The organism is Mycolicibacterium septicum DSM 44393 (genome assembly GCF_000455325.1).
Taxonomy (GTDB): domain Bacteria; phylum Actinomycetota; class Actinomycetes; order Mycobacteriales; family Mycobacteriaceae; genus Mycobacterium; species Mycobacterium septicum.
On sequence record NZ_HG322953.1, the window covers coordinates 370,110 to 427,780 of the forward strand.

The following is a 57,671-nucleotide window of genomic DNA, read 5'->3' on the forward strand; positions in this document are numbered from 1 at the left end:
ATATGGGAATTGGATCCTGCAGGGGTCGAACCCGCGCGCCGGCTGACCCAAGGGGTCAAAGGGGAGTCCGCTCCGGTGTTCACCGCCGACGGAGACGTGTTGTTCCTCGCCGTGCGTCCCGGGGAGGGCGAGGACAAACCGCCGGCGGCCCTGTGGCGGCTACCCGCCGGCGGCGGTGAGGCATCCGAGGTGCTGACGATGCCCGGCGGTGTCGCGGGTGCGGCGAGCGCCCGCGCCGCCGACGCCACCGTCGTCACCGCCTCCCTGCTGCCGTCGTCGGCCGGAGTCGACGACGACAAGGCGAAGCGCGAGGCCCGTAAGGACACCAAGGTGTCGGCGATCCTGCACACCGGCTACCCGGTCCGGCACTGGGATCACGACCTGGGTCCGGACCAGCCCCACCTCTTCGACGCCGACGGGCGGCGGGACCTGACCCCCGGTCCGGGCGCGGCGTTGCGCGAGACGACCTTTGATCTCAGCGCCGATGGCGGATTCGTGGTGACGTCCTGGCAGGAGCCCGGCCCCGGCACGGCGCTGCGGGTTGCGCTCGTGCGCATCGACCGGGTCACCGGCGAACGCACCACCATCGCCGAGGAACCCGGAGCCGACCTGGAACGCCCCGCGATCGCACCGGATGGCAGCGCGGTGGCCTTCACCCGGGAAACTCATTCCACTCCCACCGCGCCGCCACGGATCACGTTGTGCTGCATGCAGTTCGGAGAAGACCCGGTGGAGCTGACCGGCGACTGGGATCGCTGGCCGTCCTCGGTGGCCTGGACGCCGGATTCCTCGGCGCTGATCGTGACGGCCGACGACGGCGGCTGTGGTCCGATCTTCTCCGTGGACCCCGTATCCGGCGCGGTCACCAAATTGACCGATGATGACTTCACCTACTCCGATGTGCGTCCCGCGCCCGGCGGGGTGATCTATGCGCTGCGCAGCTCCTATGCCGCGCCCCCGCATCCGGTCCGGATCGACCGGGACGGCACCGTCACCGCGCTGCCGTGCCTGGAGGCACCAGAACTGCCCGGCACGGTGACCGAGGTGACCGCGACCGCCGCCGACGGCACCCCTATCCGGTCTTGGCTCACCCTGCCCGAAGGCGACGAGCCGGCCCCGCTGGTGCTGTGGGTTCATGGCGGCCCGCTTGGCAGCTGGAACACCTGGCACTGGCGGTGGAACCCGTGGTTGCTCACCGCCCGGGGGTATGCCGTGTTGATGCCGGATCCGGGCCTGTCCACCGGCTACGGCCAGGACTTCATCGCACGCGGCTGGGGCTCCTGGGGCGGCGATCCCTACACCGACCTGATGGCGGCTACCGATGCCGCGTGCGCACATCCGCGAGTCGATGCCTCGCGCACCGCCGCGATGGGCGGATCGTTCGGCGGTTACATGGCCAACTGGATCGCCGGGCACACCGATCGGTTCGACGCCATCGTCACGCATGCCAGCCTGTGGGCGCTGGACCAGTTCGGCCCCACCACCGACGGGGCGTACTGGTGGGCCCGGGAGATGACACCCGAGATGGCCCAGCGCAATTCACCACACCGGTTCGTCGGTGACATCGCCACCCCGATGCTGGTGATCCACGGCGACAAGGACTATCGCGTACCGATCGGCGAGGCGCTGCGGCTGTGGTACGAGCTGCTCACCCATTCGGGGCTGCCCGCCGACGAGAACGGCGAGAGCCCCCACCGGTTCCTCTATTACCCGACGGAGAACCACTGGGTGCTGGCGCCGCAGCACGCCAAGATCTGGTACCAGGTGGTGACGGCATTCCTGGCCGACCACCTGCGCGGTGAACCGGTGCAGTTGCCCGAATTGCTCGGGTAGCGTCGAGATCGTGACGCAGCGTGAGTTTGATCTGGTGCTGTACGGCGCCACGGGATTCGCCGGAAAACTGACCGCCGAGTACCTGGCCAGGGCCGGGGGATCGGCCCGGATCGCCCTGGCCGGCCGTTCCGAGGAGCGCCTGCGCGCGGTCCGCGACGGCCTGGGGCCCGGCGCGCAGTCGTGGCCGCTGGTGACCGCCGACGCCACCTCTCAGCCCTCTCTCGACGCGATGGCCGCACGCACCCAGGTGGTGGTGACGACGGTGGGGCCGTACGCCCGCTACGGCATGCCGCTGGTCGCGGCGTGCGCCGCGGCCGGTACCGACTACGCCGACCTCACCGGTGAGACGACATTCATCCGCGACAGCATCGACCTCCATCACAAGCAGGCGGTCGACACCGGTGCCCGGATCGTGCATTCGTGCGGATTCGATTCGGTGCCATCTGATCTCACGGTGTATGCGCTGTATCAGCGGGCGCTCGCAGACGGAGCCGGGGAACTCGGTGACACCAACCTGGTGGTGCGCAGTTTCGCCGGCGGCGTGTCGGGCGGCACCGTGGCCTCGATGCTGGAACTGCTGGACACGCTGTCGTCGGACCCGGAGGCCCGGGCGCTGATGAACGACCCGTACACGCTGAGCCCCGACCGTGGGGCCGAACCCGAACTCGGCGCTCAGCCCGACGTGCGGTGGCGCCGCGGTGGTGAGATCGCTCCCGAGCTCGCCGGGTACTGGACCGGCGCGTTTGCCATGGCCGCCCCGAACACCCGAATCGTGCGGCGCAGCAACGCATTACTGGACTATGCCTACGGGCGCCGCTTCGAGTACGCCGAGCAGATGAGCCTGGGCCGCTCGCCTGCGGCGCCGCTGGCGGCCGCAGCGGTGACCGGAGCCAACGCATTCACGCTCGGTGTGGGCGGCCGCTACTTCAACCGGCTGCCCGGCGGTCTGGTCGCGAAGTTGGCTCCCAAGCCGGGTACCGGTCCCAGCGAGCGGGCCCGCGAGCGGGGCCACTACCGCGTCGAGACCTACACCACGACGACATCGGGCGCCCGGTACGTCACAAGCATGGCCCAGCAAGGCGATCCCGGATACAAGTCGACAGCGGTGCTGCTCGGCGAGTGCGGGCTGGCGCTGGCAACCGATCGGGACGCGCTGTCGGACCGCCGTGGCGTGCTGACACCGGTGGCCGCGATGGGGGATGTCCTGCTCACCCGGCTACCGGCCGCCGGGGTGTCGCTGGAAACCACTGCCCTGAGCTGAGCTGGCGCAACACGAACGGATCCGCCTGCGTCGAACACCTGTGGGGCAAGATCAGATTCGACTAGTGTCGTTGTCGAGGACTTCCAGTACGCCAGCAACGAAGGTGGGATGAAAAATGGCCGGTCTCGATGATCTGTTCGCGCAGATCCCCGTGGCGGATATCGCAAGCAAGCTCGGCGCAGATGAAGGCGAGGTGAGCGCCGCCATCAAGACCCTGGTGCCCGCGCTCGTCGGCGGTGTGGCGGAGAACGTACAGGCGGACAACATCGACTCGAGCGATCTGGAGTCGGCCGTGTCCGCGCAGGGCGCCAGCGGCCTGCTCGACGGCGGCGTGAGTGTCGACCAGGTCGACGCCAACGAAGGCAACCAGATCGTCTCGAAGATCTTCGGCGGCAACGACAGCAACCAGGTCGCGTCGGCGTTGGCCGGCACGGGCGCCGGTGGCGGTGATCTGATCAAGAAGCTGCTGCCGATCCTGGCGCCGATCGTGCTCGCCTACATCGGCAAGCAGTTCGCCCAGAAGAACGCCGCTCCGGCCGGAGAGGCGCAGGCTCAGGCTTCCGGCGGAGGCGGCCTGGGCGACATCCTCGGCAGCATCCTGGGCGGCGCGACCGGTGGCGGCGGCGCCGCCAACAACCCGCTGGGCAGCATCCTCGGCAGCGTGCTCGGCGGCGGTGGCAACCAGGGCAATGCCATCGGTGAGATCCTCGGCGGCCTGCTCGGCGGCAAGAAGTAGCCCCGGCACCAAGCCGGCTCGAGAGCCTCCGACGCCCAGCGAACGCACCGGGCATCGGGGGCTTTCGCGTATTCGGGCACGTCCTTCTTAGAATGGCTCGGTGACCCCCACCCCTGACGATCGTGCCGATGCCCTCCCCAAATCCTGGGATCCGGCCGCGGTAGAAGCCGACCTGTATCAGGGCTGGGTGGATGCCGGATATTTCACCGCCGATTCGGCCAGCGAAAAGCCGCCTTATTCGATCGTGCTGCCGCCGCCCAATGTGACCGGCAGCCTGCACATGGGCCACGCGCTCGACCACACCCTGATGGACGCCCTCACCCGCCGCAAGCGCATGCAGGGCTACGAGGTGCTGTGGCTGCCCGGCATGGACCACGCCGGCATCGCCACCCAGACCGTGGTGGAAAAGCAGCTCGCGGTCGACGGCAAGACCAAAGAAGACTTCGGTCGCGAGCTGTTCGTCGAGAAGGTGTGGGACTGGAAGCGTGAGTCCGGCGGCACCATCGGCGGGCAGATGCGCCGCCTCGGTGACGGCGTGGACTGGAGCCGCGACCGCTTCACCATGGACGAGGGCCTCTCGCGCGCGGTGCGCACCATCTTCAAGCGGCTCTTCGATGCCGGCCTGATCTATCAGGCCGAGCGGTTGGTCAACTGGTCACCGGTGCTGGAGACCGCGATCAGCGACCTCGAGGTCAAGTACGAGGACGTCGAGGGCGAGCTGGTCTCGTTCCGCTACGGCTCGATGAACGATGACGAGCCCCACATCATCGTGGCCACCACCCGTGTCGAGACCATGCTCGGTGACACCGCGATCGCGGTGCACCCCGACGACGAGCGGTACCGCCACCTGGTCGGCACAACGCTGGCACACCCGTTCGTGGAACACGGGATGATCATCGTGGCCGACACCCACGTCGACCCCGAATTCGGTACCGGCGCAGTCAAAGTCACCCCCGCGCACGACCCGAACGACTTCGAGATCGGGCTGCGCCATCAGCTGCCGATGCCGACGATCATGGACACCAAGGGCCGGATCGCCGACACCGGAACCCAGTTCGACGGCATGGACCGGTTCGAGGCCCGGGTCAAGGTGCGTGAGGCGCTGGCCGAGCAGGGCCGGATCGTCGCGGAGAAGCGGCCGTACCTGCACAGCGTCGGACACTCCGAGCGCAGCGGTGAGCCCATCGAGCCGCGCCTGTCCCTGCAGTGGTGGGTCAAGGTGGACGGTCTGGCCAAGGCGGCAGGCGATGCGGTGCGCAACGGCGACACCGTGATTCACCCGCCGAGCCTGGAGCCGCGGTGGTTCGCCTGGGTGGACAACATGCACGACTGGTGCATTTCCCGGCAGCTGTGGTGGGGTCACCGGATCCCGATCTGGCACGGTCCCAACGGCGAGACGGTGTGCGTCGGTCCCGACGAGACCCCGCCGGCCGGCTGGGAGCAGGACCCCGACGTGCTCGACACCTGGTTCTCCTCGGCGCTGTGGCCGTTCTCCACCATGGGCTGGCCCGACCACACGCCCGACCTGGCCAAGTTCTATCCGACCTCGGTGCTGGTCACCGGCTACGACATCCTGTTCTTCTGGGTGGCCCGGATGATGATGTTCGGCACGTTCGTCGCCGACGATCCGGCCATCACGTTCAACGGCAAGCGCGGTCCGCAGGTGCCGTTCGAGAACGTCTTCCTGCACGGGCTGATCCGCGACGAGTTCGGCCGCAAGATGAGCAAGTCGCGCGGCAACGGGATCGACCCGCTGGACTGGGTGGAGAAGTTCGGCGCCGACGCGCTGCGGTTCACCTTGGCCCGCGGCGCCAGCCCCGGCGGTGACCTGTCCATCGGTGAGGACCACGCCAGGGCCTCCCGCAACTTCGCCACCAAGCTGTTCAATGCCACGCGGTTCGCCCTGATGAACGGTGCGGCTCCCGCGCCGCTGCCCGCTGCGAGCGACCTGACCGACGCCGACCGCTGGATCCTCGGTCGCCTCGAAGAGGTTCGCGACGAAGTGGATGCGGCACTCGACAGCTATGAGTTCAGCCGGGCCTGCGAATCGCTGTACCACTTCGCCTGGGACGAGTTCTGCGACTGGTACGTGGAACTGGCCAAGGTGCAGCTCGGTGAGGGTGTTGCTCACACGACCGGGGTGCTGGCCTTCGTGCTCGACGCACTGCTCAAGCTGCTGCATCCGGTCATGCCGTTCGTCACCGAGACGCTGTGGAAGGCACTCACCGACGGCGAGTCGATCGTCATCGCGCCGTGGCCGCAGGCATCCGGCATCGCACTTGATCCGGTTGCGGCGCAGCACATTGCCGATATGCAGAAGCTGATCACCGAGGTGCGCCGCTTCCGCAGCGACCAGGGCCTGGCCGACCGGCAGCGGGTCCCGGCCCGGTTGTCGGCGATCACCGAGGCCGGCCTGACCGAGCAGCTGCCCGCGGTCACGGCGCTGGCCTGGCTGACCGACGCCGGTGACGGGTTCACGCCGTCGGCCTCGGTCGAGGTGCGTCTGACGCAGGCCACGGTCCTCGTCGAGGTCGACACCTCGGGCACCGTCGATGTCGCGGCCGAGCGTCGCCGGCTGGAGAAGGACCTGGCCGCGGCACAGAAGGAACTGGCCACCACCACGGCCAAGCTCGGCAACGAGGCCTTCCTCGCCAAGGCGCCCGAGAACGTCGTCGACAAGATCCGCGGCCGCCAGCAGTTGGCCGGCGAAGAGGTCGAGCGCATCAACGCACGCCTGGCCGGGCTCAAATGAGGGCCCGGTGACCGACCCGATTCCTTCCCCGGACGAGATCGCCGCGCTCCTGCAGGTCGAGCACCTGCTCGATCAGCGGTGGCCCGAGACCAAGCTGGACCCCAGCACGGCACGCATCTCCGCCCTGCTGGAGCTGTTGGGCTCGCCACAGCGGGCCTATCCGTCCATCCATGTCGCGGGGACCAACGGCAAGACGTCGGTGGCCCGCATCGTCGATTCGTTGCTGGTCGCCCTGCACCGGCGCACCGGGCGCACCGCGAGTCCGCATCTGCAGTCCGCGGTGGAGCGCATCTCGATCGACGGAATGCCCATCACCCCAGCGCAATACGTGAACACCTATACGGAGATCGAACCGTTCGTGGAACTGGTGGACCGGCAGTCCGAGGCCGCCGGTGGCCCGAAGATGAGCAAGTTCGAGGTCCTCACCGCGATGGCCTTCGCGGCCTTCGCCGATGTGCCCATCGACGTCGCGGTCATCGAGGTCGGAATGGGCGGACGCTGGGACGCCACCAACGTCGTCAACGCCCCGGTCGCGGTGATCACCCCGATCGGCATCGATCACACCGACTATCTCGGTGACACGATCGCCGAGATCGCGGGGGAGAAGGCGGGCATCATCACCCGGCAGCCGGAGGACCTGGTGCAGACCGACACCGTCGCGGTGATCGGCAAGCAGGTTCCCGAGGCCATGGAGGTGCTGCTGGCCGAGGCGGTGCGCGCCGACGCGGCCGTGGCCCGCGAGGATTCCGAGTTCGCAGTGCTCAGCAGGCAGGTCGCCATCGGCGGACAGGTGCTGGAGCTGCAGGGCCTGAGCGGTGTGTACTCCGACATCTTCCTGCCGCTGCACGGTGAGCATCAGGCTCACAACGCCGTTCTCGCATTGGCCGCGGTCGAGGCGTTCTTCGGTGCGGGCGCGGACCGCCAGCTCGATGTCGAGGCCATCCGGGCCGGCTTCGCGTCGGTGCGCAGCCCGGGCCGCATGGAACGCATGCGAAGTGCGCCAACGGTTTTCATCGACGCGGCGCACAATCCCGCCGGAGCGGCGGCGCTGGCGCAGACCCTGCAGCAGGAGTTCGACTTCCGCTACCTGGTGGGGGTCGTGTCGGTGATGGGGGACAAGGACGCCGGCGGCATCCTGAGCGCTCTGGAGCCGGTCTTCGATCAGATCGTGGTCACCCACAACGGTTCACCGCGGGCGATGGACGTCGAGTCGCTGGCGTCGCTGGCCGAGGAGCGGTTCGGGCAGGATCGGGTGATCACCGCCTCGACGCTGCCTGATGCGATCGAGACGGCCACCGCCCTGGTCGAGGAGGCCGGGGCAGACGAAGGACTGTCCGGGTCCGGCATGGTGATCACCGGTTCGGTGGTGACCGCCGGCGTGGCCCGGACCCTGTTCGGACGGGACCCGCAGTGAGCAATCAGACCCCCGGTGACCAGACGCCGAGTGACAAGCCGGCTCCGCCCGACCCCTGGAAGAGTTTCCGCGGGGTGATGGCGGGGACGCTGATTCTCGAAGCCATCGTCGTACTGCTGGCCCTGCCGGTGGTGGGTGTCAGCGGCTCCGGGCTGACCTGGGCGTCGGGCGGATTCGTGGTCGGGCTGGCCATCGTGCTGATCTTGATGTCGGGGATCCAGGGCCGGCCCTGGGCCATCTGGGCGAACCTGGGCATCCAGCTGGTGGTGATCGCCGGTGCGCTCATCCATGGGGCCATCGGCTTCATCGGCGTGATCTTCGCCGTGGTCTGGCTGCTGATCGTGTACCTGCGGGGTGAGGTCAAACGCAGGCAGGATCGTGGCCTGCTGCCGGGTCAGCAACCGCCCAGCGAATAGGGCAGTGATAGCTGGGCCACAGTGCGGGCTCCGTCGGGGCCCCGAGATGGCGCCGCGCTGTTACCGACCGGTACGCTCTCTGCCGTGACTGAGCAGACCCTTGTCCTGATCAAGCCCGACGGCGTGCAGCGCCACCTGGTCGGGGAGATCCTCGGCCGGATCGAGCGCAAGGGCCTGACCCTGGCGGCGCTCGAACTGAAGAACGTCAGCGTCGAGCTGGCCAAGCAGCACTACGCCGAGCACGACGGCAAGCCGTTCTTCGATTCGCTGCTGGAGTTCATCACCTCCGGACCCGTCGTGGCAGCCATCGTGGAGGGGCCGCGCGCCATCGCCGCGTTCCGTCAGATCGCCGGCGGCACCGATCCGGTGGAGAAGGCTGTGCCCGGCACCATCCGCGGTGACCTGGCGCTTGTGACCCAAGACAACCTGGTTCACGGGTCGGATTCGCCGGAGTCGGCGGCCCGCGAGATCGCCCTGTGGTTCCCTGGCGAAGCCTCCGCCGGATAATCCTTCTCGCAGTCTGGTCAGTACCGCGTCAGTGATGTGGGATACTGGTTGCGGGTAGCCAGCCTCAACCGAGGCTGAACACCCGAATGAAGACTTCGACGAGCGCGACCACCGCAATCCGGTGCGGCGCGGGCCGTCCAGCCATCATTCAGCCAGGCACCGGGTGGGTTCGGTAGCGAACCGCCCGGAGCGAGACCACAACAAGTCCGGGGAAAGTGTCCCGGGCCAATAGCGGAAGCCCTCGCGTGGCCGCGTCGATACGACGCGCCCGGGGGCTTGAGGAGAATTCGTGGCCGAAGATGCCCAGAATGAAGACCTATCAACCCAGACTCCGCAACAGGAGGGACTGCCCGAGCGGCTGAGAGTCCACTCCCTGGCGCGGGTACTCGGCACCACCAGTAGGCGTGTGCTCGATGCGCTGGCCGAGTTCGACGGGCGTGCGCGCAGTGCACATTCCACCATCGACAAGGTCGACGCGGAGCGGGTCCGTGACGCACTGGCCCTCGGTTCGACAGAACCGGGTCCGATCGATCAAGCGGCTCCGGCGCAGGTCGAGGCCGTGGCGGTCGCCGTGACCGAGTCTGTCGCGGCTCCGGCCGAGACCCCGGCCGATGCCCCCGAAGCAGCCGCGGCGCCCGCCGCCGGGACGGAACCGGCCCCCGAGGCGGACCCCGTTCTGGTGGGCGATGAGCCCGAATCCCGGTTGATCCTGGAGACCGCGAACATCCCCGCGGCCCGCGAAGCCCACACCGAGCGGGCCGATTACCTTCCGCTGTTCGTCGCACCGCAGCCCGTCAGCTTCGTGCCGGTGCGCGTCGAAGAAGATGTCGACGACGAGGACGAAGACGACGACGACAGCGACACCGGCAGCGATGCCGACTCCGAGACGGACGACGAACAGGCGGATCGCCCCGCCGCGCGTCGGCGCCGCCGGGGCCGCCGCGGCCGTGGCCGTGGCCGCGGTGAACAAAGTGACGAGAATGGCTCTGACTCGGGCCCGGATTCCGATACCGACGATGACCAGAGCGAGTCGGACCAGGATTCCGATGACGACTCCGACGAGTCGGACGAGGGCAACGACGAGGACACCGCCGGCAGCGACGGCAGCAACCGTCGTCGGCGTCGCCGCCGGCGGCGCAAGTCCGGCGCGGGTGACAACGATGATGCGGGCTCCCCGGATGACCCGCCCAACACCGTCGTGCACGAGCGCGCCCCGCGCGCCGAGCGGTCCGGCAAGAGCAGCGATGATTCGGAGATCCAGGGGATCAGCGGATCGACCCGCCTGGAGGCCAAGCGTCAGCGCCGCCGCGACGGCCGCGACGCGGGCCGTCGTCGCCCGCCGATCCTGAGCGAGGCGGAGTTCCTGGCCCGTCGCGAGGCCGTCGAACGCACCATGATCGTCCGCGACAAGGTCCGCACCGAGCCGCCCCACGAGGGCGCCCGCTACACCCAGATCGCCGTTCTGGAAGACGGCGTCGTGGTCGAGCACTTTGTCACTTCAGCGGCGTCGGCGTCTCTGGTCGGCAATATCTATCTGGGCATCGTGCAGAACGTGCTCCCCTCGATGGAAGCCGCCTTCGTCGACATCGGCCGCGGCCGCAACGGTGTGCTCTACGCCGGTGAGGTGAACTGGGAGGCCGCCGGGCTCGGTGGGTCGAACCGCAAGATCGAGCAGGCGCTCAAGCCGGGCGACTATGTACTGGTCCAGGTCAGCAAGGACCCGGTGGGGCACAAGGGTGCCCGACTCACCACGCAGGTCTCGCTGGCCGGCCGCTACCTGGTCTACGTACCGGGCGCGTCGTCGACCGGGATCAGCCGCAAGCTGCCCGACACCGAACGCCAGCGGCTCAAGGAGATCCTCAAAGAGGTCGTGCCTGCCGATGCGGGCGTGATCATCCGCACCGCCTCGGAGGGCGTCAAGGAAGAGGACATCCGCTCCGACGTCGAGCGGCTGCAGCAGCGCTGGACCGAGATCGAGGCCAAGGCCACCGAGGTCACCGGGAAGAAGGCCGGCGCCGCCGTTGCGCTCTACGAAGAGCCCGACGTGCTGGTCAAGGTCATCCGCGACCTGTTCAACGAGGATTTCTCGGGTCTGATCGTCTCCGGTGACGAGGCCTGGGCCACGATCAACTCCTACGTGAACACCGTCGCCCCCGATCTCGTGGGCCGGCTCACCAAGTACGAACCCGCCGGCGGCGCCGACGCTCCCGACGTGTTCGCCGTACACCGCATCGACGAGCAGCTGGCCAAGGCGCTGGACCGCAAGGTGTGGCTGCCCTCGGGCGGAACCCTGGTCATCGACCGCACCGAGGCGATGACCGTCGTCGACGTCAACACCGGCAAGTTCACCGGTGCCGGCGGCAACCTCGAGCAGACCGTCACCCGCAACAACCTGGAAGCCGCCGAGGAGATCGTGCGACAACTGCGGCTGCGCGATATCGGCGGCATCGTGGTCATCGACTTCATCGACATGGTGCTCGAGTCCAACCGGGATCTGGTTCTGCGCCGGCTGACCGAGGCGCTGGGCCGGGACCGCACCCGCCATCAGGTGTCCGAGGTGACCTCACTGGGCCTCGTGCAGCTGACCCGGAAGAGGCTGGGAACCGGTCTGGTCGAGGCGTTCTCGACCACCTGCACGCACTGCGCCGGCCGCGGCATCGTCCTGCACGGCGACCCGGTCGACACGGCCTCGTCATCGAACGCCGGCCGCAAGGCCGAATCCAGTGGCGGCGGTGGTGGCGGTGGTGGCGGCCGCCGCAGCAAGCGGGGCAAGCGGGGTAATGCCCGTCCCGAGCCCGAAGAGGTGCCTGTCGTCAAGGTGCCCGACCATCCGGCCGGCGAACACCCGATGTTCAAGGCGATGGCTGCGGCGAACGGTCGCCACGACGAAGACCACGAAGGTCATGAGGGCCACGAAGAGTTCGACGAGCACGCTGTCGCCGAGACTGTCGACGGCGAAGGCGACGAGCAGGTCACGCCCGAGGACGTGGATGTGACCGACGAGTCTCCCGACGGTGAGTTCGACGCGCAGGACGTCGACGAGTCCGATGAAGACGAGTCCGATGACTCGGACGAGGATTCTGACGAGGACGAGGACGAGATCGACCTCGACGACGAGGACCTCGATGACGACGACGATGATCTGGACGACATCGACGACTCGGATGAAGATGACGCGGACGACGACGAGTCGGACGAGTTCGACGACTCCGAGGATTCAGACGACTCAGACGACGCTGACGAGTCCGAAGAGGACGTCTACCAGGCACCGGAGCCCGTGGTGGCCGAGGTGCAGCCCAGTCGCGGCCGTACTCGTCGACGCGCCGCAGCCAGGCCCGCGGGGCCGCCGACCCACGAGTAGAGGGCGGTTTGACCCTCTACCCGCTGGTCAAGTACCCTTGACCAGTTGTCTCCAGTGCCTGTAGTAGTCGCAGGCCGGTGACGGCGGGGCATCCCGCCACCCAAGACCCGCGCACGCACCGACCGGTAGCGCGCGCCCGCAGAGAGCAGCAGAGCAGAGGACACGATGGCGACATACGCAATCGTCAAGACCGGCGGCAAGCAGTACAAGGTTGCCGTCGGTGACGTGGTGAAGGTTGAGAAGCTCGACTCCGAGCCTGGCGCATCGGTATCACTGCCCGTCGCCCTCGTGGTCGACGGTGCCAAGGTCACCAGCAAGTCCGACGACCTGGCCAAGGTCGCCGTGACCGGCGAGGTGCTGGAGCACACCAAGGGTCCCAAGATCCGCATCCACAAGTTCAAGAACAAGACCGGCTACCACAAGCGCCAGGGGCACCGTCAGCAGCTGACCGTGCTCAAGGTCACCGGCATCAAGTAGCGAGGGAGCGAACTAATGGCACACAAGAAGGGCGCTTCCAGCTCACGCAACGGTCGTGAGTCTGCAGCACAGCGACTCGGCGTCAAGCGGTTCGGTGGTCAGGTCGTCAAGGCCGGCGAGATCCTCGTCCGCCAGCGCGGCACCCACTTCCACCCCGGCGTCAACGTCGGCCGTGGCGGCGACGACACCCTGTTCGCGTTGGCTCCCGGCTCCGTCGAGTTCGGTTCCAAGCGCGGTCGCAAGCACGTGAACATCGTTCCCGTGCCGCGCCCGGAGGCCTGAGACTCCGAGGATTCTCCGCGAATGTGAAGCAGCTGCGAGTTCTCGATAGGACTATCGCAATAGCTTCACATTCGACGGAGAGGATGTCCGATGCCCCGGTTTGTCGACCGCGTCGTCATCCATGCGAGTGCAGGAAACGGCGGCCACGGCTGTGCGTCGGTGCACCGCGAGAAATTCAAACCCCTCGGCGGTCCTGACGGCGGCAATGGTGGTCGCGGCGGCAGCATCGTGATCGTCGTGGATCCTCAGGTTCACACCCTGCTGGACTTCCACTTTCATCCCCATGTCGCTGCACCCTCGGGTAAGCCGGGTGCGGGCAGCAATCGTGACGGTGCCACCGGCGACGATCTGATCGTGCGCGTGCCTGACGGCACGGTGGTGCTCGACGAGGACGGCCGGATGCTGGCCGACCTGGTCGGCGCCGGTACCCGGTTCGAAGCCGCACAGGGTGGTCGCGGCGGTCTCGGCAACGCGGCGCTGGCCTCGCGGGCGCGCAAGGCTCCCGGCTTCGCCCTGCTCGGTGAGAAGGGCCAGACCCGCGATCTCACCCTCGAACTCAAGACCGTTGCCGATGTCGGCCTGATCGGTTTCCCGTCGGCGGGCAAATCCTCTCTGGTGTCGACCATCTCGGCGGCCAAGCCCAAGATCGCCGACTATCCCTTCACGACTTTGGTGCCCAATCTGGGCGTGGTCTCGGCCGGCGAGAACACCTTCACCGTCGCCGACGTTCCCGGCCTGATTCCCGGTGCTTCCGAGGGCCGGGGCCTCGGCCTGGAATTCCTTCGGCACCTTGAGCGCTGCGCGGTGCTCGTGCATGTCGTCGACTGCGCGACCATGGAACCCGGGCGTGACCCGATCTCCGACATCGAGGCGCTGGAGGCCGAACTCGCGGCCTACACCCCGACCCTGCAAGGCGATTCCACGCTGGGCGATTTGGCGTCGCGGCCACGTGCGGTGGTGCTCAACAAGATCGACGTTCCCGATGCCCGGGAGTTGGCCGACTTCGTGCGTGAAGAAGTGCAGTCCAAGTTCGGCTGGCCCGTGTACGAGATCTCGACGGTCAGCCGTGATGGCTTGCGCCCGTTGATCTTTGCGCTGTGGGAGATGGTGAAGGCCTACCGTGAGGCGCAGCCGGCGCTGGTGCCGAGGCGTCCGGTGATCCGGCCGATCGCGGTCGACGAGAGCGGCTTCACCGTCGAGACCGACGGCGACGGCGGGTTCATCGTGCGCGGTACCCGTCCCGAGCGCTGGATCGCTCAGACCGACTTCAGCAATGACGAGGCCGTGGGTTACCTCGGTGACCGGTTGGCCCGGTTGGGTGTCGAGGACGCGTTGTGGAAGAAGGGCGCCAAGCCCGGCTGCGCCGTGACGATCGGCGATATGACCTTCGACTGGGAACCGCAGACCCCCGCGGGCATCGACATGCCGCTGACCGGGCGCGGCACCGACATCCGGCTCGAGCAGACCGACCGGATCGGCGCCGCCGAACGCAAGGCTGCCCGGCGGGAGCGGCGCCAGCCCGGGAGCGAAGACGAGTGACGAGCGCAGACTCGTCGCCCTCGGTACATCGCAACGCGATCCGGGCCGCGCGCAGCGTCGTCGTCAAGATCGGCACCACTGCGCTGACCACTCCGTCCGGAGTCTTCGACGCGGGCCGGCTCGCGGTCCTGGTCGAGGCCATCGAGGGCCGGATGAAAGCCGGTTCCGATGTGGTGATCGTGTCCTCGGGTGCCATCGCCGCCGGCATCGAGCCGCTCGGACTGTCCAAGCGCCCAACGGATCTGGCCACCAAACAGGCGGCCGCCAGCGTCGGGCAGGTGGCCCTGGTCAATGCGTGGAGTTCGGCGTTCGCCGTCTACAGCCGCACGGTCGGCCAGGTTCTGCTGACCGCGCAGGACATTGCGATGCGGGTGCAACACAACAACGCGCAGCGCACCCTGGACCGGTTGCGCGTCCTGCACGCCGTGGCGATCGTCAACGAGAACGACACCGTGGCCACCAACGAGATCAGGTTCGGTGACAACGACCGGCTCTCGGCGCTGGTGGCCCAGCTGGTCGGCGCCGATGCACTGATCCTGCTGTCCGATATCGACGGTCTCTACGATTCCGATCCCCGAAAAGGCAACGCGCGCTTCATTCCCGAGGTCGCCGCCCAGGGCGATCTCGACGGGGTGGTGGCCGGCGGGGGTAGCCACCTGGGCACCGGAGGCATGGCCTCGAAGCTGTCCTCGGCCCTGCTGGCCGCCGATGCCGGGGTGCCGGTGCTGCTGGCCGCCGCGTCGGATGCCGGTGCCGCGCTCAGCGATGCCTCGGTGGGCACCGTGTTCGCGCCGCGGCCCGAGCGGATGTCGGCCCGGCGGTTCTGGGTTCGCCATGCCGCGGAGTCCCACGGTGCGCTCACTCTCGACGACGGTGCGGTGCGCGCGGTCGTCAAACAGCGTCGCTCGCTGCTGCCGGCCGGGATCACCGAGGTCACCGGTCACTTCCATGGCGGTGACGTGGTGGATCTGCGGGGGCTTGACGGGCAGACGGTCGCGCGCGGCGTGGTGGCCTATGAGGCCTCGGAGCTGGCCGCGATCATCGGCCGCTCGACGCCGGATCTGCCGGCCGAGCTGCGCCGGCCCGCGGTGCACGCCGACGACCTGGTCGCCACCTAGCGATTTGTGCACCTCCGGTAACGCTGACCGTTACGCGCGGTGCACAAATCACAGCTTGGGGGACTCCAGATACAGGGCGCCCCAGACGATCTGGGTGATCGTGTTCGCCAGCTCGGCGTCGTAGGACGGCGGCTGCGACGGCAGATTCTGATGACAGGTCCGCTCCACCATCCACGTCAGCGTGCTCGCGGTGGCGGCGGCAGGCAGTTGCGGCCGGATCGACCCGTCGGACTGCCCGTCCTCGATCACCTTGGTGAGCTGATCGGAGATTCCGGCCAGCAGCTCACGGTACGTCTGTGCGACGAGTGGGTCATAGCTCGACATCTCGGTGAGCGCGATCAGCACCGGTTGGTGGGTCCGATAGCTGGCGACGATGCCAGACATGGCGGTGTGGGCGTCTGCGGGGTCGCGGCGTCCGGCGACGCTCCACCATTGTTGGGCGGCCTGGGTCAGATCGCCGAACACCTGGGTGGCCAGTCGGCGTAGCAGGTGGCCCTTGTCCTCGAAGTAGATGTAGAAGCTGGCCCGGGAGATCCCGGCCTCGGTGGCCAGTTTGTCGACGCTGAGCTCGGTGAAGCTGGTGCCGTCGGCCATCAGCCGGTCGGTGGCATCGAGCAGTTGGCGTTCGATCCGCTCGCGCCGTTCCTCTCGGTTGGCCTGCGGTTTTCGCGTTACCGATGGCATGCCCTCAGCGTATCGGCATTCGTCACACCTTGACTAGACAGACTGTCTAGACCTATTGTCACCGGCATGACTGTGTCGCCCATCACATCAGCCCCCTCGTGGCCTTCCGCCGCACGCCCCTACGACCCGATCGACCTGTCGTCGCGGAAGTTCTGGGCCACCACGGCCGCCGATCGTGAGGTCACGTTCGCCGAACTGCGCACCTCACGCCCGGTCAGCTGGCATCCGCCCGTCGAGGACGCCCTCATGAAGGATCCCGACGATCGCGGGTTCTGGGCGGTGACCCGGCACGCCGACATCGTGGCGGTCAGCCGCGACAGCGAGACATTCCTGTCGGGCAAAGGGGTGCTGTTCGAATCCGTTCCGGAAGAGCTGCTCGAGGCGTCACAGTCGTTCCTGGCGATGGACGCGCCGCGGCACACGCTGATCCGCAAACTGGTCCACGCCGCGTTCACGCCCCGGCAGGTGGCCCGCATCGAAGACTCGATCAAGGAGAACGCACGCGACATCGTGGCCGAGCTCAAGGAAGTCGGCAGCGGGGTGGACTTCGTCGACCAGTGCGCCAAGGAACTGCCCATCCGCACGCTGTCGGACATGGTCGGGATCCCCGAGTCCGAACGGCAGCGGGTGGCACATGCCGCCGACGCGCTGGTGTCCTGGGCGGACCCGGTCTACCTGGCCGGGCGCAACCCGCTGGAGGTGCTGCTGCAGAACCAGATGTACCTGCATCAGGTGGCGAATGCGCTTGCCGCAGAACGCAGGGAGAACCCGGGCAATGATCTGATCAGCGCGCTGGTGCACGCCGAGGTCGACGGGGATCGGCTCACCGATGCCGAGGTCGCCGCGTTCTTCGTGCTGCTGGCGGTGGCGGGCAACGACACCACGCGCCAGACCACCAGCCACGCGCTCAAGGCGCTCACCGACCACCCCGACCAGAGGGCATGGCTCATGGCGGATTTCGACGACCGGATCGGCGGCGCCGTCGAGGAGTTCGTCCGGTGGGCGACGCCGGTGATGACCTTCCGCCGCACCGCGGCAGTCGATGTCGAACTCGGCGGACAGCAGATCGCCGCGGGGGAGAAGGTGGTGATGTTCTACGCCTCGGGCAACTGGGACGCCGAGGTGTTCGACCGGCCCGACGTTTTCGACCTGAGCCGAAAGCCCAATCCACACCTCGGATTCGGTGGCGGCGGCCGCCATTTCTGCCTGGGTGCGCATGTCGCCAGGACGCAGTTGCGGGCGATCTTCGGTGAGCTGCTGCACCAGCTGCCCGATATCGCCGCGGGGGAGCCCGCCTACCTGGAGGGCAACTTCGTGCACGCTATCCGGGCGATGCCGTGCACGTTCTCCTGAGCTCGCCGGCCAGCAGCGTCAACATCTCCGAACAGCCCGCTTCGACCTTGACCGTGGCGTGGTCGTCGCCGCGGGTGGGCCCGCGGTTGATGATCCCCACCGGGATGTTGTGCGCGGCCGCGTGCCGGACGAATCGGTAGCCGGAATACACGGTCAGCGAGGAACCCGCCACCAACAGCGCCTCGGCATCCTCCACCATCGAATACGCCTGTTCGACACGGTCTTTGGGGACGGTCTCGCCGAAGTAGACGATGTCGGGTTTGAGCATGCCCCCGCACACCGGGCAGTCCACGATGGTGAACGAATCCGTCTCACTGATCACGGCGTCGGCGTCGGGGGCCACCGCGATGCCGCCGACCGATTCGGCGCGTTCGATGAAGCCGGGATTGGCCGTCTCCAGCAGCGCGGCCAACTCGTCGCGGCCCATGGTCGCGCCGCAATCCAGGCAGATCACCTGCGCGTAGGTGCCGTGCAGGTTGACCACCGACCGGCTGCCGGCCTTGCTGTGCAGCAGGTCCACGTTCTGGGTGATCAGTCCGCTCACCACACCCGTGGATTCCAGCGCGGCCAGGGCACGGTGCCCGGCGTTGGGCTGGGTTTCGTCCATGTGGCGCCAGCCGACGTGATTGCGGGCCCAGTACCGCTGGCGGAACACCGGATCGGAGGTGAACTGCCGGATCGTCATCGGATTGCTCGGCGGGGAATCCGGGCCTCGGTAGTCGGGGATGCCGGAATCGGTCGACATCCCGGCCCCGGTCAGCACCGCAAGACGGCGGCCCTGAAGTAGGGCGACGAGTTCGGGGGCATCCACCCTCGCCAGGATAGGCCGCCGGTCAATCCAGGCATTCGGACGCGGGCACGATCTCGGCGCTCATGTTGCGGCGCATCATCTGCAGCGCTGCCGCGCCCAGGTCGGCATCGATGTGCGCGACTGCGTCCGACGGGATCACCACGTCGAAATGCCGCACGTAGGCATCGAGCGCGCTGTAGAGGATGCACTGCTCGGTGACCTGGCCCGCGAGTATCAGCCGTTGCGTGCCCAACCGGCCCAACAGGTAATCCAGTGCGGTCGCATAGAACACGCTGTGGCGCACCTTGGTCAGCAGCAGGCAGCCGTCCGCGGGCGCGATGGGGCGCACCAGATCCGGGTGCTCACCGGCCAGCGCTGCGGCGACGATGTCACTGAACTGGGCGGTGAAATCGCCATAGTTGTCGTTGACGTAGATCAGGTCGACATTCTCGCGGTCGCGCACACCGCCGATTAGTCCGACCAGCGGATCGACGATCGCCGCCACGTTGGGAGCCAGCAGTTCGGCGTCCTCGTGCCGGTAGGCGTTGAGCATGTCCACAACCACCAGCGCGGTATCACTCATGCGTCATTTGGTACCCAGTGGCCCGATCTTGACACTTTTCGGGTGACAATGGGCGCGATGGACTTCTACAGCGCCTACCACCACGGATTTGCGCGGGTCGCCGCCTGCACCCATCACACGGCGCTGGCGGACCCGCCGGCGAACGCGGAATCGGTGCTCCGGTTGGCGCAGGCCTGTCATGACGACGGCGTGGCCGTCGCGGTGTTTCCCGAGCTGACCTTGTCGGGCTACTCGATCGACGACATCCTGATGCAGGATGCCCTGCTGGAGTCGGTCGAACAGGCGCTCATCGAAATCGTCGCGGCCTCGGTGGTGTTGGCACCGGTGCTGGTGGTCGGCGCGCCGCTGCGGCACCGGCACCGGATCTACAACGCGGCGGTCGTCATCCACCGCGGCGCCGTGCTCGGTGTGGCACCCAAGTCCTACCTGCCGACCTACCGGGAGTTCTACGAGCGCAGGCAGATGGCTACCGGCGCCGATGCCCGCGGCACCATCCGGGTGGCCGGTGCGGAGGTTCCGTTCGGGCCCGACCTGCTGTTCGTGGCCTCCGACCTTCCCGGACTGGTGCTGCACGTCGAGATCTGTGAGGACATGTTCGTGCCGGTGCCGCCCAGTGCGCAGGCGGCGCTCGCCGGTGCGACGGTGCTGGCCAATCTCTCGGGCAGTCCGATCACCGTGGGCCGCGCCGAAGACCGTGCGCTGCTGGCCCGTTCGGCCTCGTCGCGGTGTCTGGCCGCCTACGTGTACGCCGCTGCCGGTGAAGGGGAGTCGACCACCGACCTGGCCTGGGACGGCCAGACCATGATCTGGGAGAACGGGCTGCTGCTCGCCGAGAGCGAGCGCTTCCCCCGCGGTGAACGACGCTCGGTGGCCGACGTGGATCTGGAGTTGCTGCGGTCCGAGCGGCTGCGGATGGGCACGTTCGACGACAACGCCAGACACCACGGCGGTCTCGTGGATTCGTTCCGCCGCATCGAGTTCCAGCTCGACCCGCCGACGGGCGACATCGGGCTGCTGCGCGAGATCGAGCGTTTCCCGTTCGTTCCGGCGGATCCCGCTCGCCTGCAACAGGATTGCTACGAGGCCTACAACATCCAGGTTTCCGGTCTGGAGCAGCGACTGCGGGCGCTGAACTACCCCAAGGTGGTGATCGGGGTCTCCGGCGGTCTGGATTCCACTCATGCCCTGATCGTGGCGGCCCGGGCGATGGATCGGGAAAACCGTCCGCGCAGTGACATTCTCGCGTTCACCATGCCCGGCTTCGCCACCGGCGAGCACACCAAGAACAACGCGATCCGGCTGAGTGAGGCACTGGGCGTGACGTTCGCCGAGATCGACATCAAGAAGACCGCCGAGCTGATGCTCACCGAGATGGACCATCCGTTCGGCCGTGGTGAGAAGGTCTACGACGTCACGTTCGAGAACGTCCAGGCCGGCCTGCGCACCGACTATCTGTTCCGGCTGGCCAATCAGCGCGGGGGCATCGTGCTCGGCACCGGCGACCTGTCCGAGCTGGCGCTGGGCTGGTCGACGTACGGCGTCGGCGACCAGATGTCGCACTACAACGTCAATGGCGGGGTGCCGAAAACCCTGATCCAGCATCTGATTCGGTGGGTGATCTCCTCGGACCAGTTCGGCGTCGAGGTGAACGAGGTTCTGCAATCGGTGCTGGACACCGAGATCACCCCTGAGCTGGTGCCCACCGGCGAGGACGAGGAGATCCAGAGCAGCGAGGCCAAGGTCGGTCCCTATGCGCTGCAGGATTTTTCATTGTTCCAGGTGCTGCGCCACGGGTTCCGCCCGTCGAAGGTGGCGTTCCTGGCCTGGCATGCCTGGCATGACGCGTCCCTCGGTGACTGGCCCGCCGGGTTCCCCGAGGACAAGCGCCCGGCGTACTCGCTCAAGGAGATCCGGAACTGGCTGCAGGTGTTCGCGCAGCGGTTCTATTCGTTCTCGCAATTCAAACGTTCGGCGCTGCCGAACGGCCCCAAGGTGTCGCATGGCGGTGCCCTGTCGCCGCGTGGCGACTGGCGGGCGCCGTCGGACATGTCGGCGCGGATCTGGCTCGACGAGATCGAGCGGAGCGTTCCCGAACAGTAGTCTGACCGGCCCAATGGTCGGTTCGCCCAATTGACGACGCAAAAAATTGACAAGCTAACCTTCTGGCTCACATCGGCGCGCTAATGTGCGGCGGGTCACAGTTCGGCAGTGCCGGATGTCGGGTCGAGGAGGTTGCGTTGGGTGCTGCGAAGTACGTCGGTCGGGTAGGCGGATTGGCGGTCGCGCTCGGGGTCGGATCGGCTGTCGTGCTGGGCGGGCAGGTGCTGAGTGCGCCGGCCGCCTCGGCATCACCCGGGTCCAGCGACACCTCGTCGGAGTCCCCATCCGCGCCGGCCGCCAAGAAGGGCCCCGCCAAGGACCGGCAGGGCGCCCAGTCTTCGCGCCAGGCCGCGGTACGCGCAGCGATCAAGGACCGGGTGGCCAAGCTCGGTGAATCCGGCCGCCACCACGTCAGCGCGACGACGCCGAAGTCCAACGTCGTGCAGTCGATCACCGACCGGCTGTCGGAGGCGCAGGCCACGATCGAGGCCGGCCTGACCCGTCACGACAGCGACTCGGCCCCGGCCGAAAAGCCCAAGGTCACCAAGCCCGCCGAGACGCTGCGGGGACTGTCCGCCAAGCCGAACCTGCCCCGTCCGCTGCACGATCGCGTTCAGGCTCCGGAGCCGGGCACGACCGATGACGAGCCCACGATCGAGGCCGTCGAAACCGGTCTGGCTGACCAACCCGCAACGCCGCCGGCGGTCACCGTGACGGCCAAGACCGAGACGGCGCCGGCCGTCGGCGCGGCTCCCGTGCGGGGCCTGATCGAGACCGTCGTCAACGACATCGCCAGGACACTGGCCGGAAATTCGCCTACCGCACCCGCGCCCGATTCGCCTGCCGAGTGGGTACTGCTGGCGGCCGCGCGCCGAGAGTTCTCCACCGCCGCCGTGTCGCCAACCGTGGGCGCCACCGGCGGCATCGTCCCGGCGCCATCGGTCGGCATCACCGACGGCATCATCCACGGCACCACCGGGGCCGCCAGTTCGAGCGGTCTGCCGCTCACCTACACCGTGATCGGTGACCCGAGTGCGGGCGGCAAGGTGCGGCTCAACTCGGCCAACGGGACCTTCACGTTCCTGCCCTACGCGACCGTGGTCGACAGCGGCGGCACCGAGAAGTTCACCGTCGTGGTCGCCGAGACCACGGCGTTCGACGCTGCGCTGCAACAGATCCCGATCTTGGGCTCGTTCGTGCCGCAGGTGCTGGTGATCGTTCACCAGGTGCCGGTCGTGAGCGACCTGCTGGCGCCGCTCATCGGCGACGCCGAGGTGGTGGACGTCAACGTCGACGTCGGCGAGCTGGCACCGGCGGGCACCCCGGTGGCCTACACGGTCCAGGTGACCTCCTTCGACGGCGCGCAGATCAGCATGAACTACTTCCCGGCGTCGGGCCTCCAGGAAGGGGACGAGGCGCCGACCATCTTCAGCGGCGCGGGCCTGTCCAGTGCCGGTGACACCAACCCCTACTCCGGCGGCGCGACCGGCGTCGGCACGTTCCGCGACGCGGGCTACAACGTCGTCACCTGGGATTCGCGCGGCGAACACGACTCGGGCGGAATCCTGCAACTGGACAGTCCGTTCTTCGAGGGCCGCGACGTCTCGGCTCTGATCGACTACGTCGCCAAGCAACCCGGGACCCAGCTCGACGGGGCGAACGACCCGCGGATGGGCATGGTGGGGCCTTCCTACGGCGGCGGCATTCAGTGGGTGACCGCGGGCACCGACAACCGGGTCGACGCGATCGTCCCGACGATCTCGTGGAACTCCCTGAACAGTTCGCTGTACCCCAACGGGGCGTTCAAGACGTCGTACGCCGCGCTGCTGCTGCTGTCGCTGGTGACGTCCGGCGCGAACATCAACAGCCAGCTGTACAGCGGCATCTTCACCGGTGCGCTGCTCGGCGTCCTCACCCCCGAGCAGCAGGCCATCCTGGCCAGCAGCGGCCCGACCGCCCTGGTCAACAAGGTCACCGCTCCGACGCTGATCATCCAGGGCACCGTCGACGTGTTGTTCCCGCTGCAGCAGGCGATCGACAACGCGACGATCCTCGACGCCAACGGTGTGCCGGTGAAGATGGTCTGGTTCTGCGGTGGCCACGGCAACTGCGAGACCCCGCCCGGTGACAGCACGGAGATGGTCCAGACCGCGACGCTGAGCTGGCTGGACACCTACGTCAAGCACAAGGGCGAAGACGTGGATGACGGCCTACCCAAGTTTCAGTGGATCGACCAGAACGGCGATCACTACACGTCCGATCGCCTGCCGACCGACCCGAATTTCACCGGGACCCCGGTCACCGCGTCCGGCGGCGGCGGTGTGCTGGGGATCGTCCCGATCCTCGGTGGTTCGGGACCGGGAGCCGCGGGGATTCCGTTCGGGCTCGGCGACGGGACCAAGGCGGCCAACGCGGTGAACACCACGGTGACCGCGCCGTCGGGCACCGCGACCCAGATCGTCGGTGCGCCCGAGCTGACGATGACCTACTCCGGCATCGGCACCAGCCGTCACGTCTATGCCCAGATCGTCGACGACCAGACCGGGCAGGTGATCGGCAACGTGGTCACGGCGATCCCGGTCACCCTCGACGGCAAGGAGCACACCGTCACCATTCCGATGGAGGCCGTCGCCTACACGCTGGAGCCCGGCCACACCGCCACGGTGCAGATCACCAGTTCGGCCACACCGTTCCTCAACTTCACCCAGTTCGGTGTCATCGACATCTCCGGTGTCGAAGTGTCGCTGCCGACCGTGGGACCCGGTGCCAACGCGCACCCCGCGGCCGACGCCGCTCAGGAGGTGGTCAGCGTCTAGAGCCGGCCCTCGGCCCGCAGGTCTGGATGCACCCATTCGGGTGAGCGACGTGCCTTGAACGCCCGGAAGCCTTCCATCGCCTCGTCGCCGCTGTAGCTGGCCTTCATGCCGATACGGTCGTAGAGGCCCATGTAGCTGTCCAGGCTGGACTTGACCACGCCGCGGGCCCGGGGTGCGGTCCGGCAACACTGGGCGAGCACTTCGGTTGCGGCAGTGAGTAATTCGTCGTGGGGCACGATCCGGGCGACCATGCCCCAGTCGACCGCCTCCCGCGCGCTGAGCGTGCGTCCGGTGAACATCAGGTCGCGGGTCCGGACCGGGCCGATCAGGCGGGCCAGCATCTGGCTGTAGTAGGTGTCGGCGATGCCGCGGTACAACTCGGGCACCCGGAACGTGGCGCGGTCGCTGACCACGGCCATGTCGCTGCAGATCGCGATCTGCAGCCCACCGCCCTGGCACAACCCGTTGACCGCGCTCACCACGGGCTTGACCGATTGGCGCAGGGTTTCGAACGGTGTGACGTCCATCGACAGGGCCGCACCGAAGCTCATCCAGTCGTCGACGCCGTTGCCGCCGCCGAGGTCACCACCTGGTGCGAACACGTCTCCGGTGCCGGTGATGAGCAGGCCGGCCAGGTCCGGGTCCGCCTCGACGTGGGTGACCGCGTACCGGATGCCGAAGTACATCGCCGGCGTCATCGCATTGCGGGCCTCGGGCCGATCCAGGGTGACCACACCGAACGGGCCCTGCCGCTCGAACTTCAGGTATGGCGTGCCGAGCCAGTCGCCTTCGGGCGGTCGTGGGGAGAGTCCCTGTGTCATGGTTGGCGACTATAACGCCAACGGTATCGGCTTCAGTTGGCCGTCTCAGTGGGTGAGGACGGCATCGATGTCGACGGCGGACGGCGCGCAGTTGCCTGCCCCTCGCACCAGGGTGGCCAGGGCTCCGGCCGCGCAGGCGCGGCGCAGTGCCTGCTCGTGGCCCGATCTCCACCCTGCGGCCAGCACTCCGGCGAACACGTCACCGGCACCGGCGGTATCCAACGCCCGCACCGCGGGGGCCGGCACGTCGAAGCGCTCGTCGTCACCCAGGTAGCTGGCCCCTCGCGCGCCCCGGGTGATCACCAGATGCCGCACCGGCCAATGCCACTCCGCCGCCTCGGTCTCGTTCACCACCACCACGTCGACCAGTTCCGACAAGGCCAGCAGGTGATGGGCGGGCGTGCCTCCCGGCGACGCGTTGAGCATCACCACCGCCCCGGCGGCCCGGGCCAGCTTGGCCGCGGCGATCGCCGTCGCGACCGGGATCTCCAACTGGATCAGGGTGACCTCGCTCCAGACGATCGCCGAGCGGGCCGCCGCGGAATCCACTTCGAGCCGCGAGTTGGCGCCCGGTGCCACCACGATGCAGTTCTCCCCGACGGTGTCGACGAGGATCGCGGCGGATCCGCTGGGCCCCGGCATGCACGTCACGGCGTCGGCCCCGACTCCGTTGGCCTGCAGATGACGGCGCAGGATCGTGGCGGCGGGATCGTCTCCGACCGCGGCCACCAGCTCGACGTCGGCGCCGGCCCGCGCGGCCGCCACCGCTTGGTTGCCGCCCTTGCCGCCGGGCGCCGATGACAGCGACGACGCGAGCACCGTCTGTCCCGGGCGCGGCAGCGCACCGACGGTGAACGTGAGATCGGCGTTGATACTCCCGACGACGCAAACCCGCGCAGCGGCCATAGATAAAAAGGCTAACCGGGCAGAGGCGTCAGTGGCGCCTGACACGTGTCGAAGGACGTGAACAGGTCCGATACGCTGGCTAGATGAGCGTTCAGACAGAGTCTCCGGCGACTGCGGTGCCGCACGCCGACCTGCGCGACCAGGTGCACGAGGCGGCGCGTCGGGCACGGGTCGCCGCCCGCGTCCTGGGCACCCTGAGCGCCGAGACCAAGAACCGCGCGCTGCATGCCGCCGCCGACAGCGTGCTGGCCCACGTCCACGAGATCCTCGCGGCCAACGCCGCCGATGTCGAGGCCGCCCGTGAGGCCGGAACCCCGGAGTCGATCATCGACCGGCTGGCGCTCAACCCGCAACGTGTCGACGGCATCGCCGCCGGTCTGCGCCAGGTCGCCGGTCTCCCGGACCCGGTGGGCGAGGTGCTGCGCGGCCGGACCCTGCCCAACGGTCTGCAGCTGCGTCAGCAGCGGGTGCCGCTCGGCGTGGTCGGCATGGTCTACGAGGGCCGTCCCAACGTCACGGTGGACGCGTTCGGGCTCACCCTGAAATCCGGCAATGCCGCTCTGCTGCGCGGTAGTTCGTCCGCGGCCCGGTCCAACGAGGCGCTGGTGACCGCGCTGCGTTCGGCGCTGGCGTCGGTCGGTTTGCCCCTGGATGCCGTGCAGCTGCTGCCCAGCCATGACCGCGCCAGTGTCACGCACCTGATCCAGGCCCGTGGCCTGGTGGACGTGGTGATCCCGCGTGGGGGAGCCGGCCTGATCGCGGCCGTGGTGCGCGACGCCCAGGTGCCCACGATCGAGACCGGCGTCGGCAATTGCCATGTCTACGTTCATGAAGCGGCCGATATCGACGTTGCCGAGAAGATCTTGCTGAACTCCAAGACCCGGCGTCCCAGCGTCTGCAATGCCGCCGAGACGCTGCTGGTGGACAAGGCGCTGGAGGCCACCGCGCTGCCCCGGCTGACCTCCGCGCTGCGGGAGGCGGGGGTCACGGTGCACGCCGACCCCACCGACGAGGAGTTGCACGCCGAGTTCCTCTCGATGGACATCGCCGTGGCCCTGGTCGACGGTCTCGACGCCGCGATCGCCCACATCAACGAGTACGGCACCGGGCACACCGAGGCCATCGTGACAACGAACCTTGCTGCGGCCCAGCGCTTCACCGAACAGGTGGACGCGGCTGCGGTGATGGTCAACGCGTCCACCGCGTTCACCGACGGAGAGCAGTTCGGTTTCGGCGCAGAGATCGGCATCTCCACCCAGAAGCTGCATGCCCGCGGACCCATGGGCCTGCCCGAACTGACCTCCACCAAATGGATCGTGTGGGGAGACGGTCAGACCCGCCCGGCCTAGGCGCCGACCAGATAGAGACCAGGAGACCACATGAGCGTGCCCGCTCGCCCCGCTCCGTTGTTCGCCGACATCGACGATGTCGCGCGTCGCCTGGCGGAGACCGGATACCTGCCCGATACCGCCACCGCGACAGCGGTTTTCCTCGCCGACCGGCTGGGTAAGCCGTTGCTCGTGGAGGGGCCCGCGGGTGTCGGCAAGACCGAGCTGGCCCGCGCGGTCGCCGCGACCACCGGCTCGGAGCTGGTGCGGTTGCAGTGCTACGAGGGCGTCGACGAGGCCCGCGCGCTCTACGAGTGGAACCACGCCAAGCAGATCCTGCGGATCCAGGCCGGGCAGAACGCCAACGGCGGTGACTGGGACCAGACCAAGATGGACGTGTTCAGCGAAGAGTTCCTGCTGACCCGTCCGCTGCTGACCGCGATCAAGCGCACCGACCCGACCGTGCTGCTGGTCGACGAGACCGACAAAGCCGACATCGAGATCGAGGGCCTGCTGTTGGAGGTGCTCTCCGACTTCGCGGTCACCGTCCCGGAACTCGGCACGATCACCGCCGAACGGCCGCCCTTCGTGGTCCTCACCTCGAATGCCACCCGCGAGCTCTCCGAGGCGCTCAAGCGTCGTTGCCTGTTCCTGCACATCGACTTCCCGGATCCGGATCTGGAGCGCCGCATCCTGCTGTCCCGGGTGCCCGAACTGCCCGAGCACATCGCCACCGAGCTGGTGCGGATCATCGGCGTGATGCGCGGTATGCAGCTCAAGAAGCTGCCCTCGGTCGCCGAGACCATCGACTGGGGCCGCACCGTCCTGGCGCTGGGCCTGGACACCATCGACGACGAGATGATCGCCGCCACCCTCGGCGTGGTCCTCAAACACCAATCCGACCAGCAGCGCGCTGCCGGCGAGCTCAGGCTCAACTAGTGGTGCCCCGCCGGGTCCGACCGCCCCAGCCGCTGGCCCCGCACGGCCTGCCCGGGCACCTCGTCGAGTTCGTCGAAGCCCTTCGCGGGCAGGGGATCTCGGTCGGTCCGTCGGAAACCGTGGACGCCGGCCGGGTGATCACGGTACTGGGGTTGGGCGATCGTGAGGCGTTGCGCGAGGGCATCGCCTGCGCGGTGCTGCGGCGCCCCGACCACCGCGAGACCTACGACGCGATGTTCGACCTGTTCTTCCCGGCGGCGCTCGGCGCGCGCACCGTCCTCGACGATGACGACGAGGGCGAAACCGGCGACCAGGATCGGCCCCAGCTGCCGCCCGAAGACATCGAGGCGATGCGCGACGCGCTGGTGCAGATGCTGGCCGACAACGAGGATCTGGCCAACCTCGACGACCGGATGGCGGCGATGATCGCCCGCATCGTCGAGGCGTACGGCCGCTACAACTCCAGCCGCGGCCCGTCGTATTCGTCGTATCAGGCGCTCAAGGCGATGAGCCTCGACGATCTGGAGGGCCGGCTGCTGGCCGGCCTGCTCGCCCCCTACGGCGACGAGCCCACGCCGACCCAGGAGGAGATCGCCAAGGCCCTGGCCGCCCAGCGCATCTCCCAGCTGCGCAAGATGGTCGAGTCCGAGACCAAGCGCCGCACCGCCGAGCAGTTGGGCCGCGACCACGTGCAGATGTACGGGGTGCCGCAACTGGCCGAGAACGTCGAGTTCCTGCGCGCGTCCGGTGAGCAGCTGCGCCAGATGCGCAAGACCGTGCAACCGCTGGCCCGCACGTTGGCGACGCGGCTGGCGGCCCGGCGCCGCCGGTCCCGGTCCGGGGAGATCGACCTGCGCAAGACGCTGCGAAAGTCGATGTCCACCGGCGGTGTGCCGATCGACGTGGTGCTCAAGAAGCCGCATCCGGCCCGGCCCGAGCTCGTGGTGCTCTGCGATGTGTCCGGGTCGGTGGCCGGGTTCAGCCACTTCACCCTGATGCTGGTCTCGGCGCTGCGCCAGCAGTTCTCCCGGGTTCGTGTCTTCGCCTTCATCGACACCACCGACGAGGTCACCGACATGTTCGGGCCGGAGGCCGATCTGGCGGTTGCCGTGCAGCGCATCACCCGTGAGGCGGGCGTCTACACCCGCGACGGGCACTCCGACTACGGCCACGCCTTCGTGTCGTTCCTGGACAAGTACCCCAACGTGCTGTCGCCGCGCAGCTCGCTGCTGGTGCTGGGCGACGGTCGGAACAACTACCGCAACCCCGAGACGGCACTGCTCGCCCACATGGTGTCGGCCAGCCGTCACGCGTACTGGCTCAACCCGGAGCCCAAGCACCTGTGGGGCAGCGGGGATTCTGCGGTGCCGAAATACCTCGAAACCATCCCGATGCACGAGTGCCGCTCGGCCAAGCAGCTGGCCGCGGTGATCGACGGGTTGCTGCCGGTCTGAGCCCGCGCATCGCATCGCCCCCGTGCCGCCGGGTTCGCACGGGTGCCGGTGCCCGTCAACGCTCCCGTAAGCTGCCTCTTTGTGGCAAGACGGCGCAGGTTGGGTGTGATGGGTGGGACATTCGATCCCATCCACAACGGGCACCTGGTCGCCGCCAGTGAGGTGGCGGACCTGTTCGAACTCGACGAGGTGGTGTTCGTCCCGACCGGTCAGCCGTGGCAGAAGCACGACCGGCGGGTCAGCGCGGCCGAGGACCGGTATCTGATGACGGTGATCGCGACCGCGTCCAACCCGCGTTTCTCGGTCAGCCGGGTCGACATCGACCGGGGCGGGGCGACCTACACCAAGGACACCCTGCGTGACCTGCGTGATCTCAACGCCGGCACCGACCTGTTCTTCATCACCGGAGCCGACGCCCTGGCATCGATCCTGTCCTGGCAGAACTGGGAAGACATGTTCTCCATGGCGAGGTTCGTCGGCGTCAGCCGACCGGGCTACGAGCTAGACGGTGACCATATCGAGGCGGCGCTGCGCGAGCTGCCGCCGGACGCATTGACGTTGGTCGAGGTGCCCGCGCTGGCGATCTCCTCCAGCGACTGCCGTAAGAGGGCCTCCGAAGGCCGGCCGATCTGGTACCTGGTGCCCGACGGCGTGGTCCAGTACGTGACCAAACGCGGGTTGTACTCCGCAGACGGGAAGGGTGAACACATCATGGAGCCGGTTCGATGAGCGCGACCGACGAGGCCGTCGCGATGGCGACGGTGGCCGCCCAGGCTGCTTCGGCCAAGCTGGCAGACGATGTGGTGGTCATCGACGTGTCGGGGCAGTTGGTGATCACCGACTGCTTCGTGATCGCGTCAGCCTCCAACGAGCGCCAGGTCAATGCGATCGTCGACGAGGTCGAGGACAAGATGCGGCTGGCCGGCTACAAGCCCGCGCGCCGCGAGGGCACCCGCGAGGGGCGCTGGACGTTGCTCGATTACGTCGACATCGTGGTGCACATCCAGCACCAGGACGAGCGGGAGTTCTACGCCCTGGAACGGTTGTGGCGCGATTGCCCGACGGTTCCGGTCGATCTCGGTGAGCCGGTGGACCCGGAGTCGGCGGAATGAGGGCGCTATGAGGGTCCGTCGGCTGGTGCTGTTGCGCCACGGCCAGACCGAGTACAACGCGGGCAGCCGGATGCAGGGTCAGCTCGATACCGAGCTGTCCGATCTCGGCCGTGACCAGGCCGCCGCGGCTGCCGAGGTGCTGGCCAAGCGCCAGCCGCTGTTGATCGTGTCGTCGGATCTCACGCGCGCCCTTGACACCGCGGTGACCCTCGGTGATCGCGCCGGGATCGCGGTACAGGTGGACAAGCGGCTGCGTGAGACGCATCTGGGGGACTGGCAGGGCCTGACCCACCAGGAGGTCGACACCATGGCTCCGGGCGCTCGCGCGGCCTGGCGCGAGGATGCGCGGTGGGCGCCGCACGGCGGTGAGAGCCGTGTCGACGTGGCCGACCGCAGCATCCCGGTGGTCGCTGAACTTGTTGCCGGACAGGCGGAGTGGGGTCTGGATGGCTCGGACCGCCCCGTTGTGCTGGTTGCGCACGGCGGGCTGATCGCGGCGCTGACCGCCGGTCTGCTCGGCCTGCCGGTGGACAACTGGCCGGTGCTCGGCGGGATGGGCAACGCCAGTTGGGTTCAGCTGTCCGGACATTCCGACGATGACGGAGATTTCGACGCGACCCGGTGGCGGCTGGATGTCTGGAATGCCTCGGCACAGGTGGCCAACGATGTCCTCTGATCGCTCGCCTGCCCGCAAGCCGGTGCTGTTGGTGTTCGCCGACTCGCTGTCCTATTTCGGCCCGACCGGTGGTCTGCCGTCCGACGATCCGCGGATCTGGCCCAACATCGTGGCCGAGCAGTTGGGCTGGGATGTGGAACTCATCGGCCGGATCGGTTGGACCTGTCGCGACGTCTGGTGGGCCTCGACGCAGGATCCGCGGGCATGGGCTGCGTTGCCGCGTGCGGGTGCGGTGGTCTTCGCCACCAGCGGCATGGATTCGCTGCCGTCCCCGCTGCCGACCGCGCTGCGCGAGTCGATCCGGTACATCCGTCCGGCGTGGCTACGGCGCTGGGCGCGGGACGGCTACGGCTGGCTGCAGCCCCGGCTGTCACCGATCTCCCGAGCGGCGCTGCCCCCGCACGTCACGGTCGAGTACCTCGAGATGACGCGCAACGCCATCGATTTCAACCGGCCCGGCATCCCGGTGGTGGCCTCGCTGCCGTCGGTGCACATCGCCGATACCTACGGCAAGGCCCATCACGGGCGTGAGCCCACGGTCAAGGCCATCACCGCCTGGGCGCAGGAGCACGACGTGCCGTTGGTGGACCTCAAGGCCGCGGTGGCCGACGAGGTCCTCGGTGGGCGCGGCAATCCCGACGGCATCCACTGGAATTTCGAAGCCCACCGGGCAGTGGCCGAGTTGATGCTCAAGGGCCTGGCCGATGCCGGTGTGCCACAACTGGATTCCACAGACTGACGATGGCGGTCATGGTAGTAACCGACTCGACGTCGCGGTTGCGACCCGAGTTGTGCGAGCAGTGGGGAATCCGGCAGGTGCCGTTGCACATCCTCGACGACGGCAGTGACTGGCGCGACGGTGTCGATCCGATTCCGGCGGCCATCTACGACCGGGCCAGGGTCACGACGTCGGGGGCCTCGCCGGCCGATCTCGCCGAGACCTATCGGCAGGCGCTGGCCGACAGTGGTGGCGACGGTGTTGTCGCAGTACATATTTCGGCTGCGCTTTCGAGTACCTACAGCACGGCGGCAGCGGTTGCCCGCGAGATCGGGCAGGCGGTACGGGTGGTGAACTCCCGCGCTGCGGCAATGGGGGTGGGCTTCGTCGCCCTGGCCGCGGCCGAATCAGCCCGTGGCGGAGGAACACTCGACGCTGTCGAGGCGGCGGCTCGCGCCGCGATCCCGCGCGGGCAAGCGTTCATCGTCGTGCACCGGCTCGACAACCTGCGGCGCAGCGGCCGGATCGGTGCGGCGGCGTCGTGGCTGGGTACGGCACTGTCACTCAAACCGCTGCTGCGCCTGGATGTGGACGGCCGGCTGGTGCTCTCGCAACGCATCCGGACCATATCGAAAGCACATGCGGCACTTGTTGATCAGATCGCCGACGCGGCGGGGGACCGCGCCGTGAGCGTGGTCGTGCACCACGTGGACAACCCGGACGGTGCCGACGAGATCGCGGCGGCGCTCACCGACCGCCTGCCGAACCTGCGGTCACTGTCGGTGACGGACATGGGTCCGGTGCTCGCCGTGCACGTCGGCGGCGGCGCGGTCGGTGCGTGCATCACCGTGGAGGACGCTTCGGGGTAGTCCCCGAATTTTCGACGCCGTTTTCTACCTGTGGATTGTCGATTGGCGGCGCGCACAACCGTCAGGTGGAAAACGGTGAAGCGGCACATGTTTCCCGCATCCCACCCTTGACTTTCCCACCTGGAAACTGGGATCCTACTTTCCATACAGGAAAGTGAGGAATGGCCATGGGGGACACAACACCGGCCGATGCTCGCGATGCATTGGATGCCGTCGATCACGCCACGGCGCGGGTGGCGGATGAAGTCGGGCTGCCACGGTGGTACTGGTGGCTGCTGGCGGCGGCCTGGGTCTGCCTCGGGGTCATCGGCGATTTCGGCCCGCAGTGGCTCGCCATCGCCGCCACCGTCGGGTTCGGTATCGCTCATTCCACGATCGCGTCGCACCGTCTGAACGGCCGCCGCAGGACCGGCCGCCTCCAGGTCAGTGCCGATACGGCCGGCCGCCGGGTTCCGGTGGTGGTGATCGGCATGCTGATCGGGCTGGTCGCCGTGACGATCGCGGCAGGATTTCTGTTGGACGCCGACGGTGCCCGTCATGCCGGAACCGCGGCGGCGGTGTTCGTCGCCGCGATCGTCGGGCTGGGTGGGCCCGAGATTCTGCGAACTCTGTGCCGATGGGCCAATGCATGACGGCGAAGCCGTGCTTCGACGAACTGATCCACCCCAGCACGCGCTTGACGCTGGTGGCCACGCTGGCCGCGGCGGACTGGGCTGAGTTCTCCTATCTCAAAGAGACGCTGCGACTTTCGGATTCAGCGTTGTCCAAGCAGCTGGCGATTCTGGAGAACGCAGGGTATGTCGCCACCGAGCGGCGCCTCGATGCCAGCCGGCACAAGGTGCACGCCAGGCTCACCGACGCCGGCCGGGTGGCATTCGAGGGTCACGTCGCGGCCCTGAGGGCCATCGTCGGCGGAGCCGACGGAACGGGCATCGTCGGCGGAGCCGAGCCAACGCGCACCGACGACGTCGCGGCCGGCGTCAGCCGGCGAACCGGCCGGTGATCGGCGGCAGGTCCTTGAGTGTGACGATCCCGGGTGGGGCCGCCACCACCGCGGGCACCGCGTTGGTGACGGGCAGCGCGGTGTAGATCATGCCTAGCCCCATGAAGCCGGGTTCGGTCCAGTCCTTGGGCGGCAGGCAGTGCAGCACGGTGCGCATGTTGGGCAGTCCGAAGACCTGGATGACGTGGCCGTGCTCAAGGGGTTTGGGCGGGGTGACGTGGTCGCCCATGGTCCAGTTGAATCCGACACTCACCACGTTCTTGTCGCCGACCCAGCCGCGGTGGTAGCCGTACACGCTGCCCACTGTGCCCTTGGGGATCTGCATGAAGCCCAGGTCGGAATCGTCGGTGGCGGCGGTGAAGGTCACGTCGAAGGTCATCCGGTCCAGCTTGGCACCGATGGCGTCGGCCATCATCGCCGCGGACTCGGCGAACACCTCGCTCTCGCGGCGCACGCTCTCCGCCAGGCCCGGGGTCTCTGGGTCCTGGCCGAATCCCATCGCCGACTGGGTACCCGCGGATTCGTAGGTCGAGCAGTCCACCGATTCGGTGATGCGGATCTCGTCGACGCGCTCGCAGGACCCGGACAGCACCATGCCGACCATGTTCGTCATGCCCGGGTGGGCGCCACTGCCGAAGATGGTGGATTTGCCTGTCTCACAGGCCTTCCGGATGCGATCGAGGTCTTCCGGTGTCTGCTTGCCGCCGGTGATCCAGGCCGCGCTGGAGCACACGTTGACCCCGGCCTCCAGCAACGTGACCAGTTCGTCGATGTTCGGCCACAACGGGTTGTAACAGCAGGCATCGGGTTTCAGCGCGATCAGTTCGTCAATCGAGTTGGTGGCCAGCACCCCCGTGGGTTCGGGCCGGCCGGCCAACTCGGCGGCGTCGACGCCGACCTTGTCGGCGCCGTGGGCGAAGACGCCGACCAGTTCCATGTCGTCGCGACCGATGATCGCGTGCAGCGAGCGTCGTCCGATGTTGCCGGTGGTCCATTGGATGACCCGAATCGGCTTACCCGCTGCGGTCATGATCGCCTCCCTCGCTGAGCCGTGCTGCTGGACTCTAGACACTATCGGGGACTTGTTCACCTCCGGTAGGGGCACCGCCGGCCGGCCTCCTGGCGGGACGCACACCGGCGTCGCACAATCGAACTATGGGGCATGCGCGCCCCGGCGAAGCCATGAATCGAGGTCGGATCATGGAGATGCTCTACGCGATCGCGTCGGTGGGGGCCGGCGCCATCGCCTTGTTCTGGCTCGGCGTGAGCAACATCCGCGTGGTCAGGCAGTACGAACGGGGTGTCGTGTTCCGGTTGGGCCGGGTGCGGGACAAGGTCAGGCAACCCGGTCTGACGATGCTGATTCCGGTCGTCGACCGGCTGCAGAAGGTCAACATGCAGATCATCACGATGCCGATCCCCGCCCAGGACGGCATCACCCGCGACAACGTCACCGTGCGCGTCGACGCGGTCATCTACTTCAAGGTGATCGACCCGGTGCGGGCCGTGGTCGACGTCCAGGACTACATGTCGGCGATCGGTCAGGTGGCCCAGACCTCGCTGCGGTCGATCATCGGCAAGAGCAATCTGGATGACCTGCTGTCCAACCGCGAGCGCCTCAACCAAGGTCTGGAACTGCTCATCGACAACCCGGCGGTGGGCTGGGGGATCCACATCGACCGGGTCGAGATCAAAGATGTCGTGCTGCCGGATTCGATGAAGCGGTCCATCGCGCGCCAAGCCGAGGCCGAGCGAGAACGGCGGGCCCGGGTCATCACCGCCGACGGCGAACTGCAGGCATCGGAGAAACTGGCCGCGGCCGCCGATGTGATGGCCGCCGAGCCCGCGGCACTGCAGCTGCGGCTGCTGGAAACGGTGGTCGAAGTGGCCGCGGAGAAGAACTCCACCGTGGTGCTGCCGTTCCCGGTGGAACTGCTGCGCTTCCTGGAGCGGGTCACGCCCCGCCATCCTCCAACGGTGCAGCGGGTAGGTAATCCACAGCGCGAGATTCATCCACAGCCGGCCGGTGCCGACGGCCCGCGAGCCCGGAATCGTCGCGACCCGCACCTACCGTCGCGGGCATGGGAACCGATATGTCGGTGGAGCGGCTCCGCCGCCTGCGTGGCGGCCGGCCGGGCGGCGGGGATGATCCGGATGCCGAGAATGTGGACGGGGCAGACCGCGACACCGCGTCCGAGAGCGCGCTGTCGAGATGGCTGCCCGACACGGCACCGGGGGACGGCCCGGGGTGGCTGGCTGCCGTGCGTGCCGATCCCGGCCGCGCCGGAGCGCTGGCCCTGGCCGGCGTCGGGGTGCTCGCGATCCTGGTCACCGTATTCGCCCTGATCCGCCAGCAGCCGCCACCGGTTGCCTCGGCGAATCTTCCACCGGTGCAGATGGTTTCGTCGGCCGCCTCGACGCCCGCGGGCAGTGCCCCGGCAGGGCAGGTGGTGGTCAGCGTGGTCGGCCTGGTGCACAAGCCGGGCCTGGTGACCCTGCAACCCGGGGCGCGGATCGCCGATGCGCTGGAAGCCGCGGGTGGGCCGCTCGACGGAGCCGACCTGATCGGGTTGAACATGGCCCGCAAGGTCGGTGACGGTGAACAGATCGTGGTCGGCATCGACCCGCCGGCAGGCCAACCGGCGACCATGGGCAGTTCGGTCGGCGGCGACGCGGCGGCATCTGCGCAACCCGGCGCTCCGGCGGCCGCGTCCGGCGCACCGTCGGGACCGGTGGACCTCAACACCGCGACCGTCGAGGACCTCGACGCCCTGCCCGGCGTCGGCCCGGTGACCGCCGAGGCGATCGTGGCCTGGCGTGCCGCGCACGGCCGGTTCGACAGCGTCGATCAGCTCGGCGATGTCGACGGGATCGGCCCGGCGCGGCTGGAGAAACTGCGTGAGCTGGTCCGGGCGTGACGGCCCGTCCGCCGACGCCGGGGCCGAGGGGCGATCCCTGGATCTGCGGATCGTCCCGGCCGCCCTGACCGCGTGGTCAGTGTCGGCGGCCGGAATCATCTGGCATCTCGGTGCCGCGGTGGTGGTGGGCCTCGGCGCGGTCGGTTCTACCTGGCTGGCCGCGTGGTGGGGTCGCGCGCACGACTCGGACGGCACTCACGATCGACCGATCGCGGCCGCAGTTCTGGCCGTTGCGGCCGTGGCCGCCGGGTTCGCCGTGGCGATCGGACTACGCGTGCACCAGGTCGAACACCATCCGATCGGCCGGCTCTACGGCGGCGCGGCCACGGTCGAGGTGGTGCCCGGGGAGGCCCCGAGGGTGATCAGCGGTGGTCGGCTGATGTTCCGCGCCGCGCTGCGCGAGGTCGATCGGGTCCCGATGTCGGGACGGGTATTGGTGTTCGCCCCCGCGGCCTTCGGCCAGGCCGGTCCCGGGACTCCGGTGCGGTTCCGGGCCACCGTGCGACGCCCGGACCGCAAGGACCTGAGTGTGGCCGTGCTGGCGGCGTCGGGTCAGCCGGCATTACGGAAGGCTTCGGCCGTGCAACGTGTTGCGGCGCAGATCCGTTCGCGCTTCGCGGAGGCGGCGCGTGCCGTGCTGCCCGCCGACCAAGCGGCCATGCTGCCCGCGCTGGTGCTCGGGGACACCTCGGCGGTCACCGCCACGACCACCGCGCAGTTCCGCACAGCGGGTCTCACCCATCTGACCGCGGTGTCGGGGGCCAACGTGACGATCGTCTGTGGTGCGTTGCTGCTGAGCGCCGCGCTCGTCGGCCCCAGAGCGGCCGTGCTGTTGGCCGGCGCGGGCCTGGTCGGCTTCGTCGTCGTGGTGCAGCCGTCGGCCAGCGTGTTGCGGGCCGCGGTGATGGGGGCGGTGACGCTGCTGGCGGTGTTGACCCACCGGCGGCGGCAGGCCGTGCCCGCGCTGGCAGCCAGCGTGATCGCGTTGATGATCGCCGCCCCCGAACTCGCCGTCGATGTCGGGTTCGCGCTGTCGGTGTGCGCCACGGCGGGCATCGTCGTCCTCGCTCCGGTGTGGTCGGGCCGACTGGAGGCCCGTGGTTGGCCGCGTCCGTTGGCGGCGGCGGTCAGCGTAGCGGTGGTGGCCCAGTTGGTCACAGCCCCACTCGTGGCGGGGATCTCGGGCACCGTCAGCCTGGTGGCGGTGGCCGCCAATCTCGCAGTGGCGGGGGTGATTCCGCCGATCACGGTCCTCGGCACCGCGGCGGCGGTGTGTGCGGGCATCTGGCCGGGCGGAGCGCAGCTGCTGATCCGGTTCACCGGACCCGAGCTGTGGTGGCTGCTGTCGGTGGCGCGGTGGGCGTCGGCGCTGCCCGCGGCCGCGCTGCCGTCGCCCTCGGGCGTGGCCGGTGTGGTGTCGGTGGCCCTGGGCGGTGTGGCGTTGACGGTGCTGTGGCGGTTGCGCTGGGCGCGTCGCGGGCTGGCCGTGTCGGTGTTGGGCCTGCTGGCCTGGACGCTGGCGGGCCAGGTGGTCGGGGCTGTCGGGTCGGCGTGACACGATCATCGGTGTGAGTCAACAGATCGACGGTCTGCACCTGGTTCTGGGCGATGAGGAACTGCTGGTCGAACGGGCAGTGGGGGCGGTGCTGCGGGCGCTGCGCCAGCAGGCCGGATCCGACGACGTCCCCGTGGACCGGATGCGGGCCGGCGAGGTCAGCACCAGCGAGCTCGCCGAGTTGTTGAGCCCCTCGTTGTTCGCCGAGGAACGTCTGGTGGTGCTGGAGTCCGCCGCCGAGGCGGGCAAGGATGCGGTGGCCCTGATTGCCTCGGCCGCAGCCGATCTGCCGCCCGGCACGGTGATGTGCGTCATCCACTCCGGTGGCGGGCGGGCCAAGGCGCTGGCAGATCAGCTGAAAAAGCTTGGTGCGCAAGTGCATCCGTGCGCACGGATCACCAAGCCGGCGGAGCGTGCGGATTTCGTGCGCTCCGAGTTCCGCCAGTTGCGGGCCAAGGTCTCCGACGACACCGTCACCGCGGTGCTCGACGCGGTCGGATCGAACATCCGTGAGCTCGCCGCGGTGTGCTCACAGCTGGTGGCCGACACCGCCGGGCAGGTCGACCCGGTCGCGGTGCGTCGCTATCACAGCGGCAAGGCCGAGGTGAAGGGGTTCGACATCGCCGACAAGGCGGTCACCGGAGATGTCGCGGGGGCCGCTGAGGCGTTGCGGTGGGCGATGCTGGCCGGTGAGCCGCAGGTGGTGTTGGCCGATGCGCTGGCCGAGGCCGTGCACACGATCGCGCGGGTGGGTCCGCTGTCGGGGGATCCGTACCGGCTGGCCGGTGAACTGGGGATGCCGCCGTGGCGGGTGCAGAAGGCGCAGAAGCAGGCACGCCGATGGTCGCGTGACTCGGTGGCCGAGGCCATGCGGGTGGTCGCCACGCTCAATGCAGACGTAAAGGGCGCAGCGGCGGATGCCGACTACGCCCTTGAGACAGCGGTACGCCGGGTGGCGGAACTCGCCACCCGGTGAACCGGGAAAGCTACTTCGGGTTGGACCGGAGGATCAGAGCTTGTTCAGCGCCAGGGCCAGAGCCGACTTCTTGTTGGCGGCCTGGTTGGCGTGGATGACGCCCTTGCTGGCGGCCTTGTCGAGCTTGCGGCTGGTCGCCACCAGCAACTCGGCGGCCTTGTCCTTCTCGCCCGCCTCGACGGCCTCGCGGAAGCTACGCACAGCCGTACGCAGCGACGACTTCACGGACTGGTTACGCAGCCGACGACGCTCGTTGGTGAGGATGCGCTTTTCCTGCGACTTGATGTTGGCCACGTAAAAATTCCTTCGTAATTCTCTAGCTGGGGTTACCGAAGTCTGGGTGCGCCCGCCCGCACTGCGGGCAGCGACTGTTCAGGGTACCAGCGAGACGTCTGAACTCCCAAAGCGGTGCAGCGGAAAGCTCGGGTGCGGATGCCCCGTTTTTCGGCTCTCATACCACCTTAACCGCCCTTTGGCCTGCCGAAACGGGCTGTGCCATTGACCCGGCGAAACCCGGCCAGGTGCGGCAGCATGATGAGGGTGAGCCTGAGAACTGTCCGTGCGCAAGGAGCCGAGTCGAACGGGTCGAGGCCGGCCGGCCAACGTGCCGCGTCGGCGCGACGCGTCAAACATCAGGGCATCTTCGACGGCTACAACCGGCTGGGCCGGTACTCGGAGGCGTTCGACGAGATGTTCGACGCCTCCGGCAACGTCCGCGGACCGTACAAGGGCATCTTTGCCGAGCTTGCTCCGTCGGACGCCTCGGAGCTGCAGTCGCGGTCGGAGGCGCTGGGCCGGGCGTTCATCGATCAGGGCATCACGTTCTCGCTGTCCGGCCAGGAGCGGCCGTTCCCGCTCGACCTGGTGCCGCGGGTGATCTCGGCGGCCGAATGGTCGCGGCTGGAGCGCGGCATCACCCAGCGGGTCAAGGCGCTGGAGATGTACCTCGACGACATCTACGGCGAGCAGGAGATCCTGCGCGACGGGGTGATCCCACGCCGGTTGGTGACCTCCTGTGAGCACTTCCACCGTGAAGCCGCGGGCATCGTCCCGCCCAACGGCGTACGCATCCACGTCGCCGGTATCGACCTGATCCGCGACGACAAGGGCGACTTCCGGGTGCTCGAGGACAACCTGCGATCGCCGTCGGGGGTGTCCTATGTGATGGAGAACCGGCGCACCATGGCGCGCGTCTTCCCGAACCTGTTCGCCACCCATCGGGTGCGTGCCGTCGGTGACTACTCGTCGCACCTGCTGCGGGCGCTACGCAACGCCGCACCCACCAACGTCGCCGACCCCACCGTCGTGGTGCTCACGCCCGGCGTCTACAACTCGGCCTACTTCGAGCACTCGCTGCTGGCCCGGCAGATGGGCGTCGAGCTGGTCGAGGGCCGCGACCTGTTCTGTCGCGACAACGCCGTCTACATGCGCACCACCGAAGGCGAGCGCCAGGTCGACGTGATCTACCGCCGCATCGACGACACGTTCCTGGACCCGATGCAGTTCCGCCCCGACTCGGTGCTCGGGGTGGCCGGGCTGCTCAACGCCGCCCGCGCGGGCAACGTGGTGATCTCCAGCGCGGTGGGCAACGGGGTCGGTGACGACAAGCTCGTCTACACCTACGTGCCGACCATCATCGAATACTACCTGGGCGAGAAGCCGATCCTGGCCAACGTCGACACCTACCGCTGTTGGCTGGACGCCGAACGGGAGGAGGTGCTGGACCGGATCGACGAACTCGTCATCAAACCGGTTGAGGGCTCGGGCGGCTACGGCATCGTGTTCGGCCCGGATGCCACGGCCAAGGAACTGGCGGCGATCTCGAAGAAGATCCGCGCCGACCCCCGCGGTTGGATCGCCCAGCCGGTGATGCAGCTGTCCACGGTCCCCACCCAGATCGGCAACACGCTGGCGCCCCGGCACGTGGACCTGCGCCCGTTCGCGGTCAACGACGGCAACGACGTCTGGGTGCTGCCCGGCGGGCTGACCCGGGTGGCGCTGCCGGAAGGGTCGCTGGTGGTGAACTCCAGCCAGGGCGGCGGATCGAAGGACACCTGGGTGCTGGCGTCGCGGACGTCGGCGGCGGATCGCGAGCTGGCCGCTGCCGAGGTGGTGCGGTCACTGCCCAAATCCGCCACGGGGCCCAAAGGCAATGGCGCGCCGGATGGTTCGTCGTCCCAACAACAGCAGTAGGGGGTGGGGGTAGATGCTGGCGCGCAATGCCGAGTCGTTGTACTGGATCGGACGTTATGTGGAACGGGCCGACGACACCGCACGCATTCTCGATGTCACGGTGCATCAGCTGTTGGAGGATTCCAGCGTCGACCCGGATGTCGCCTCGCGAACACTGCTGCGGGTGCTCGGGATCGAGCCGCCCACACGGCGCCTGGACGTGTGGTCGCTGACCGACATCGTGGCCTTCAGCCGTGACAGTAGCGGCTATTCGATCGTCGACTCGATCTCGGCCGCGCGCGAGAACGCCCGCGGTGCCCGCGAAGTCACCTCGACCGAGATCTGGGAGTGCCTCAACACCACCTACAACGCGCTGGCCGAGCGGGAGCGCGCGGCCAAACGTCTGGGCCCGCACGAGTTCCTGTCGTATGTGGAGGGGCGCGCGGCGATGTTCGCCGGGCTGGCCGATTCGACGTTGAGCCGCGACGACGGCTACCGGTTCATGGTGCTGGGCCGCGCGATCGAACGCGTCGACATGACCGTGCGGCTGCTGTTGTCGCGGGTCGGGGACAGCGGGTCGTCGCCGGCCTGGGTCACGTTGTTGCGCTCGGCCGGGGCCCACGACACGTACCTGCGTACCTACCGCGGCGCGCTCGATGCCGGTCGCGTGGTCGAGTTCATGCTGCTGGACCGGCTTTTCCCGCGGTCGATCTTCTATTCGTTGCGGCTAGCCGAACACAGCCTCGACGAGTTGCTCAATCGGCCGCACAGCCGGCTCGGGGCCACCGCCGAGGCGCAGCGGCTCCTGGGCCGGGCGCGCAGCGAGCTGGAGTTCCTGCAGCCGGGTGCGGTGCTGGAATCCCTGGACGCCCGGCTGGCCGGGCTGCAGAAAACCTGCCGCGATGTCGGAGAAGCGCTGTCGCTGCAGTACTTCCACTCCGCGCCGTGGGTGGCCTGGACCGATGCCGGGCACGGGGATGCGGTCGTGATCGAGGAAGGCGAGGTTTAGATGTGGCGGCTACGGGTGGTGCACTCCACGGGATACGCCTACAAGTCGGCGGTGACCGCGTCCTTCAACGAGGCCCGGCTGACCCCGCGTTCGGATTCGCGGCAGAACGTGATCCTGAACCGGGTCGAGACCATCCCGGCCACCAGGTCCTACCGGTATGTCGACTACTGGGGCACCGCGGTGACGGCATTCGACCTGCACGCCCCGCACACCGAGTTGGAGGTCTCGGGGTCCTCGGTGGTCGAGACCGAGGTCGCCGAGAAACCCGAGGAGCTGGTGGGCTGGGATGATCTGCGCTCGGAGGCCGTGATCGACCGGTTTGACGAGGTGCTCAGCCCGACGCACTACACCCCGCGCAGCCGGCGCATCGCGCGGGTCGGGCAGCGGATCGCCAAGGAACACAACCCGTTCGATGCCGTGACGGCCGTGGCGCAGTGGGTGCGCAGCGAGCTCGACTATGTTCCGGGGACCACCGGGGTGCACTCGTCGGGTCTGGATGCCCTGCGCGAGGGCAAGGGCGTGTGTCAGGACTTCGCCCATCTTTCGCTGATCATGTTGCGGTCCATGGGAATTCCCGCCCGGTACGTCTCGGGCTACCTTCATCCTTCGCGCGAGGCGGTGGTGGGGGACACGATCGACGGGCAGAGTCACGCCTGGATTCAGGCCTGGACCGGCGGGTGGTGGCACTACGACCCGACCAACGACAGCGAGATCACGGAGCAGTACATCAGCGTCGGTGTGGGCCGGGACTACTCGGATGTGGCCCCGCTCAAGGGAATTTATTCGGGCGAAGGGTCGACGGATCTCGACGTGGTGGTGGAGGTCACCCGACTGGCTTGACGCGGCCGGTGCGGCCGAGATTGCGGAAGCCGGGGTGCACGTGCGGCGTCAGCCCCTGGTGGTCGGCGAGGATCTGTAGCAGGGCGTGCAGCTCGTCGCGCTGTCCGGCGTCGAGCCCGGCGGTCAGCTGTTCATCGTGCCGCCGCGCCAGCTCCCCGATGCGGCGCAGTGCCTTTTTGCCTGCGGTGCTGAGGAACAACGCGTGGAGGCGGCGATCGTCGGGGTTGCGGCGGCGCTCGACGTAGCCGCGGTCTTCCAGATCGTCGACATAACTGACAACGCGACTGGGTAGCAGGCCCAGCTGGGTGCTCAGGGACTGCTGGCTGAGCCCGGGTTGCGCTCCGATGGCGCGCAGGATTCCGGCGTGCGGTGGGGTGAGCTCGATCGTCGCCATCTGTTCGGCGAACTGCGCCGCGGCCCCGTGGCCGAGCTGCGCCAACAGAAATGCCACGGTGTCGGGCCGTCCGTTCTCCACCGTCGAACCGTATCACGATGAAATCGTTCAAAAACAAAAATATTCAGAAGGTTGAGTTCGGCGCGAACCGGGCATATCGTTCAACTCATGAACGATTCAACGGGAGATCGAATTCGCACCGACCGGCCGACCGGACGGCAGGGCGGACCGCCCTTGGCCCCGGTAGCGGCCGTATCCCTGGCGCTGCTGCTGGCCGGACTCGCCGTCGGTGTTGCACTCGGCGGGGTGATGCCGTTGCCCTACGGCCCGGCGGCCGAGGTCGTTCGATACATCCACGACAACCACTCCGCGGTGCAGGCCAGTGCGGTCGGCACGTTCGCCGCCTCGGTACCGCTGGCCATCTATGCCGCGACCGTGAGCACGCGCTTGCGGCAACTGGGCGTGACGGCGCCCGGGGCCACCATCGCGCTGGCCGGCGGCATTCTGGCGGCGGGCGCCCTCGCGTTGTCCGGGTTGATCTGCTGGACGATGTCCAGGGCTGAGGTGGTCGTCGACGACGGTCTGATCCGTGCGCTGTACTACCTGGTATTCCTCACCGGCGGTGTCGGGCACATCGTCGCGCTCGGCTTGCTGCTCGCCGGGATCGCGGTGCCCGGCCTCGTCCTGGGACTACTGCCGCGACCGGTGGCCTGGATCGGGCTGGTGATCGCCGCGCTGGCGGAACTGGCCACGCTGGTGTTGATCTGGCCGGGATCGGCGGTGATCCTGCCGATCGCCCGGTTCACGGGTCTCATCTGGCTCATCGTGGTCGGTGCACTCCTGCCGGCGCGGCGGGTCGCTCGGAGGCGGGCATGAAACTCAGCGTGAGCGTCACGAACTACTCGTGGCGGGAGCCGATTCACGAGCGGCTGGCCTCGATGGCGCCCTTTCTCGATGGCACTGCCGTCGACACGCTGTGGGTGGCCGATCACCTGCTCCAGGCCGACCCCGCCAGTCCCGCCGACGAACCGATGCTGGAGGCGTACACCGCGCTCGGGTACCTCGCCGCGGCGACGCGCCGGATTCGACTGGGCACCATGGTGACAGCGGCGACCTTCCGCGCGCCCGCGTTGCTGATCAAGGCGGTGACGACGCTCGACGTGCTGTCGAACGGCCGCGCGTGGCTCGGGCTCGGCGCGGGTTACAACGCGGCCGAGGCGACTGCGATGGGGTTGTTCCTGCCGGGTGTCACAGAGCGGTTCGAGCGGATGACCGAGCTGCTGCAACTGGCCCAGCACATGTGGCACGGCGACGAATCGGCCTTCCGGGGACAACATTTGGCACTGCAGCGACCGGTCGGCAGTCCACGTCCCGTTACGGTGCCACACCCTCCGGTGTTGATCGGCGGCACCGGTGAGCGCCGCACGCTGCGGCTCGTCGCGCAGTACGGTGACGCCTGCAACCTGTTCGACGTTCCCGACGGTGGCCGAGCCATCCGTCGTCAGCTCGAGGTACTGGACCGGCACTGTTCCGACGTCGGGCGACCAGCCGACGCGGTGCACCGCACGGTCACCACCGGGCTCGAACCCGGTGAAACGGTGGCACAGCTGGTGCAGCGGTGCCGGGCGCTCACCGAACTCGGCCTGCAGCACGTCGTGCTGATCACCCGCGGACGCCCCTGGGCCGGTGCGGATCTCGACGTCGCCGCCGGGGCGGCCGATCAGCTTCGCGAGCGGGTACACACCCCGGGATGAACTTCGACCCGGTGCAGGTCGTCGCCCAGTTCGATCTGGCGGTCGAACACCGATGCGGCCAGCGCGCGCCAGTCGTCCTCGGTGCCCGCGGCGATCCCGGGCACATAGTGGGTGAGGATCAGGATCCCGACGCCGGCGCGGGTGGCGGTCGCCGCCGCCTCCTGCACCGAGGAGTGATAGTCGCAGATGTCGCGGATCCGCTGCTGCGGAAGCAATTCGATCAGGTCCTTGCGAATCACCGTGTGCACCAAGGCTCCTGCACCGGCGGCCAGCGCGTCCAGGCTGGGACACGGCACGGTGTCACCGGCCGCCACCACCGAGGCACCGCCGTGTTCGATCCGGAACGCGATGGTCGGTGTGACCGGCCGGTGATCGGTAGGGGCGACCCGGATCTGCACGCCGCCGTGGTCCCACACCACCGCGTCGGTGTATTCGTGGACCTCCACCCGCGGTGGGCCGGTGAGGTCGGCGTGGTGGGCGATGCGATAGCCGATGTCGTGTCCGAATACCCGCAGCGTCGCATCGACCACTTCTGCGGTTCCCGGCGGGCCGATGATCGGCAGGGGCGGTGCCTCTGGGGTGAACGTGCTCACCCAGCGGGTGATGATCACGTCGCCCAGGTCGGCGATGTGATCGCTGTGCAGGTGGGTCAGCAGGAGCGCGCTGAGCTGGTTGGCGCCCGAGCCGGCGGCGGCCAGACGCTGCAGCACCCCGCGGCCACAGTCGATCAGAAACATCTGGTCGCCCGCGCGCACGAGGGTTGACGGTCCGGCCCGCTCCGGATCAGGGATCGGGCTACCGGTACCGAGCAGCGTGACCTCGATCATGGCCCCATTCCTACTCCGTTCCCGCGACGGATACTCGGAATCGGATTCCTGGCTGTCGCTGGGCGTGGCCCCTTTCCTACCGGCGACCACCGACCTAGCCTTGTGTGAGGTGGATCACGATCGGAGGCTGCCGATGCGAATCGCGGACGTGCTGAAAAACAAGGGCACGGCGGTGGTGACGATTTCGCCGGAGACGACGGTGACCGAACTGCTGGCCGGCCTGACCGAGCTGAACATCGGTGCCATGGTGGTCATCGGTCCCGGCGGGCTGGCCGGGATCGTCTCCGAACGCGATGTGGTGCGCAAGCTGCACGAGCGGGGGAGCAGCCTGTTGGCTCAGCCGGTGTCGGAGATCATGACCACGGTGGTGGCGACCTGTACGCCGCACGACACCGTGGATCACCTGAGTGCGCTGATGACCGAGAACCGGGTGCGCCACATCCCGGTGCTCGACGGCGGCCGGCTGACCGGCATCGTCAGCATCGGTGACATCGTCAAGACCCGCATGGAAGAACTCGAGGCCGAGCAGGAACAGCTGCAGGCCTACATCACGCAGAGCCGTTGAGGCGACGAGGCGACGGAGGCCGACACACGCCGGCAAGGGTTCGCCAATGGCCTTTGGTCGGTGGAAGTTCGGCGTCGGCGCGGTGACTGTTCGGGCGTAGCTGTAGCGAATATCAAGTAGCGAAGCGATAATTCGCTGCGCTGAATGCCCCGGTGTGGGTGCGGTCCTGGGGCTATGGTCGGTTGAGACTTGGTCGGCGAGAACCGAACATAACCGGGAAAGGAACCGCTGGGACATGGATGTGCCACTGACCCGACGTGGAGTACTGCGGACAGCGGGTATGGCGGCAGCCACCGCCGGTGTCGCCACCGTGATGGCCGCGTGCTCGACCGAGAAGACCTCGAACGGCTCAGAAACCAGGGAACCCGGCGGCCCGTCGCCGTCGGCCGCGCCCGAATCAGCGGCCGGCGCCGCGGACCTCACCCAGCCCGCCCCCGGGGTAGGGATGTTCCCGGGATATGCCCAGACGATCGCGCAGTTCGCTTACGTCTGGGGCTGGCCGCTGGTCAACATGCTCAACAGGCGTGCCCAGATCACCCAGGCGCCGCATCCTGGTCTGCTCGGCGGCATCCTGCCCGTCGCCCCGCAGGGCAGGCTCGCGATGCTGGCCAACTACATCGACCCGGCCGAGACGTTCGTGACCTGCCCCAATCAGGACGTGGTGTACGGGTTGGCGTACTTCTCGCTTGATGACCAGCCGGTGATAGCCCAGGTGCCTGATTTCGGCGACCGGTTCTGGGTCTACGCGCTGTACGACGCGCGCACCGATCAGTTCGGTGAACTCGGCAAGCCGTATGGCACCAAGCCGGGTTTCTATCTCCTGGCCGGACCGAACTGGAAAGGCGAAAAACCTGACGGTGTGGAGGCGGTGATCAGGAGCGCCACCTCGTTGGCCAACGCCGTGCCGCGAGTCTTCATGGACGACACCCCCGAGGATCATGCCGCGATCCAGTCGGTGATCAACCAGGTCGACATCTATCCGCTCGGTGATTTCGACGGCAAGATGAGGACCACCGAGTGGGCCAAGCTTGCCACGATCCCCGCACCGCCCTCCGATGCCGGTGCGGGCGAGACGAAATGGGTTGTGCCCGAGAAGTTTTTCGACGAGTTCGGTTCCATCCTGGATCAGGTGGCCCCCCTACCCGGTGAGGAAGCGCTCTACGCACAGTTTCGGGCGCTGCTGGACTCGGCCAATGAGAACCCCGACATCAAAAAGGTTCTCGTCGACACTGCGGTGGGCACGGAACACGAAGTCATCGGGCCGTTCTTCCAGTGGGCGCACAACGGACGGCCCGCGGGCAACGGCTGGAACCGCTCAACCAACAACGCGCAGTTCGGGATCGACTACTTCGACCGCACCGGTACCGCGAGATCCAACATGTTCGACAACCGGCCCACCGAGACGCAGTACTTCTACTCCGACAACGACGCCACCGGCGCCCCGCTCCACGGCGACAAGCTGTACAAGGTCACCTTCCCTGCCGGCCAGGAACCGCCCGTCAAGGGGTTCTGGTCACTGACGCTCTACAACGACAAGCACCTGTTCCACCCCAACGACCTCAAGCGCTACTCCTTGGGCACCAAGAACAAGACCCTCAAGCGCAATCCCGACGGATCGCTGACGCTCTACGCCGGCTTGAAGTCGCCGGGGCCGGACACCGAGTCGAACTGGCTGCCCGCGCCCGCCGGGCCGTTCTCCCTCTACATCCGTGCCTACTGGGGTGAGCCGGGCATCACCGAGGGCACCTGGAACCCGCCGGCCATCGAGGTGGCCTGACAGCGTCGACTGTGACGCCGCCGACCGCCGGGACCGCTCAGGCGGTCAGAGGCATGTGCGATGGTGGGTTGGTGGCTGCCGTCGATGTCCGTCCTCCGAACAAGTCTGACGTGAAGCGGCTCGCCGCGGTCCTGGGCCGGGCCTTCCACAATGACCCGGTGATGGCCTGGATCCTGGCCGACGACACCCGTCGCGCCAAGGGGCTGCCGCGGCTGTTCGCGGCGATCACGCGCCACCATTTTCTCGCCGGCGGTGGCGCTGAGGTGGCCGTCCGGGACGGCGAGATCGGGGCGGCAGCGTTGTGGGACGGTCCGGGCCGCTGGAAACAGACGCCGGGCGAAGAACTGCGCATGCTGCCCACGATGGTGCTGGCCTTCGGCAGCACCATGCGGCGCGGCCAGCAGGTGGTCGAGCTGATGAAGAAGCAGCACCCGGAGGAGCCGCACTGGTATCTGGCGGTGATCGGCAGTGATCCCGCGGTGCGAGGCGGCGGGTTCGGGCATGCCCTGATGCAATCGCGCCTCGACCGGGTGGACGCCGAGCATGCACCCGCCTATCTGGAGTCGAGCAACCCCGACAACGTCCCGTACTACATGCGTTTCGGGTTCGAGGTCACCGGCGAGATCGTGCTGCCCGACGGCGGACCCACCATGACACCGATGTGGCGGGCGCCGCGGTAGCCGGCCGCGAGGGCAATCGCCGAAGCAGCGTGGCTGTTACAGTGCGAAGGCCGACCAACAGGGGAATCCGGTGAAAAGCCGGAACTGACGCGCAACGGTATGAGGCACCGCCTCGAGTCCGACTACCTGTGGCCGGGAATGACCGTTGACGGCTCCGCGACCGGGCCCTGGATCAAAGGAAGTCTTGGCCGTGCGTGTACTCATCGCACTGTTGTCCCTGTTGTCTGTGACGTTGTTGCTCACGGTGGCTTGCGGGCATCGAGAGTCGGGCGCCGACAACCCCGCCGCCGAGCCCGCCGCGGGCCCGACCAGCTATCCACTCACGATCGAGAACTGCGGTGTGAGAGTCACTTTCGACGGACCGCCGCAGCGGGCCGTGTCGCTGTACCAGTCCTCGACCGAGATCTTGCTGGCGCTCGGTCTGGCCGATCGGATGGTCGGCACGTCCACCTGGTTCGATCCGGTGCTGCCCGAACTCGCGGCCGACAATGCCACGGTGCCCCGGCTGGCGGACAACGACCCGGGGCTGGAGACGGTGCTCGATGTCGAGCCGGACCTGGTGACCTCGGCCAGCGCTCACACCTTTACTTCCGCGGTGGTCGCCGACCGGTCGAAGTTCGCTCAGCTGGGCATCCCGACGTATCAATCGCCTTCGGTGTGTACCGGGGCGAAAGTCGACGGTGAGACCGTCACCCGCATCGAACCGCTGGCCCTCGACACCCTGTTCCGGGAGATCGGTGAGCTGGCCCAGATCTTCGATGTGCAGGAGCGCGGCCGCGACCTGATCGACCGGCTCACCCGGCGGCTGGACGACACACCGTCGATCACGGAGCCGGATACCAGCGTCGCATTCTGGTTCTCGGGGCTACGGACGCCGTATCTGGCCGGCTGCTGCTCGGCGCCCGGGCTGTACGCCACCGAACTCGGCGTCACCAATGTCTTCGCCGATACCCGCGAGGACTGGCCGGAGGTCAGCTGGGAGGCCCTGGCCGACCGCGACCCCGATGTGCTGGTGCTGGCCGACCTCAATCGACGGCGTGTCGACGGGGACGCGCTGGATGCGAAAGTGAGGTTCCTGGAATCGAATCCGGTGACCAGGAACATGACCGCGGTACGCGACAAGCGCTATGTCGTACTGTCCGGATCCGAACTCGACCCCGGAATCCGCGAGATCGATGCCCTGGAGAAGCTGGCTGCCGGTTTCCGGGCGTTCGGGCTGGCCCGGTGACGGGACGGGTCCGGCTATTGGCCGGAGCGATGGGTGCGCTGCTGATGGCCGCCTGCGGCCAGGCCACCGACCCGGCAGCGCCTTCCGGGGCGGCGCCCGGATATCCGCTGACGGTGCAGAACTGCGGCAGGCAGGTGATGATCGATGCACCGCCGCAGCGTGCGGTGTCGTTGAACCAGGGCTCCACCGAGATTCTGCTCTCGCTGGGCTTGGCGGACCGCATGGTCGGCACCGCGACGTGGACGGACCCGGTGCGCCCCGGCCTCGAGGCCGAGAATGCCCGCGTGCCACGGCTGGCGGTGAACAAACCGGCGCTGGAGACGGTGCTCGACACCGAACCCGATTTTGTGTCGGCGTCTTTCGGCGGCACCCTGGGGCCCGGCGGTGTCGCCGACCGGGACCAGTTCGCACAACTGGGCGTGCCGACCTATCTGGCGCCGAGCGACTGCGAGGGCAAGACCTCGGTCAACGGCGACGGCGCGCGCAGCACCCCGTTCAGCATGGACGCCGTCTACACCGAAATCCGGGACCTGGCCAGGATATTCGGTGTCGTCGAACGCGGCGATCGGCTCATCGCGGAGTTGCGCGGCCGGATGGACACGGCCGGTGCGGCCGCCTCCGGAGTCGACATGGCCTTCTGGTTCTCCGATGTTCGTGCCCCCTACTTCGCCGGCTGCTGCGGATCCCCCGGGGTGATCGCCGGGACCGTCGGGGCACACAACGTGTTCGCCGACACCACCGATGAATGGCCGCAGGTGAGTTGGGAGAGTGTGGCCGACCGTGATCCGGATGTGTTGGTGCTGGGCGACCTGAGCCGCCGCACGATCGACGGTGACGCGCTGCAGACCAAAGTCGACTTCCTGGAATCGAATCCGCTCACCCGAGGCCTGGCCGCCGTCCGGGAACGCCGCTACATCGTGGTGAACGGGGCCGATCTCAATCCGTCGATCCGCACCGTGGACGGCGTCGAGAAGGTGGCGAAGGGCCTTGCCGAACTCGGTTTCGGCTCACCGCGGTGAGTCTGCGTACCGGGTGGCTCGGCGGATTGTGGGCCGCCGGCCTTGTCCTTCTGGTGTTCTCGGCCGCGGTGGCCATCACCATCGGGCCCGCCGCGTTGTCGGTGGGCGACGTCTACCGAATCGTCGGTGACCGTCTCGGCGCGGGGCCCTCGGGCGCGACCCGACTGCAGGAGAGCATCGTCTGGCAACTGCGCCTGCCGAGGGTCGTCCTGGCAGCCATCTGTGGAGCCGGGCTGGCACTGTGCGGGGCGGTACTGCAGTCGCTGCTGCGCAATCCGCTGGCCGACCCGTTCGTGCTGGGGGTCTCGTCGGGCGCCTCTACGGGCGCGGTGCTGGTCGCGGTGCTCGGCGTCGGCGCGGGCACGCTGACCTTGTCCGGCGGCGCCTTCGCCGGTGCGGTGCTGTCGTTCGCCGTGGTGCTGCTGCTCGCCTACGCGGCCGGAGGCGGGACCGACCGGGTGGTACTGGCCGGAGTGGCCGGAACCCAGCTGTTCTCGGCACTGACGTCCTTCATCGTGTTGTCGTCGGCCGACGCCGAACAGACCAGGGGAGTGCTGTTCTGGCTGTTGGGGTCGCTGGCCGGGGTGTCCTGGTCCGATGTCCTCACCTGCGCGGTCGTCGTCGGCGTCGGCCTGGCGGTATGCCTGGCCTACGCGCGCACCCTCGACGCCTTCGCCTTCGGTCAGGATGCCGCCGCGACGCTGGGCGTCGCGGTGGCCCGGTCCCGGGTCGTGCTGTTGGTCATGACCGCGTTGGTGACGGCCGCCCTGGTCAGTGCGGCCGGGGCGATCGGATTCGTCGGGCTGGTGCTGCCGCACGCCGCGCGCTTCATCGTCGGGCCCGGCCATCGGCGCCTGTTGCCGACCGCGGTGATCCTCGGCGCGGTCTTCATGGTGTGGGTCGACACCCTGGCCCGGACCGTCTTCGCCCCACAGGAACTGCCCACCGGGGTGGTCACCGCACTGCTCGGCGTCCCCGCGTTCGCATTGATCCTGTTGCGGCGCAGGGGGATACGCCGATGAGCCTGCGTGCGGTAGAGGTGTGCTGGACCCGTTCTGGGCGGGTCGTACTCGACGGTGTCACGGTCGACCCGGCTCCGGGCAGCACAGTCGGTCTGTTGGGCCCCAACGGATCCGGTAAGTCTTCACTGCTGCGGCTGCTGGCCGGGATCGATCGGCCTGATTCCGGATCTGTGCAGCTCGACGGACGTGAACTGCACACGATGTCGCGGCGCGCGGTGGCACGCCGGGTGGCGATGGTCGGGCAGCACGCCGACACCGATCTGGACATCGCGGTGCGCGACATCGTCAGGTTGGGGCGCATCCCGCATACCCCGGTGTTCGGCGGCGGCCGCGACGACACCGCCGCCGTCACCGCGGCGATGGCGGCCACCGGCTTGCACAGCATGGCCGACCGGCTGTGGCACACCCTCTCGGGTGGGGAGCGTCAGCGCGTGCAGATCGCCCGGGCCCTGGCCCAGGAACCCAGCGAGCTACTGCTCGACGAACCGACCAACCATCTCGACATCGCCCATCAACTGGAGATCTTGGCGATGATCCGCACGCTCGACGTCACCAGTGTGGTGGCCCTGCACGACCTCAACCTCGCGGCGATGTTCTGCGACCACGTGGTGGTGCTGTCGGCGGGCACCGTGGTGGCCACCGGTACCCCGGCCGAGGTGCTGACCGAGGAGCTCGTGGCCGACGTCTACGGAGTGCGGTGCCGGATCACTGTCGACGACGCCGGGCCGTACGTGCGTTTCGAATGCGGTACCGGCCCGGCCGGTCCCCGAGAGTGACGAAATGGTCGTTTCGCCGGGCTGACAGCAGCCAATGCGTCGCTCTCGGCGATGTTGAAAAGACTCAGCTCCAGGAGTACTGAGCGCGCAGCCGTAGCGCGACCGCTTCGAACCGGCCGCGATCCAGGATCGCGCCCTCGCGGCGGATGCCTTCCTCCGGAACGTCGAGCACCCGGTCCAGCCGGACCCAGCTCGGCCTGCCGTCGTAATCCCAGGTGCCGGTGCCGATGGCGATCCAGTCCGGATCGTCTCGGTGGTAGTCCTGGCTGGACAACATCAACCCGAGCAGGGTGCGCTGATCGCGGCCCACCACCAGGACCGGCCGGTCCTTGCCCTGGGTCGGATCGTCCTCGTAGACCACCCAGGTCCAGACGATCTCGCCGGGATCGGCTTGCCCGTCCAGATCGGGGGCGTAGACGACTTTGCGGGCCCGGTGTGCGGTGGGCACACTGTTCTTCGATACCGGACGGCCGGCGGTGATCGCCTGCGGCGGCGGCGCGGCCGCACCGGCGAGCACGCCCAGACCCAGCTTGAGGCCCTGCTGAAGGCCCTGTTGGATGCCTTGCTGCACGGTCCGCGGCACGTTGTCCGTGGTCTGTAGCTGACGCACGAACTTTGGTGCCTCGTTGAACACCAGGTTCTCGGCGCCATCCACTACGCCCCTGAGAACCTGTTGGAACGCCTTCCACTGCGACGCCATGGTGTCGAGCATATGCGAGCGGACCCCTGGCGATTGTGTCGCGACGGTGGTTGCTCGATACCCTTAGGGAGCACAGCACGTGCTTGACACCCACGCTCACCAGGAGATTCCCATCAGCAGCTTCGCCGACAAGACGTTCACTGCGCCGGCGCAGATCCGGAACTTCTGCATCATCGCCCACATCGACCATGGCAAATCGACGTTGGCCGACCGGATGCTGGGGATCACCGGCGTCGTCGCCGACCGCGATATGCGGGCTCAATACCTCGATCGGATGGACATCGAGCGCGAGCGCGGCATCACCATCAAGGCGCAGAACGTGCGGCTGCCGTGGCAGGTCAACGGTGAAGACTTCGTGCTGCACCTGATCGACACCCCGGGCCACGTCGACTTCACCTACGAGGTGTCCCGCGCGCTGGAGGCCTGTGAGGGCGCGGTACTGCTGGTCGACGCCGCCCAAGGCATCGAGGCGCAGACCCTGGCGAACCTGTACCTGGCGTTGGACCGGGATCTGACCATCATCCCGGTGCTGAACAAGATCGACCTGCCCGCTGCCGACCCGGAGCGCTACGCCGGTGAGATCGCCCACATCATCGGCTGCGAACCGAGCGATGTGCTGCGTGTCTCCGGTAAGACCGGCGAGGGCGTGGCCGAACTTCTCGACGAGGTGGTGCGGCTGATCCCGGCGCCGGTCGGCGACGCCGACGCGCCCGCGCGGGCGATGATCTTCGACTCGGTCTACGACATCTACCGCGGTGTGGTCACCTACGTCCGGGTGGTGGACGGCAAGCTCAACCCGCGCGAGAAGATCAAAATGATGTCCACCGGGGCGACGCACGAGTTGCTCGAGGTCGGCATCGTCTCACCGGAGCCGAAGGCCTCGGACGGACTGGGCGTCGGTGAGGTCGGCTACCTGATCACCGGCGTGAAGGATGTTCGCCAGTCCAAGGTGGGTGACACCGTGACCTCGGCCCGCAACGGTGCCACCGAGGCGCTCACGGGATACCGCGAACCCCGGCCGATGGTGTACTCGGGCCTCTACCCGGTCGACGGTTCGGACTATCCGGTGTTGCGGGAGGCGCTGGACAAGCTGCAACTCAACGACGCCGCGCTGACCTATGAGCCCGAGACCTCGGTGGCGCTGGGCTTCGGGTTCCGCTGCGGCTTCCTGGGTCTGTTGCACATGGAGATCACCCGGGAGCGCCTGGAGCGCGAGTTCAACCTGGACCTGATCTCGACCTCACCCAACGTCGTGTACCGGGTGATCAAGGACGACAACTCCGAGATGGTCGTCACCAATCCGTCGGATTGGCCAGAAGGCAAGGTGCGCAGCGTCTTTGAGCCGGTGGTGAAGACCACGGTGATCGCGCCGAGCGAGTTCATCGGCACCATCATGGAGCTGTGTCAGCAGCGTCGCGGCGAGTTGGGCGGCATGGACTACCTGTCGCCCGAGCGCGTCGAGCTGCGTTACACCATGCCGCTGGGCGAGATCATCTTCGACTTCTTCGACTCACTGAAATCGCGTACCCGCGGCTACGCCAGCCTGGATTACGAGGAGGCGGGTGAGCAGGAAGCCGACCTGGTCAAGGTCGACATCCTGCTGCAGGGCGAGGCGGTGGACGCGTTCAGCGCCATCGTGCACAAGGATTCGGCGTCGGCCTACGGCAACAAGATGACCACCAAGCTCAAAGAGCTCATCCCGCGCCAGCAGTTCGAAGTGCCGGTCCAGGCTGCGATCGGATCGAAGATCATTGCCCGCGAGAACATCCGGGCGATCCGCAAGGACGTGTTGTCCAAGTGCTACGGCGGTGACATCACCCGTAAGCGCAAGCTGCTGGAGAAGCAGAAAGAGGGCAAGAAGCGCATGAAGACCATCGGTCGCGTGGAGGTGCCTCAGGAGGCGTTCGTCGCGGCGCTGTCCACCGACGCGGCATCGGACAAGCCCAAGAAGTAGGCGGCCCCGGGAGGGATACCCGTCCGGGGGATTGGTTCGCGCTGAGCACAACCCTGGGCCGTTGCGGGTCACGATCGTAGTGTCGCCGGAGTGTCAAGAGAGCTTCATCTGCTGGCCTTCGGCAATACCCGGTCTACCGGGCCGTGGCGACATCCCGACATCGACAACAGCCCCGCCGGGGTGCGCCGACGGCTGATCAGCTATGCCCAGACCGCCGAGGCCGGCACGTTCGACGCGCTGTTCTTCGCCGATGGTCTGAACTACGGTCCGCCGGCGACCTGGCCGTACAAGATCACCGAAGACTTTGAACCACTCACCGCGACGGCCGCGCTGTCCTCGGTCACCGACCGGATCGGGCTGGCGGTGACGGGATCGGCCACCCTGGCTCACCCGTATCACCTTGCCCGCCAGCTGCTTTCACTCGATCACCTCAGCGGTGGGCGGGCCGGCTGGAATCTGGTGACCAGCTTCGCGCAGGCCGCCGCCGACAACTTCAGCGCCCGCGGTGTGGTGGCCCACGACGAGCGCTACCGCATCGCCGAGGAGGCGCTGGCGGTGGTGCGCAAGCTGTGGGACGGCTGGGGCGAGGACACCATCGTCGAGGACCGCGCCGCGGGGATATTCAACGACGTCACCAGAATTCAACCGACCGACCACCACGGGCGCTACTTCGACGTGGCCGGTCCGCTGGGCTCGGCTCGGTCGGCACAGGGGCAGCCGGTGATCTTCCAGGCCGGATCATCGGAAACCGGAAGGGGTTTCGCGTCTCGGCACGCAGAGGTGATCTTCACCAGTCACGGCAACCGGGCGCGGGCGCAGGAGTTCTACACCCAGATCCACGAGGAGTCGCGGCGCTCGGGCCGGGCCAGGCCACCGTTGATCACCCCGTCGCTGCGGTATCTCGTCGGCTCCACCGAGGAAGAAGCCAGGCGCGCACAGCAGCAGGAGTACGAGTACTTCAGTCCGCAGTACCAGGCCGGTTGGCTGCTCGAGGTCGACGTCGACGTCACCGGTGCGGACCTGGACGGTCCGGTTCCGGAGTCGGCCTTCCCCGCACACACCGAGACCCACCAGACCGCGTTGGCGGGCTACCGGCTGCTGGCCACTGACGGAAACCCGACGGTGCGAGAGTTCCTGTATCGCACGGTCAACGGTTGGGGAGCGGCGGTGGTGGGCACGCCCGAGCGGATCGCCGACGAGATCGAGGAGTGGTTCAGCGCAGGCGCTGCCGACGGGTTCGTGCTGCGAGATTCCGGGTTACCGGGCCAGCACGAGCTTTTCGTCGAGCAGGTGGTTCCGGTGCTGCGCAAGCGCGGGCTGTTCCGCCACGAATACGCCGGCGCCACACTGCGATCCCATCTGGGGCTCGACGTACCGCAGCGGCAGCTGTCATGACCGAACCGTATGTGCTGTCGGCGTTCACCATGTCGACGGTGTCGCACGGCAACTTCGGGCTGTGGCGTCACCCGCAGGACCGCACCGCCGACTACACCGATGTCCGGTACTGGGTGGAACTGGCGAAGCTGCTCGACGACGGCGGATTCGACGTGCTGTTCGTCGCCGACGCGGTCGGGCAACTCGACGTGTTCGGCGGTGACGCCCGTGCCGCGCTGGCGCGGGCCGTGCAGACGCCGGTGACCGATCCGCTGCTGGCGGT

General features: G+C 68.1%; 53 protein-coding genes and 1 pseudogene (1 of these 54 only partly in view). 44 read left to right on the top strand and 10 right to left on the bottom strand.

Translation table 11 applies throughout. From position 1 onward, the window contains the following. From TX88_RS28655 to proB, 12 genes are all read left to right on the top strand, one after another. On the top strand, positions 1-1,833 hold a 1,833-nt coding region (locus TX88_RS28655; RefSeq protein ID WP_110918219.1), incomplete at its 5' end, for a S9 family peptidase. Between the two features lie 10 nt (positions 1,834-1,843). Then, on the top strand, positions 1,844-3,094 hold the full coding sequence (locus TX88_RS28660) for a saccharopine dehydrogenase family protein (protein ID WP_044522820.1): 1,251 nt from the start codon (positions 1,844-1,846) through the stop codon (positions 3,092-3,094). Between the two features lie 115 nt (positions 3,095-3,209). Beyond that, positions 3,210-3,830, top strand: a complete 621-nt coding sequence (locus tag TX88_RS28665; RefSeq protein WP_044522823.1) for a DUF937 domain-containing protein — start codon at positions 3,210-3,212, stop codon at positions 3,828-3,830. 100 nt (positions 3,831-3,930) lie between these two features. Further along, on the top strand, positions 3,931-6,582 hold the full coding sequence (locus TX88_RS28670; RefSeq protein ID WP_044522827.1) for a valine--tRNA ligase: 2,652 nt from the start codon (positions 3,931-3,933) through the stop codon (positions 6,580-6,582). A gap of 7 nt (positions 6,583-6,589) precedes the next feature. Beyond that, entirely contained in the window at positions 6,590-7,996 is a 1,407-nt protein-coding gene (gene folC, locus TX88_RS28675) for a bifunctional tetrahydrofolate synthase/dihydrofolate synthase (protein WP_044522831.1), read from the top strand. Positions 7,997-8,073: 77 nt separating this feature from the next. Next, entirely contained in the window at positions 8,074-8,412 is a 339-nt protein-coding gene (locus TX88_RS28680; protein WP_084622311.1) for a DUF4233 domain-containing protein, read from the top strand. 84 nt (positions 8,413-8,496) lie between these two features. Continuing rightward, on the top strand, positions 8,497-8,919 hold the full coding sequence (gene ndk / locus TX88_RS28685; protein WP_044522837.1) for a nucleoside-diphosphate kinase: 423 nt from the start codon (positions 8,497-8,499) through the stop codon (positions 8,917-8,919). Positions 8,920-9,208: 289 nt separating this feature from the next. Next, entirely contained in the window at positions 9,209-12,280 is a 3,072-nt protein-coding gene (locus tag TX88_RS28690) for a ribonuclease E (protein ID WP_044522844.1), read from the top strand. Positions 12,281-12,445: 165 nt separating this feature from the next. Then, entirely contained in the window at positions 12,446-12,757 is a 312-nt protein-coding gene (gene rplU, locus TX88_RS28695; RefSeq protein WP_044522855.1) for a 50S ribosomal protein L21, read from the top strand. Positions 12,758-12,772: 15 nt separating this feature from the next. Beyond that, on the top strand, positions 12,773-13,039 hold the full coding sequence (gene rpmA, locus TX88_RS28700) for a 50S ribosomal protein L27 (RefSeq protein WP_003879727.1): 267 nt from the start codon (positions 12,773-12,775) through the stop codon (positions 13,037-13,039). Between the two features lie 90 nt (positions 13,040-13,129). Next, positions 13,130-14,578, top strand: coding sequence for a GTPase ObgE (obgE, locus tag TX88_RS28705; RefSeq protein WP_044522861.1), 1,449 nt, complete (start codon positions 13,130-13,132; stop codon positions 14,576-14,578). After that, positions 14,575-15,696, top strand: coding sequence for a glutamate 5-kinase (proB, locus tag TX88_RS28710; protein ID WP_044522866.1), 1,122 nt, complete (start codon positions 14,575-14,577; stop codon positions 15,694-15,696). The genes obgE and proB overlap by 4 nt, the downstream gene beginning before the upstream one ends. A gap of 48 nt (positions 15,697-15,744) precedes the next feature. On the opposite strand, the gene TX88_RS28715 is transcribed toward proB, so the two are convergent. Beyond that, positions 15,745-16,380: a TetR/AcrR family transcriptional regulator gene (locus tag TX88_RS28715; protein ID WP_044522868.1), complete on the bottom strand. Its 636-nt coding sequence runs from the start codon at positions 16,378-16,380 to the stop codon at positions 15,745-15,747. A 66-nt stretch (positions 16,381-16,446) separates the two neighbouring features. Here TX88_RS28715 and TX88_RS28720 point away from each other — a divergent pair, with 66 nt between their 5' ends. Then, on the top strand, positions 16,447-17,733 hold the full coding sequence (locus TX88_RS28720; protein WP_044522869.1) for a cytochrome P450: 1,287 nt from the start codon (positions 16,447-16,449) through the stop codon (positions 17,731-17,733). Here the strand turns inward: TX88_RS28720 and TX88_RS28725 are convergent. Together TX88_RS28725 and TX88_RS28730 are read right to left on the bottom strand one after the other, a co-directional pair. Continuing rightward, entirely contained in the window at positions 17,702-18,544 is an 843-nt protein-coding gene (locus tag TX88_RS28725) for an NAD-dependent protein deacetylase (protein ID WP_044522870.1), read from the bottom strand. The genes TX88_RS28720 and TX88_RS28725 overlap by 32 nt on opposite strands. 22 nt (positions 18,545-18,566) lie before the next feature. After that, positions 18,567-19,106: a cysteine hydrolase family protein gene (locus TX88_RS28730; protein WP_044522871.1), complete on the bottom strand. Its 540-nt coding sequence runs from the start codon at positions 19,104-19,106 to the stop codon at positions 18,567-18,569. 57 nt (positions 19,107-19,163) lie between these two features. Here TX88_RS28730 and TX88_RS28735 point away from each other — a divergent pair, with 57 nt between their 5' ends. Together TX88_RS28735 and TX88_RS28740 are read left to right on the top strand one after the other, a co-directional pair. Next, positions 19,164-21,206, top strand: coding sequence for an NAD(+) synthase (locus TX88_RS28735; protein WP_044522879.1), 2,043 nt, complete (start codon positions 19,164-19,166; stop codon positions 21,204-21,206). Positions 21,207-21,343: 137 nt separating this feature from the next. Next, on the top strand, positions 21,344-24,022 hold the full coding sequence (locus TX88_RS28740) for a S15 peptidase family protein (RefSeq protein WP_044524188.1): 2,679 nt from the start codon (positions 21,344-21,346) through the stop codon (positions 24,020-24,022). On the opposite strand, the gene TX88_RS28745 is transcribed toward TX88_RS28740, so the two are convergent. Both TX88_RS28745 and TX88_RS28750 read right to left on the bottom strand, forming a co-directional pair. Beyond that, positions 24,019-24,843: an enoyl-CoA hydratase/isomerase family protein gene (locus TX88_RS28745; RefSeq protein WP_044522885.1), complete on the bottom strand. Its 825-nt coding sequence runs from the start codon at positions 24,841-24,843 to the stop codon at positions 24,019-24,021. The genes TX88_RS28740 and TX88_RS28745 overlap by 4 nt on opposite strands. 45 nt (positions 24,844-24,888) lie before the next feature. Continuing rightward, positions 24,889-25,749 (bottom strand): ribokinase, encoded by an 861-nt coding sequence (locus TX88_RS28750; RefSeq protein ID WP_044522892.1) that lies wholly within the window; start codon positions 25,747-25,749, stop codon positions 24,889-24,891. An 83-nt stretch (positions 25,750-25,832) separates the two neighbouring features. Here TX88_RS28750 and TX88_RS28755 point away from each other — a divergent pair, with 83 nt between their 5' ends. The 10 genes from TX88_RS28755 (at position 25,833) to TX88_RS28800 (ending at position 33,848) form a co-directional block, all read left to right on the top strand. Next, entirely contained in the window at positions 25,833-27,098 is a 1,266-nt protein-coding gene (locus TX88_RS28755; protein WP_044522895.1) for a glutamate-5-semialdehyde dehydrogenase, read from the top strand. Positions 27,099-27,128: 30 nt separating this feature from the next. Continuing rightward, a complete protein-coding gene (locus TX88_RS28760) occupies positions 27,129-28,016 on the top strand; it encodes an AAA family ATPase (RefSeq protein ID WP_044522897.1) in 888 nt (295 codons plus the stop codon). Beyond that, the gene (locus TX88_RS28765) at positions 28,016-29,470 is read left to right on the top strand and encodes a vWA domain-containing protein (RefSeq protein ID WP_044522899.1); all 1,455 of its coding nucleotides are present in this window, start codon (positions 28,016-28,018) and stop codon (positions 29,468-29,470) included. The genes TX88_RS28760 and TX88_RS28765 overlap by 1 nt, the downstream gene beginning before the upstream one ends. Positions 29,471-29,551: 81 nt before the next feature. Next, positions 29,552-30,199: a nicotinate-nucleotide adenylyltransferase gene (gene nadD, locus TX88_RS28770; protein WP_084622227.1), complete on the top strand. Its 648-nt coding sequence runs from the start codon at positions 29,552-29,554 to the stop codon at positions 30,197-30,199. Further along, the gene (gene rsfS / locus TX88_RS28775) at positions 30,196-30,582 is read left to right on the top strand and encodes a ribosome silencing factor (protein WP_044522902.1); all 387 of its coding nucleotides are present in this window, start codon (positions 30,196-30,198) and stop codon (positions 30,580-30,582) included. Before nadD ends, rsfS begins: the two co-directional genes overlap by 4 nt. A gap of 7 nt (positions 30,583-30,589) precedes the next feature. Then, the gene (gene gpgP, locus TX88_RS28780; protein ID WP_044522906.1) at positions 30,590-31,258 is read left to right on the top strand and encodes a glucosyl-3-phosphoglycerate phosphatase; all 669 of its coding nucleotides are present in this window, start codon (positions 30,590-30,592) and stop codon (positions 31,256-31,258) included. Continuing rightward, positions 31,248-31,997, top strand: coding sequence for a diglucosylglycerate octanoyltransferase (gene octT / locus TX88_RS28785; RefSeq protein WP_044522912.1), 750 nt, complete (start codon positions 31,248-31,250; stop codon positions 31,995-31,997). Before gpgP ends, octT begins: the two co-directional genes overlap by 11 nt. 2 nt (positions 31,998-31,999) lie before the next feature. Further along, positions 32,000-32,845 carry a DegV family protein gene (locus tag TX88_RS28790; protein WP_044522917.1) on the top strand — a complete coding sequence of 282 codons (846 nt, stop codon included), beginning with the start codon at positions 32,000-32,002 and terminating at the stop codon, positions 32,843-32,845. 167 nt (positions 32,846-33,012) lie between these two features. Beyond that, the gene (locus tag TX88_RS28795; RefSeq protein WP_044524190.1) at positions 33,013-33,477 is read left to right on the top strand and encodes a hypothetical protein; all 465 of its coding nucleotides are present in this window, start codon (positions 33,013-33,015) and stop codon (positions 33,475-33,477) included. Next, positions 33,474-33,848: a transcriptional regulator gene (locus tag TX88_RS28800; protein ID WP_084622229.1), complete on the top strand. Its 375-nt coding sequence runs from the start codon at positions 33,474-33,476 to the stop codon at positions 33,846-33,848. Before TX88_RS28795 ends, TX88_RS28800 begins: the two co-directional genes overlap by 4 nt. Here the strand turns inward: TX88_RS28800 and TX88_RS28805 are convergent. Further along, positions 33,826-34,878, bottom strand: coding sequence for an NAD(P)H-dependent amine dehydrogenase family protein (locus tag TX88_RS28805; protein ID WP_044522929.1), 1,053 nt, complete (start codon positions 34,876-34,878; stop codon positions 33,826-33,828). The two genes, TX88_RS28800 and TX88_RS28805, sit on opposite strands and share 23 nt — an antisense overlap. A gap of 170 nt (positions 34,879-35,048) precedes the next feature. Here TX88_RS28805 and TX88_RS28810 point away from each other — a divergent pair. The 4 genes and pseudogenes from TX88_RS28810 to holA all read left to right on the top strand — a co-directional run. Continuing rightward, a pseudogene (locus TX88_RS28810) lies at positions 35,049-35,810 on the top strand (SPFH domain-containing protein); the annotation flags it as partial. Positions 35,811-35,929: 119 nt separating this feature from the next. Beyond that, positions 35,930-36,766, top strand: a complete 837-nt coding sequence (locus TX88_RS28815; RefSeq protein ID WP_044522933.1) for a ComEA family DNA-binding protein — start codon at positions 35,930-35,932, stop codon at positions 36,764-36,766. Then, complete coding sequence (locus TX88_RS28820; RefSeq protein WP_244438699.1) at positions 36,747-38,321, top strand: ComEC/Rec2 family competence protein; 1,575 nt, start codon at positions 36,747-36,749, stop codon at positions 38,319-38,321. Before TX88_RS28815 ends, TX88_RS28820 begins: the two co-directional genes overlap by 20 nt. Before the next feature lie 13 nt (positions 38,322-38,334). After that, on the top strand, positions 38,335-39,297 hold the full coding sequence (holA, locus tag TX88_RS28825; protein ID WP_044522936.1) for a DNA polymerase III subunit delta: 963 nt from the start codon (positions 38,335-38,337) through the stop codon (positions 39,295-39,297). Between the two features lie 33 nt (positions 39,298-39,330). Here the strand turns inward: holA and rpsT are convergent, their stop codons facing one another. Continuing rightward, the gene (gene rpsT / locus TX88_RS28830) at positions 39,331-39,591 is read right to left on the bottom strand and encodes a 30S ribosomal protein S20 (RefSeq protein WP_044522939.1); all 261 of its coding nucleotides are present in this window, start codon (positions 39,589-39,591) and stop codon (positions 39,331-39,333) included. 237 nt (positions 39,592-39,828) lie between these two features. Here rpsT and TX88_RS28835 point away from each other — a divergent pair, with 237 nt between their 5' ends. Genes TX88_RS28835 through TX88_RS28845 form a run of 3 tightly spaced genes read left to right on the top strand, consistent with a single transcriptional unit; the run spans position 39,829 to position 43,318 of the window. Then, entirely contained in the window at positions 39,829-41,490 is a 1,662-nt protein-coding gene (locus TX88_RS28835; protein WP_167333312.1) for a circularly permuted type 2 ATP-grasp protein, read from the top strand. A gap of 13 nt (positions 41,491-41,503) precedes the next feature. Further along, entirely contained in the window at positions 41,504-42,478 is a 975-nt protein-coding gene (locus TX88_RS28840) for an alpha-E domain-containing protein (RefSeq protein WP_044522941.1), read from the top strand. Then, positions 42,479-43,318 carry a transglutaminase family protein gene (locus tag TX88_RS28845; protein ID WP_044522943.1) on the top strand — a complete coding sequence of 280 codons (840 nt, stop codon included), beginning with the start codon at positions 42,479-42,481 and terminating at the stop codon, positions 43,316-43,318. It begins immediately after the preceding gene. Here the strand turns inward: TX88_RS28845 and TX88_RS28850 are convergent. Further along, positions 43,302-43,793, bottom strand: a complete 492-nt coding sequence (locus TX88_RS28850; RefSeq protein WP_044522945.1) for a MarR family winged helix-turn-helix transcriptional regulator — start codon at positions 43,791-43,793, stop codon at positions 43,302-43,304. The genes TX88_RS28845 and TX88_RS28850 overlap by 17 nt on opposite strands. Positions 43,794-43,880: 87 nt before the next feature. Between TX88_RS28850 and TX88_RS28855 the strand changes: the two genes are divergently transcribed. Then, positions 43,881-44,588: a hypothetical protein gene (locus tag TX88_RS28855; RefSeq protein ID WP_209447119.1), complete on the top strand. Its 708-nt coding sequence runs from the start codon at positions 43,881-43,883 to the stop codon at positions 44,586-44,588. Further along, positions 44,585-45,466 carry a TIGR03560 family F420-dependent LLM class oxidoreductase gene (locus TX88_RS28860; RefSeq protein WP_044522946.1) on the top strand — a complete coding sequence of 294 codons (882 nt, stop codon included), beginning with the start codon at positions 44,585-44,587 and terminating at the stop codon, positions 45,464-45,466. Before TX88_RS28855 ends, TX88_RS28860 begins: the two co-directional genes overlap by 4 nt. On the opposite strand, the gene TX88_RS28865 is transcribed toward TX88_RS28860, so the two are convergent. Further along, positions 45,433-46,293 (bottom strand): ribonuclease Z, encoded by an 861-nt coding sequence (locus TX88_RS28865; RefSeq protein ID WP_044522948.1) that lies wholly within the window; start codon positions 46,291-46,293, stop codon positions 45,433-45,435. The genes TX88_RS28860 and TX88_RS28865 overlap by 34 nt on opposite strands. A gap of 133 nt (positions 46,294-46,426) precedes the next feature. Here TX88_RS28865 and TX88_RS28870 point away from each other — a divergent pair, with 133 nt between their 5' ends. The 7 genes from TX88_RS28870 (at position 46,427) to TX88_RS28900 (ending at position 53,360) form a co-directional block, all read left to right on the top strand. Further along, the gene (locus TX88_RS28870; RefSeq protein ID WP_044524204.1) at positions 46,427-46,858 is read left to right on the top strand and encodes a CBS domain-containing protein; all 432 of its coding nucleotides are present in this window, start codon (positions 46,427-46,429) and stop codon (positions 46,856-46,858) included. Positions 46,859-47,138: 280 nt separating this feature from the next. Further along, positions 47,139-48,635, top strand: a complete 1,497-nt coding sequence (locus tag TX88_RS28875) for a DUF1254 domain-containing protein (protein ID WP_110918221.1) — start codon at positions 47,139-47,141, stop codon at positions 48,633-48,635. Positions 48,636-48,706: 71 nt separating this feature from the next. Further along, positions 48,707-49,315 (top strand): GNAT family N-acetyltransferase, encoded by a 609-nt coding sequence (locus TX88_RS28880; RefSeq protein ID WP_162563227.1) that lies wholly within the window; start codon positions 48,707-48,709, stop codon positions 49,313-49,315. Between the two features lie 190 nt (positions 49,316-49,505). After that, on the top strand, positions 49,506-50,543 hold the full coding sequence (locus TX88_RS28885) for an ABC transporter substrate-binding protein (RefSeq protein ID WP_044524214.1): 1,038 nt from the start codon (positions 49,506-49,508) through the stop codon (positions 50,541-50,543). Between the two features lie 44 nt (positions 50,544-50,587). Beyond that, positions 50,588-51,562 (top strand): ABC transporter substrate-binding protein, encoded by a 975-nt coding sequence (locus tag TX88_RS28890; protein WP_244438720.1) that lies wholly within the window; start codon positions 50,588-50,590, stop codon positions 51,560-51,562. Continuing rightward, positions 51,559-52,584, top strand: coding sequence for a FecCD family ABC transporter permease (locus TX88_RS28895; RefSeq protein ID WP_044522955.1), 1,026 nt, complete (start codon positions 51,559-51,561; stop codon positions 52,582-52,584). The genes TX88_RS28890 and TX88_RS28895 overlap by 4 nt, the downstream gene beginning before the upstream one ends. Continuing rightward, positions 52,581-53,360, top strand: a complete 780-nt coding sequence (locus tag TX88_RS28900; protein WP_044522958.1) for an ABC transporter ATP-binding protein — start codon at positions 52,581-52,583, stop codon at positions 53,358-53,360. The genes TX88_RS28895 and TX88_RS28900 overlap by 4 nt, the downstream gene beginning before the upstream one ends. 64 nt (positions 53,361-53,424) lie before the next feature. Here TX88_RS28900 and TX88_RS28905 read toward each other — a convergent pair whose 3' ends face one another. Next, complete coding sequence (locus TX88_RS28905; protein WP_110918258.1) at positions 53,425-54,060, bottom strand: type II toxin-antitoxin system PemK/MazF family toxin; 636 nt, start codon at positions 54,058-54,060, stop codon at positions 53,425-53,427. Positions 54,061-54,139: 79 nt separating this feature from the next. On the opposite strand from TX88_RS28905, the gene lepA reads away from it, so the two are divergent. From lepA to TX88_RS28920, 3 genes are all read left to right on the top strand, one after another. Beyond that, positions 54,140-56,014, top strand: coding sequence for a translation elongation factor 4 (lepA, locus tag TX88_RS28910; RefSeq protein ID WP_044522964.1), 1,875 nt, complete (start codon positions 54,140-54,142; stop codon positions 56,012-56,014). Between the two features lie 90 nt (positions 56,015-56,104). Continuing rightward, positions 56,105-57,409, top strand: coding sequence for an NtaA/DmoA family FMN-dependent monooxygenase (locus TX88_RS28915; protein ID WP_044522966.1), 1,305 nt, complete (start codon positions 56,105-56,107; stop codon positions 57,407-57,409). Then, a protein-coding gene (locus tag TX88_RS28920; protein ID WP_044522968.1) for an LLM class flavin-dependent oxidoreductase crosses the window boundary here: on the top strand, positions 57,406-57,671 show its 5' end (the start). It continues 1,117 nt past the right edge of the window; only the first 266 of its 1,383 coding nucleotides appear in the window; it begins with the start codon at positions 57,406-57,408; its stop codon lies off the right edge, out of view. The genes TX88_RS28915 and TX88_RS28920 overlap by 4 nt, the downstream gene beginning before the upstream one ends.

Bases quoted from the DNA above. Each gene is read 5' to 3' on its own strand.
- TX88_RS28800 (WP_084622229.1), top strand. From the start codon at position 33,474: ATGACGGCGAAGCCGTGCTTCGACGAACTGATCCACCCCAGCACGCGC.
- TX88_RS28750 (WP_044522892.1), bottom strand. From the start codon at position 25,749: ATGGCCGCTGCGCGGGTTTGCGTCGTCGGGAGTATCAACGCCGATCTC.
- TX88_RS28720 (WP_044522869.1), top strand. From the start codon at position 16,447: ATGACTGTGTCGCCCATCACATCAGCCCCCTCGTGGCCTTCCGCCGCA.
- TX88_RS28845 (WP_044522943.1), top strand. From the start codon at position 42,479: ATGTGGCGGCTACGGGTGGTGCACTCCACGGGATACGCCTACAAGTCG.
- TX88_RS28665 (WP_044522823.1), top strand. From the start codon at position 3,210: ATGGCCGGTCTCGATGATCTGTTCGCGCAGATCCCCGTGGCGGATATC.
- TX88_RS28860 (WP_044522946.1), top strand. From the start codon at position 44,585: ATGAAACTCAGCGTGAGCGTCACGAACTACTCGTGGCGGGAGCCGATT.
- TX88_RS28890 (WP_244438720.1), top strand. From the start codon at position 50,588: ATGGCCGCCTGCGGCCAGGCCACCGACCCGGCAGCGCCTTCCGGGGCG.
- TX88_RS28760 (WP_044522897.1), top strand. From the start codon at position 27,129: ATGAGCGTGCCCGCTCGCCCCGCTCCGTTGTTCGCCGACATCGACGAT.
- octT (WP_044522912.1), top strand. From the start codon at position 31,248: ATGTCCTCTGATCGCTCGCCTGCCCGCAAGCCGGTGCTGTTGGTGTTC.
- TX88_RS28735 (WP_044522879.1), top strand. From the start codon at position 19,164: ATGGACTTCTACAGCGCCTACCACCACGGATTTGCGCGGGTCGCCGCC.
- TX88_RS28755 (WP_044522895.1), top strand. From the start codon at position 25,833: ATGAGCGTTCAGACAGAGTCTCCGGCGACTGCGGTGCCGCACGCCGAC.
- obgE (WP_044522861.1), top strand. From the start codon at position 13,130: ATGCCCCGGTTTGTCGACCGCGTCGTCATCCATGCGAGTGCAGGAAAC.
- TX88_RS28795 (WP_044524190.1), top strand. From the start codon at position 33,013: ATGGGGGACACAACACCGGCCGATGCTCGCGATGCATTGGATGCCGTC.
- TX88_RS28870 (WP_044524204.1), top strand. From the start codon at position 46,427: ATGCGAATCGCGGACGTGCTGAAAAACAAGGGCACGGCGGTGGTGACG.
- rpmA (WP_003879727.1), top strand. From the start codon at position 12,773: ATGGCACACAAGAAGGGCGCTTCCAGCTCACGCAACGGTCGTGAGTCT.
- TX88_RS28730 (WP_044522871.1), bottom strand. From the start codon at position 19,106: ATGAGTGATACCGCGCTGGTGGTTGTGGACATGCTCAACGCCTACCGG.
- TX88_RS28805 (WP_044522929.1), bottom strand. From the start codon at position 34,878: ATGACCGCAGCGGGTAAGCCGATTCGGGTCATCCAATGGACCACCGGC.
- rplU (WP_044522855.1), top strand. From the start codon at position 12,446: ATGGCGACATACGCAATCGTCAAGACCGGCGGCAAGCAGTACAAGGTT.
- TX88_RS28875 (WP_110918221.1), top strand. From the start codon at position 47,139: ATGGCGGCAGCCACCGCCGGTGTCGCCACCGTGATGGCCGCGTGCTCG.
- TX88_RS28715 (WP_044522868.1), bottom strand. From the start codon at position 16,380: ATGCCATCGGTAACGCGAAAACCGCAGGCCAACCGAGAGGAACGGCGC.
- rsfS (WP_044522902.1), top strand. From the start codon at position 30,196: ATGAGCGCGACCGACGAGGCCGTCGCGATGGCGACGGTGGCCGCCCAG.
- gpgP (WP_044522906.1), top strand. From the start codon at position 30,590: ATGAGGGTCCGTCGGCTGGTGCTGTTGCGCCACGGCCAGACCGAGTAC.
- TX88_RS28815 (WP_044522933.1), top strand. From the start codon at position 35,930: ATGGGAACCGATATGTCGGTGGAGCGGCTCCGCCGCCTGCGTGGCGGC.
- TX88_RS28905 (WP_110918258.1), bottom strand. From the start codon at position 54,060: ATGGCGTCGCAGTGGAAGGCGTTCCAACAGGTTCTCAGGGGCGTAGTG.
- TX88_RS28900 (WP_044522958.1), top strand. From the start codon at position 52,581: ATGAGCCTGCGTGCGGTAGAGGTGTGCTGGACCCGTTCTGGGCGGGTC.
- TX88_RS28790 (WP_044522917.1), top strand. From the start codon at position 32,000: ATGGCGGTCATGGTAGTAACCGACTCGACGTCGCGGTTGCGACCCGAG.
- TX88_RS28865 (WP_044522948.1), bottom strand. From the start codon at position 46,293: ATGATCGAGGTCACGCTGCTCGGTACCGGTAGCCCGATCCCTGATCCG.
- TX88_RS28840 (WP_044522941.1), top strand. From the start codon at position 41,504: ATGCTGGCGCGCAATGCCGAGTCGTTGTACTGGATCGGACGTTATGTG.
- TX88_RS28835 (WP_167333312.1), top strand. From the start codon at position 39,829: ATGATGAGGGTGAGCCTGAGAACTGTCCGTGCGCAAGGAGCCGAGTCG.
- TX88_RS28855 (WP_209447119.1), top strand. From the start codon at position 43,881: ATGAACGATTCAACGGGAGATCGAATTCGCACCGACCGGCCGACCGGA.
- TX88_RS28745 (WP_044522885.1), bottom strand. From the start codon at position 24,843: ATGACACAGGGACTCTCCCCACGACCGCCCGAAGGCGACTGGCTCGGC.
- TX88_RS28680 (WP_084622311.1), top strand. From the start codon at position 8,074: ATGGCGGGGACGCTGATTCTCGAAGCCATCGTCGTACTGCTGGCCCTG.